Here is a 57,075-nt window from a genome sequence, read left to right on the forward strand (position 1 = left end):
CGGCGCCCGCGTGTTCGGCGACGACGACGCGATCGCACGCCTCAACCGCATCGTGCACCCCGCCGTGCGCGCCGAGTCCCAGCGCCGGTTCGACGAAGCGTTCGCCGCCGATCCGGACGCGGTCGTCGTCTACGACGTGCCGCTGCTCGTCGAGGCGCGCGTCGACGACCCATGGGAGCTCATCGTCGTCGCCCACGCGCCGTCGGACGTGCGACTGCGGAGGCTGGTGGAGTTCCGTGGAATGAGTGAGACGGATGCCGCGGCCCGCGTCGCTTCGCAGGTTGACGACAGCGCGCGTCTGGCCGTCGCGGACGTCGTGATCGACACGACAGGGACGATCGACGACACCATCCGCCAGGTCGACGAACTGTGGGCGCGGCTGCCGGACCTCGTCGCGCGGAACGCGCGCGGATCCGGGTAAACGCAGGAAAACAGCGGTTTATGGCATGAAATCGCTGTTTGGCATGATTACTCCTCGCGGGTGAGCATGGCTGGGTCGCATCGATTCCAGATGCCCCGACCAAGTCTCGAAGAGGAGGCGTCATGTCCGCCGTCGCCACAGCTCTGCGCCCGCCCGTCCAACTCGGGGAGGAGTACGAGGAGTTCGCCGCCTGGGTGCGCGGGGCTGCCGCCCCGCACGCCGACTCGTACCTGCCCGTCGCCCGCAGCGACCGCTTCCCGTGGGAGCTTGCCCGCGCGCTCGGCGAGCAGGGGCTGCTCGGCCTCGGCACATCGGAGGAGCACGGCGGTATGGGGCGGCTCGGAGACGAGCTGACCCGCGTGCACCTCGGCATCGTGCACGAGGAGCTCGCCTACGCGAACTTCTACCTCGCCCAGATCGCCTACACCTCCAACCTCACCGCACCGCTGCTCGAGCGATTCCTCCCCGCGGATCTCGCGGCCGAATGGGTCCCCGGCATCGTCCGCGGCGAGCACATCGTCGCACTCGGACTCACGGAGCCCGGGAGCGGGTCGGATGCGGCGGCCATGCGCATGCGCGCGCGCCGCGTCGACGGCGGGTGGCAGCTCACCGGCGAGAAGACCTCGATCACGTTCGCGCCGCACGCGAAGGGCATGATCACCTTCGCACGCGCTGAGGACTACACAGACGCGGACGGGAACCCCCGCAAGGGCGGCATCACCTGCTTCCTCGTGCCACTCGACTCGCCCGGCGTCGAGATCCAGACGTTCGACGACCCGGGCTGGAAGCCCCTCGGCCGCTCCGCCGTGTTCCTCGACGACGTCTTCGTCCCCGACACCCAGGTGCTCGGCGCGGTCGGCGCGGCGTTCCGGATGGTCATGAGCGAGTTCGACTACACGCGCTCCGTCATCGGATTCATGAGCACCGGCGTCGCACGAAAAGCGCTCGACCTCACGATCCAGCACACGCGCGACCGCCACACCTTCGGCAAGCCGATCGCCGCGTACCAGGGAGTCAGCTTCCCGATCGCAGAGGCCGCGACGAGGCTCGAGGCCGCGCGGTGGCTCACTTATCGCGCGCTGTCGCTCGCCGATGCGGGGGAGCCGTACACGAAGGAAGCCGCGATGGTGAAGTGGTGGACGCTGGACGTCTCGCTGCAGACGATCCACGACTGCATCATCGCGCACGGGCACACGGGGTACTCCGAGGAGATGCCGCTGCAGTCCATGCTGCGCGACGTCTCCGGCCTCGAGATCGGCGAGGGCACTCCGCAGATCCAGAAGCTCATCGTCGCGCGCGCCCTGATCGGGCGGGAGTACACCGGATGAACGGCGCGCTCGCGGGCATCCGCGTCATCGACCTCACGCAGGCGCTCGCCGGCCCGTTCTGCACCTCGCTGCTGGCCGACTACGGCGCCGACGTCATCAAGGTCGAACCGCCGCGGGGGGACATGCTGCGCGGCACCGGTCCGTTCGCCCCGGACGACGAGACGCACGACCACGGGAACGTCTTCCAGAACGCCAATCGGAACAAGCGCTCGATCGTGCTCGACCTCAAGTCCGACGAAGGCAGGGGGGTGCTGCTGACGCTGGTGCGCGAAGCTGACGCCCTGGTCGAGAACTTCAGCGCCGGCGTCATGGATCGACTCGGGCTCGGGTACGAGGTTCTCGCCGAGATCAACCCGCGTCTCGTGTACACGTCGATCCGCGGCTTCGGCGACCGCCGCGGCGGGGAGAGCCCATACGCGCACTGGCCGGCGTTCGATGTCGTCGCGCAGGCGATGGGCGGGATCATGAGCATCACCGGCCCCGACGGCGGGCCTCCCGTGCGTGTCGGCTCCGGCATCGGAGACAGCGTCCCCGCGTTGTTCGCAGCTCTCGGGACCGTCACCGCCCTGTTCGAGGCGCAGCGCTCGGGGCGTGGGCAATACGTCGACACGGCCATGGTCGACAGCGTCCTCGCCGTCTCCGAGATCGCGGTCAACGTCTACGCGGCGACGGGGGTGTCGCCGCATCCGATGGGCAACCAGTTGCAGGGATTCGCCCCGTTCAACACCGTCCGCGCCAAGGACGGCGAGGTCGCGCTGGGCGCCCCGCACAACGCCCAGTGGGCCAAGCTGTGCGCCCTCATGGGACGCCCCGAGCTCATCGACGATGAACGGTTCGACTCCGACAACGCGCGCTGGGTCAATCGCGACGAGGTGTACGAGATCGTCGGCGAATGGACCGGCCGGCACACGGTCGCCGAGCTCATCGAGATCCTCGGCGGGAAGGTCCCGCTCGGTCCGGTGCTCGACGCCGAGGCGATCTTCGCCGATCCGCACTTCGAAGTCCGCGGGATGCTGCCCGTGGTGGAGAACCCGCGCACGGGACGACCCACGCGCATCACGGGGCCCGTCGCGAAGCTCACCCGCACCCCCGCCACCATCCGGCGCCGCGCTCCGCTCCTCGGGGAGCACACCGTCGAGGTGCTCCGCGAAGCCGGCGTCGGCGACGACGCCATCGACGCCCTCGCCGCCACCGGCGTGATCGGCGAACTGCCCGCGGCGCTCAGCGCCTGACCCCCAGACATCTCATCGGCCGAAGGAGGCCCACCATGAAGATCACCGACGTCGAACTGATCCCCGTCTCGACTCCGCTCGTGAAGGCGTTCCATATGCCCGGGACCGAGATCACCCACATCCACAGCATCGTCCTGCGCATCACGACCGACACCGGCCACGTCGGCATCGGCGACAGCGGCGACACCTCGACGTGGTACCGCGGCGAGACGCCCGACTCGATCGCCGCCATGATCGAGCAGCACATCGCGCCGCGCTTCCTCATCGGCCAGAACCCGCTGGCGATCGAGAAGATCGTCGGGCAGATGGACACGTTCGTCCGCGACAACAACCAGGCCAAGGCCCTCGTCGACTTCGCGCTGCACGACCTCAAAGGAAAGGTCGCGGGGCTGCCCGTCTACGAGCTCCTCGGCGGCAAGACCACCGACGGGTCGAAACAGGGCTGGGTCGCCGGCGCCGGGTCCGCCGAGGACCTCGTCGCCCAGGCGCAGGCGGCGATCGCCGCGGGCTTCTCGCTCATCAAGATCAAGAGCGGCGGTGACGTGGACGAGGACGTCCGCAACGTCGCCGCCGTGCGCGAGGCGATCGGCGACGACATGCGCCTCGTGATCGACATCAACGGATTCTGGAACTACGACCAGGCGCTGCACACGATCCGCCGCATGGACCCGTACAACCTGTACTGCGTCGAGCAGCCGCTGCCGCATTGGGACATCGAGGGGCTGGCACGCCTGCGCGAACGCGTCGGGACGCCGATCTTCGCCGACGAGTCCGCTCAGGAGCTGCACCACCTCAAGGAGATCATCGACCGGCGCGCCGCCGACGGCCTGTTCATCAAGCTCCAGAAGGCCGGCGGCCTGGTCAAGGCGCAGCGCTGGCTCACCCTCGCGCGTCTGGCCGATCTGCCGGTGATGAGCGGATGCATGATCGGGTCCGGCCTCGAGGCGAGCCCCTCGGCGCACCTCATGATGTCGAACCAGTGGGCCTCGCAGTTCACGCACGAGAACCTCGGTCCGCTCATCATCAACAACCAGTTCGAGAACGCGGAGCAGCGGATCACGCAGGACATCGCGCGCCAGGTGCCGGTGTTCCGCGACGGCGTCCTCTACGCGAACGAGGGACCGGGCTACGGCATCGATCTGAACGAGGAGTTCATCGCCGCCAACCGCATGCCCGGCCGCGAGATCCGCCACGTGCGCGACGAGTCCCGACTGGTGCTCGTCTGATGACCGCGCCGAACCGCGTCGGGCCCCTGGCGGGACTGCGGGTCATCGAGTTGGGCGGGATCGGCCCCGTCCCGTTCGCCGGGATGTTCCTCGCCGATCAGGGTGCGAGTGTGCTGCGCATCGATCGCGCGCAGGGCGCCTTCGAGATGCCGATCGACCCGACGCTCGACACACTCCATCGCGGCAAGGACCGGATCACCGTCGACCTCAAGTCGTCGACGGGCGTGGCGGCGATCCTGCGGCTGGCCGAAGAGGCGGACGTCCTCCTCGACTCCTACCGCCCAGGCGTCCTCGAGCGACTGGGGCTCGGTCCCGACGTGCTCCACGACCGGAATCCGCGCCTCGTCGTCGGTCGTATGACGGGGTGGGGCCAGACGGGACCCCTCGCACAGCGCGCCGGGCACGACCCGACCTACATCGCCCGCACCGGCGCGCTCCACGCGATCGGCGAACGGGACGGTCGTCCGCACCTGCCGTTGAGCCTCGTGGGCGACTTCGGCGGGGGAGCGATGTACCTCGTCGCGGGCGTCCTCGCGGCGCTCTGGGACGTGCAGCGCTCCGGCGAGGGGCAGGTCGTGGACGCCGCGATCGTCGACGGCGTCTCCCACCTCATGGCATCCCCGTACTCGCTCCTCGCGGGCGGGGCGTGGCGCGATGAGCGCGGCAGCAACCTCATCGACGGCGGAGCGCCGTTCGTCGACGTGTACGAGACCGCCGACGGTCGCCACGTCGCCGTCGCCGCGCTCGAACCGCCGTTCTTCGCACAGCTCGTCGCCGGTGTCGGGCTGGACGCCGAGTGGCGCGACGCCCAGTGGCACCGCCGTCGCTGGCCGCAGCTGCGCGAGGCGCTCGCGGAGCGCTTCCGCACGCGAACCCGCGACGAGTGGGCCGAGGTCTTCGACGGCACCGACGCGTGCGTGGCGCCGGTGCTGACGATGACGGAGGCGCCGGAGTCCGCGCATCTCCGCGAGCGCGGCACGTTCGTATCGCGCGACGGCGTCTGGGAGCCGGCTCCCGCGCCCCGCTTCAGCAAAGCGGCCGCGCCGCTTCCGCATCGTCCCCACGCCCCCGGCTCGCAGCCCGTCGCCTCCGCGCTGGAGAGCTGGGGCCTCACGGATGCGGCGGGACTCGTCGCATCGCTGACCACCGACCATGTCGACCCCGCTCCCGGTGAGGCCGACGCCTATCCGTCCCGGACCGACCGGGCGATACTCATCTCGTAGGGAGAGCCATGTCCACCGTCACCAACGCTGCTGACGCGACGAAGGATCCGAGAGAGATCCGACGTGTCATCACCTCGAGCTTCATCGGCTCGACCATCGAGTTCTACGACTTCATCCTCTATGCGACCGCCGCGGCGATCGTGTTCGGGCCGGTGTTCTTCTCGACGCTCGATCCGCTCCTGGCCACGATCGCGTCGTACTTGACGTTCGCCGCCGGTTACATCGCGCGGCCGATCGGCGGAATCGTGTTCGGCCACTTCGGCGACCGGATCGGTCGCAAGCGGATGCTGATGGTCTCGCTCAGCGTGATGGGGGTCGCGAGCGTGCTCATCGGCCTCGTCCCGCCCGTCGAGGTATGGGGGGCGTTCATGCTCCTGCTCCTCCGCGTGGTCCAGGGCATCGCGATCGGGGGAGAGTGGGGTGGTGCGACGCTCATGGCGCTGGAGCACTCGTCGAAGTCGAAGCGCGGCTTCGCGGCGTCGTTCGCGAACGCCGGCGGCCCCGCCGGCGCATTCCTCGGCACCGCGGCCCTCGCCCTGTTCGCGCTGCTGCCCGAGGATCAGTTCCTCTCGTGGGGCTGGCGCATCCCCTTCCTGTTCTCGGGCGCGCTCCTGGTGATCGGCCTTTACATCCGCTCGCGCGTCTCGGAGAGCCCGGTCTTCACCGCCGCCCTGGAGATCGCCGAGGCGACGAAGGCGCGCCGCCCGAAGGTTCCGCTCGTGCAGGTGCTTCGTCGACCGGGAGCGCTGCTCACGGTGGGGCTCGTGGGGATGTCGTCGTTCGTGCTGCAGGCGATGTTCTCGACGTTCACCGTCGGATTCGCCGTGGAGAGCGGATTCGACCGCTCGTCGGCACTCTGGGCGTTCGCGGTCTCGCAGCTGATCGCCGCCTTCACGATCCCGGCCGCTGCGGCGCTGTCCGACCGGCTCGGCCGCAAGCCGGTCATTCTCAGCGGGCTCGTTCTCACGGGAGTCCTCGCCTTCCCGCTGTTCGCCCTCGTCGCGACGGCGCAGGCATGGGCCGTGTACCTCGCGTTCATCCTGGCCCTTCCGCTGTGCCAGAGCCTCATGTTCGGGCCGATGGCGGCGTTCCTCGCCGAGAACTTCGCGACCTCGTCGCGCTACACGGGCGCGTCGCTCGGCTACCAGCTCGCCGCGCTGCTCGGCGCCGGGTTCACGCCGGCGATCGCGGCGACGATCTTCGCGACGGGCGGCGGTGACGTGGCCGGAGTCGTGTGGTTCCTCATCGGCATGTGCGCCGCCAGCCTCGTCGTCCTGGTCGTATTCGGGCGCGAGAGCCGCCATGCCATCATCGACGAGTCCCGCTCCCAAGAGCAGGACGTCGCCCCGCAGACAGTCGACGCGTGAGTCGCGTCGGAGGAAAGGAACGAGAGACACCATGAGCACAGCGGTATGGGATGGCAAGGTCTTCGCGGGGGACTGGCGGGAGACCGAGGGCGGCGCGCTCGAGGTCACGGCGCCGGCGACAGGAGAGGTTCTCGCGACCGTTGGGCGGGCGACCGCCGCGGATGTGGCCGAATCCGTGCGGATCGCCGGTGAGGCGCAGGCCGCGTGGGCCGCAGCGACGTATGACGTGCGGGCCGCGGTCCTGCGTCGCGCGGCGCAGATCCTCGAGGCGGATCCCGACCGCCTCGCGCGGTGGATCGTCGAGGAGGCCGGCTCGGCACAGGGCAAGGCGGGCTTCGAGGTCTCCCTCGTCGTCTCCGAGCTCCAGGAGAGTGCCGCACTCGCGTCGGCGCCGTACGGCGTACGGCGAGCTGCTCCGCTCGTCGAAGCCGCGCCTGTCGATGGCTCGCCGCGTGCCGCTCGGCGTCGTCGGAGTCATCGCGCCGTTCAACTTCCCGGCGATCCTCGCGATGCGTTCGGTCGCCCCGGCCCTCGCGGTGGGCAATGCGGTCGTGCTGAAGCCGGATCCGCGGACGCCGATCGCCGGCGGCCTCGCGCTCGCCGAACTGCTGCATGAGGCGGGGCTGCCCGAGGGCGTCCTCCACGTGCTGCCCGGCAACGCCGAGGTCGGCGCCGCGCTGGTCGAGCACCCGGAGGTGCCCTGCATCTCCTTCACCGGCTCCACCGCCGCCGGCCGTAGGATCGCCGCCGCGGCGGCGCCGCTCCTCAAGCGCGTCCACCTCGAGCTGGGCGGGAACAACGCCCTCCTCGTCCTTCCGGATGCGGATGTCGAGGCTGCCGCCTCGGCCGCCGCGTGGGGTGCGTTCCTTCATCAGGGTCAGATCTGCATGACCGCCGGGCGGCACCTCGTGCACGCGTCACTCGCGGAGGAGTACACGCGACTGCTCGCCGAGAAGGCGGACCGACTGACGGTGGGCGATCCCCGGGACCCGGGCAACGCCCTGGGTCCGCTCATCGACGAGGGTCAGCGCGACCGCGTGCAGTCTCTCGTCGACGCGGCCGTCGCGGCGGGCGCCACCCTCCGTGCGGGTGGGTCGTCCGACGGGCTCTGCTTCCGCCCCACGGTCCTCGGAGACGTGACGACCGACATGGACGCGTGGAAGGAGGAGATCTTCGGCCCGGTCGCGCCCGTCTTGACGTACGAGTCGATCGACGAGGCGGTCGACATCATCAACTCGTCCGAGTACGGGCTGTCGGTGGGCATCCTCACCGCCGACGCCTATCGCGGCTTCGAACTCGCCGACCGCATCGTGACGGGCATCGTCCACGTGAACGACCAGACGGTCGACGACGAGGCGGTCATCCCGTTCGGCGGGACGAAGGCGTCGGGGGTGGGCGGTCATTTCGGGGGCGCCGCGGCGAACCTGGAGACGTTCACGCAGCAGCAATGGGTCACCGTGCAGTCGTCGATCGCGCGTTACCCCTTCTGAGCCCGAGCGGATGCCGGAGCGGCCGACTCCCCGCATCCGGCATCCGCTCGCCTATCCTGGTTCGATCCGCCGAGGACCGACGGGCGCGAGGAGGGGAGTCGGAGGTGGCCGAAGCCGACCCGGCCGCGGGCGACGTGCCGTCGCCCCTCGCCGATCGCCACGACTTCACGCTGCGCCAGCTCCAGCATTTCGTCGCCGTCGCCGAGCACGGCTCGATCGCGACGGCGGCCGAGCACCTCTTCATGTCGCCGACGGCCGTGTCGTTGTCGATCCGTCAGCTCGAGCGCACCCTCGACACCGAGCTGCTCGTCCGCAAGCGTGCGCAAGGCGCTCAGCTCACGCCGATGGGACGCACCCTCCTGCCCCACGCGAAGGATGTGCTGGCGTCGGCGACGCGCCTCACGCAGGAGATCGCGACCGACGATGTGCTCCGCGGCGCCGTCGACGTGGGGTGCTTCCCGAGCCTCGGCCCCTCGATGCTCCCGGGGTTCGTGCGAGCGTTCTCGTCGCGGCATCCGGCCGTGAAGGTCCGGTTCCGCGAGGACGCGCTCGTCCGACTCGTGCCGGAGCTTCTCGCGGGCGCGCTCGACCTCATGCTCGCGTATGACATCGGCCTCGGCGACGAGGTCGACCGGATGGTCGTCGCGACGCGCCGGCTCGGCGTGATGCTGCCGAAGGACCACTGGGCGGCGGACGAGTCGCGGCCGATCGACTTCGCGCGCCTCGTGCGAGAGCCCTTCATCGAACTCGCATCGCCCGCGGCTCACCGCGACGCCGAGCGCGTGTTCGCGATCGGCGGGGCGACGCCCGATGAGCGCATACCCTCGGAGAACTTCGAGACCGTGCGCTCGTTCGTCGGTCGCGGTCTCGGGTGGTCGATCACACTGCAGCGGCCGCGGAACCTCACCCATGAGGGTCTCGAAGTCGTGGTGCGAGACGTCCCCGGCGTCGATCCCGTCGACATCGTGCTCGCGTGGCGGCGCGGGGCCGCGCTGAGCCGTCAGGCCCGTGCGTTCCGCGACGTGGTGCGCGACGCCGCCGGCTGACGCGGGCAGGTTCACGCAGGGTCCGCTCGGGGCGAACGCGCTTCCGATGTCGCAGGGGCCGCCTACGCTGGATGGAGTGCAGACCACACGATCCGTGCGCCCCTTCGAGGTCGTCAGCGAGTATGCGCCCAGCGGCGACCAGCCCCAGGCGATCGCCGAGCTCGCGGCGCGCATCAACGCGGGCGAGACCGATGTGGTGCTGCTGGGCGCGACGGGCACAGGCAAGTCGGCGACGACCGCCTGGCTCATCGAGGCGGTCCAGCGGCCGACGCTCGTGCTCGCGCACAACAAGACCCTCGCGGCGCAGCTCGCGAACGAGTTCCGCGAGCTCATGCCGCACAACGCCGTCGAGTACTTCGTCTCGTACTACGACTACTACCAGCCCGAGGCGTACGTCCCGCAGACCGACACCTTCATCGAGAAGGACTCCTCGATCAACGCCGAGGTCGAGCGATTGCGACACTCGACGACCAACTCTCTGCTCAGCCGGCGCGACGTCGTCGTCGTTTCGACGGTGTCGTGCATCTACGGCCTCGGCGCGCCCGAGGAGTACATGCGCGCGATGGTCGCCCTTCAGGTGGGCGAGGTCTACGACCGCGACGCGCTCATCCGCAAGTTCATCGCGATGCAGTACAACCGCAACGACGTGGACTTCTCGCGCGGCAACTTCCGCGTGCGCGGCGACACGATCGAGATCATCCCCGTGTACGAGGAGTACGCGATCCGCATCGAGCTGTTCGGCGACGAGATCGAGGCGCTGTACATGCTGCATCCGCTCACCGGCGACGTCGTCCAGAAGCTCGACTCGGTGCCGATCTTCCCCGCGTCGCACTACGTCGCGGGAACCGAGACGGTGCGCCGCGCGATCGGCACGATCGAAGAAGAGCTCGCCGAGCGGCTGAAGGAGCTCGAGTCGCAGGGCAAACTGCTCGAGGCGCAGCGACTGCGCATGCGCACGACGTTCGACCTCGAGATGCTCCAGCAGCTCGGGTTCTGCTCGGGCATCGAGAACTACTCGCGGCACCTCGACGGCCGCGCGCCGGGCGAGCCGCCGCACACGCTGCTCGACTTCTTCCCCGACGACTTCCTCCTCGTGATCGACGAGTCCCACGTGACCGTGCCGCAGATCGGGGCGATGTACGAGGGCGACGCGTCGCGCAAGCGCACGCTCGTCGAGCACGGCTTCCGCCTTCCGAGCGCGCTCGACAACCGGCCGTTGCGGTGGGACGAGTTCAAGCAGCGCATCGGCCAGACGGTGTACCTGTCGGCGACACCGGGTCGATACGAGATGGGCGTCGCCGACGGCGTCGTCGAGCAGATCATCCGCCCCACGGGTCTCGTCGACCCCCAGATCGTCGTCAAGCCGTCCAAGGGGCAGATCGACGATCTGCTCGAAGAGATCCGCATCCGCGCCGAGCGCGACGAGCGCGTGCTCGTGACGACCCTCACCAAGAAGATGGCCGAGGAGCTCACCGACTTCCTCGGCGAGCACGGCGTGCGCGTGCGCTATCTGCACTCCGACGTCGACACGCTCCGCCGCGTCGAGCTGCTGACCGAACTGCGCGCGGGCGTGTACGACGTGCTCGTCGGCATCAACCTCCTGCGCGAAGGCCTCGACCTTCCTGAGGTGTCGCTCGTCGCGATCCTCGACGCCGACAAGGAGGGGTTCCTGCGCTCGGGCACCTCGCTCATCCAGACGATCGGACGCGCGGCCCGGAACGTGTCGGGTGAGGTGCACATGTACGCCGACACGATCACCGAGTCGATGCAGAACGCGATCGACGAGACCAACCGCCGCCGCGAGAAGCAGATCGCGTACAACATCGAGCACGGCATCGACCCCCAACCGCTGCGCAAGCGCATCGCCGACATCACCGAGGTGCTCGCACGTGAAGCATCCGACACAGACCGGATGCTCCGGGGCAAGGCGTCGGCGAAGACGAAGTCCGGCAAGGGCAAGTCGCCTACGCCGCAGCTGAGGCGCGAAGGCATCGCGGCCGAGGGTGCGAACCAACTCGAGGCGACGATCGCCGATCTCACCGATCAGATGCTCGCGGCCGCAGCCGAGCTCAAGTTCGAGCTCGCCGCACGATTGCGCGACGAGGTTCAGGACCTCAAACGGGAGCTTCGTGCGATGGAGCGCGCCGGCCACGCCTGACCTTCCGACGATTCCGAGCGATCGTCCGTCTGGATAGGCGTTCACAGCATGTGGTCAGACCACACGTTTTAGAATGGTTGGGCATCCAAGGAGATGCACGACCGGCGCCACTTCGCCCGGTCGCCACCAGGCCCACAAGGCCATGACGTAAGGGGAGACCCATGACCACGACCACGAAGAAGGACCGCCGCGGAGCCATCCTCCGGGCGAGCATCGCAGCCGTGGCCGTACTCGGCATCGGCGGCGCCATCACGACCGCCGCATGGACCGACCAGGTGACGTTCGCCGGCAACGTGCAGACCGCGAAGTTCGATCTGCGCGGTGCTGTTCAGGGCGGGGCCTGGCATGACGGCCGGATCGACCTCGGTGACGCGTTCCGGAATCTCCAGCCCGGCGAGGTCACCAAGACCATCGCACTGAAGAACAACTCGACGGTGAGGGCCTATCTCGACGACACCATCCTCGAGGTCGACCCCGCGTTGAACGGGGCGATCACGCACAGCGTGGCCGGTCTGCCCGAGTCGCTGGCTCCGGACGGGTACGTGAAGGTGGACGTCACGTTCCACGTCGCGGAGTACCTGCCGACGGACACGGCAGGCAGCCTCAACCTCACCTTCCCGGCGAGCAGCGCTCCCCAGGCGCCCTGACGTGCGCGTTCCGGTCGCGGGAGGGAGGGGCCGCCCCTTCGCTCCCGCGACACCGGAGCCGAGATGCTCGACCGACAACCGCGGCCGACCGGCCGCAGAGGAATGGACCAATGAAGACAAGCAGACCAGCAGCCGTCGCTCGCACTGCGGGCTCGATCGTGCTGTGGGTGCTCGCCGTCATCGGCCTCGTCAGCGGGGCCCTCTGGGCGGGGAACGCCGCAGGGCTCGTGCAGCCGCTCATCGTGGTCTCGGGCTCCATGGCTCCGGAGATCAACACGGGCGACCTGCTCATGGCGACTCCGACGCCGGCGCGAGACCTGCGGGTGGGTGACGTCGCGTCGCTCCCGAATGAGGGAGGCGTGTTCGTCACGCACCGCATCGTCGAGTTCGAGCGCACAGGTGACACGGTGACACTGCGGATGCAGGGGGACGCGAACGCGCACCCGGACGCGCAGTCGCACACCCTCGGGGCGGATGACCCGGTGTGGATCCCCGTCCTCACCGTCCCCGGTGCCGGATATGTCGCCGAGATGCTCATGAGGCCGGAGGTCGGCATCCCGCTGCTGGCGGGACTGCTCGCCCTGGCAGGCCTTGCGACGATCCCGTCGCGTCGATCCGACGACGAGGCAGGACAGGAGGAGCTCGTCACAGAGCCCGCGGATCAGAAGGAGTCGGTGAGCGCATGAACAGCATGATCAAGGCGCTGCTCGGACTTGTCGCCGCTGCGGGCCTCGCGCTGGGCGCCGCCGCCACGACCTTCACAAGTGCCGCGTGGACGGACTCGGCCGTGATCAGTGGCTCCGTGCAGACCGCCGACCGCGTGGCCGACGATCCGGATGCCGCGCCCGACGAGTCCGTGCCCCCTGTGCCGCCGCTCGAGCCGCTGCCTCCGCTCGAGCTGCTGCCTCCGACGGGGCCCGAACCGCCGACCGCGCCGCCCCTCCCGGTCGAGCCGGTCGAGCCGGACCCGGAGCCGGCACCGCCCATCGATCCGGCCCCGCCGGCCCCGCCGGTGGACCCGGAGCCTACCCCGCCGATCGAGGGCGCCCAGCCGGAGGCTGAGGTCCCTGAGGAACCGGCGACGCCCGAACCAGACCATGCGGGAGACGACAGCGCTCCCGCCGAGACCGAGCCGGAGGACGACGTGATCGAGGAGCAGGACTCCGCCGATGACGAGTCCGACGTGCTCGATGCGGAAGACGAAGAGCGGCCCCCCGCGCTCGACTGATTCCGCTCCCCCCGGAGGAGCCCGGTCCTTCCCCCCGAAGGGCCGGGCTTCGCCCTGTTCGCACTACGGGCAGTGCATGAGGGGTTTGGGGCCCGAGCGATCGAACGTGTGCCGAGACATCGGCGCTCCGCACAGCGGGCACGGAGACTCGGTGCGGGACGGTTCGGGAGTCGTCTCGTACGGGCCGACGGATGCCGGACCCGCGACGCGGATGAGGCGCGAGTTGAACCACGCGTACCAGCCCCCGGCCTCGCGAACGCGCTCTCGCAGGGGACGACGGGGCTCAGAATCCATACGCGTCATGATGATTAGTGTACTAAGCAATTCGGTAGACTCAGCCGCGTGGACGCAAGGGATGAGCTGCTCAAGCTGGAGAACCAGCTCTGCTTCGCCCTCGTGACCGCGGCACGCAACGTCGTCTCGCTGTACCGGCCCGTGCTCGAACCGCTCGGGCTGACACATCCGCAGTATCTCGTCATGCTGGCGCTGTGGGAGAGGTCGCCGCGGTCGCTCGGCGAGCTCGCAGAAGAGCTCGCGATGGAGCCTGCGACGCTCTCGCCGCTCGTGAAGCGCCTCGAAGCACAGGGCCGCGTGTCCCGCGGCCGTCGCGCCCAGGACGAACGCGTGCTCGAGATCGCGCTGACGAAGGAGGGGCGCGCGCTGCGCGAGCGTGCCCTTGCCGTGCCGCAGCAGATCATGGAGCGGACGGGCATGGATGCCGAGCAGCTCGCGCACCTGCGCGATGGGCTCGCGCCGTTCGCCGGGCGCAGAATCGCCTTCTGATCTGGCCATCGGCTGACATCCGTCCCGTCCGCCGGGATGCGCTCCCGGCGAACCCCGAGCCCCGTGTCGGAGGCCCCACCTACACTTGAACGCGTGCCAATCGTCCCTGTTGCCCTGCCCGGAAACGGGACCACCAACCCCGGAACGCTCAGCGTCCGGGGTGCTCGGGTTCATAACCTCAAGAACGTCGACCTCGACATCCCGCGCGACTCCCTGGTCGTCTTCACCGGTCTCTCCGGCTCGGGCAAGTCGAGCCTCGCGTTCGACACGATCTTCGCCGAGGGTCAGCGCCGCTACGTCGAGTCGCTGAGCGCCTATGCGCGCCAGTTCCTGGGCCAGGTGGACCGACCCGACGTCGACTTCATCGAGGGGCTGAGCCCCGCCGTGTCGATCGACCAGAAGTCCACGAACCGCAACCCGCGTTCGACAGTCGGCACGATCACCGAGATCCACGACTACATGCGTCTGCTGTGGGCGCGCATCGGCATCCCGCACTGTCCCGAGTGCGGCGAGGTCATCCAGCGCCAGACGGTGCAGCAGATCGCCGACCAGCTCATGGAGTTGCCCGAGCGCACGCGGTATCAGATCGTCGCGCCGGTCGTCACGCAGAAGAAGGGCGAGTTCGTCGACCTCTTCCGCGAGCTCAGCGCGAAGGGCTACGCCCGTGCGATCGTCGACGGCGAGCTCATCCAGCTCGCTGAGCCGCCGACGCTCAAGAAGAGCTACAAGCACGACATCGCAGTGGTCGTCGACCGCCTGGTCGCCGGCCCCGGCATCCTCGAGCGCGTGACCGACTCGGTCGAGACGGCGCTCTCGCTGGCCGGCGGGGTCATGCAGGTCAACTTCGTCGACGAAGAGGGCGACGCCGCATGGCAGTCGTTCTCCGAGAAGCTCGCGTGCCCGAACGGGCACCCCCTGCAGCTCACCGAGATCGAGCCGCGCACGTTCTCGTTCAACGCGCCGTTCGGCGCATGCCCGGCCTGCTCGGGCCTCGGAACGCGCATGTCGGTCGACGTCGACCTCATGCTGGGCGATGAGGACCTGTCGATCCGCGAGGGCGTGATCCTCCCGTGGACCACACAGGGCAAGGGCCTGTTCCAGTACTACGAGCGCCTGCTCGAGGGCCTCGCGGCCGACCTCGGGTTCTCGCTCGACACCCCGTGGCGCATGCTCCCCGCATCCGTCAAAGAGGCGGTGCTGCGCGGCGAGAACTACAAGGTGACCGTCCGGTGGAAGAACCGGTACGGGCGCGAGATGCGCTACTCCTCGGGCTTCGAGGGCGTCGTGCCCTACATCGAGCGCCAATATGTGCAGGCCGAGACCGACACGCAGCGCCAGCGGTGGGCCGACTACCTGCGCGAGATCCCGTGCCCGGTCTGCAACGGGGCGCGTCTGAAGCCCGAGGTGCTCTCGGTGCTCGTGCACGGATACTCCATCGCGGATGCCTCGCGCCTGAGCCTCGCCGACGCGCGGGAGTTCTTCGAGAAGCTCGAGCTCACCGAGCGGGAGGCCACGATCGCCGCGCAGGTGCTGCGCGAGATCCGTCTGCGCCTCGACTTCCTCATCCAGGTCGGTCTGAATTACCTCAACCTCAGCCGCTCGGCCGGTTCGCTCTCGGGCGGCGAGGCGCAGCGCATCCGTCTCGCCACCCAGATCGGATCGGGACTGACCGGCGTGCTCTACGTGCTCGACGAGCCGTCGATCGGTCTCCACCAGCGCGACAACCGGCGCCTCATCGAGACGCTGCTGACGCTGCGCGACCTGGGCAACACGCTCATCGTCGTCGAGCACGACGAAGAGACGATCCACGCGGCCGACTGGATCGTCGACATCGGACCACGTGCGGGCGTCGACGGCGGGCGGGTCGTGCATTCGGGTCCGCTCGAGTCGCTCCTCCACGACCGTGAGTCCATCACGGGCGACTACCTCGCCGGGCGCCGCCAGATCCCCACGCCGACGAAGCGGCGCAGGATCGATCGCAACCGCCAGATCACGGTCGTCGGCGCGCGCGAGAACAACCTCAAAGACGTCACGGTCGACTTCCCGCTCGGCGTGTTCACGGCCGTGACCGGCGTGAGCGGCTCCGGAAAGTCGTCGCTCGTGAACGACATCCTCTACGAGGTGCTCGCGTCGCGGCTGAACGGCGCGCGCACGGTGCCGGGCAGGCACACGCGCGTGACGGGTCTCGACAACCTCGACAAGGTCGTGCACGTCGACCAGGCGCCGATCGGGCGCACGCCGCGATCGAACCCGGCGACGTACACGGGCGTGTTCGACCGCATCCGCACACTCTTCAGCGAGACCCCCGAGGCGAAGGCCCGCGGCTACCTGCCCGGCAGGTTCAGCTTCAATGTCAAGGGCGGGCGCTGTGAGGCGTGCTCGGGCGACGGCACGATCAAGATCGAGATGAACTTCCTGCCCGACGTGTATGTCGACTGCGAGGTGTGCCACGGCAAGCGATACAACCGCGACACGCTCGCCGTGCACTACAAGGGCAAGAACATCGCCGAGGTGCTCGAGATGCCGATCGAAGAGGCAGCGGAGTTCTTCGAGCCGATCCAGGCGATCCACCGCTACCTCAAGACCCTCGTCGACGTCGGCCTCGGCTACGTGCGACTGGGGCAGTCGGCCACGACGCTCTCGGGCGGCGAGGCGCAGCGCGTGAAGCTCGCGACCGAGCTGCAGCGACGCTCGAACGGCCGCTCCATCTACGTGCTCGACGAGCCCACGACGGGTCTGCACTTCGAGGACGTGCGCCGTCTGCTCGAGGTGCTCAACGGCCTCGTCGACAAGGGCAACACCGTGATCGTGATCGAGCACAATCTCGACGTGATCAAGTCCGCCGACTGGGTCATCGACCTCGGACCCGAGGGCGGCGACGGTGGCGGACAGGTGATCGCGACGGGCACGCCCGAGCAGGTGGCGCGCGTCGAGGGGAGCCACACCGGAGCCTTCCTCGCCGAAGTGCTCGGGGCTCAGGCCCAGCGCCGGAAGGCGGGCTGAGGCAGCCCGTCATGGCGGACCAGCTCCCGTACAAGCCCAAGCAGGGCGAGATCCCCACGAACCCCGGCGTCTACCGGTTCCGGGATCGCGACGGGCGCGTGCTGTACGTCGGCAAGGCGAAGAACCTGCGGGCCCGCCTGTCGAACTACTTCGCGCCGCTGCACACGCTGCACGAGCGCACGCGCCGCATGGTGCTCACCGCGGCATCCGTCGAGTGGACCGTCGTATCGAGCGACGTCGACGCGCTCCAGCTCGAATACATGTGGATCCAGGAGTTCTCGCCTCCGTTCAACGTCCGCTACAAGGACGACAAGTCGTACCCCTACATGGCCATCACGCTCGCCGACGAGGCTCCGCGCGTGCTGGTGACGCGAAACCGTCGCATCAAGGGGGCGAAGTACTTCGGGCCCTACCCGAAGGTGTGGGCCGTGCACGACACGATCGACCTGATGATCAAGGTCTTCCCGATCCGTACGTGCAGCGACTCGTCGTACAAGAAGGCGATGGCCACGGGACGCCCCTGCTTCCCAGGCCAGATCGGGCGCTGCGGCGGCCCGTGCTCCATGAAGGTGTCGATCGAGGAGCACCGCGCGATCGTCGACGACTTCGTCGCGTTCATGTCGGGCGGCGACCAGCGGTTCACGCGCGAGCTCACGAAGCGGATGCGAGAGGCGTCCGCAGCCATGGACTACGAGGCCGCGGCGATGTATCGCGACAAGCTGCAGGCGATCGAAGCGGTGCTGAACAAGAGCGCCTTGGTGCTGAGCTCCGACACGGATGCCGACCTGTTCGGCATCGCGGAGGACGAGCTGGCGGCGGCGGTGCAGCACTTCGTCGTGCGGGGCGGTCGCGTGCGCGGCGTTCGCGCGACGACGATCGAGAAGGAGCTCGACATCTCGGGTGCCGACCTCGTGGACCAGATCCTCCAGCGCACGTACGGGGAGGCATCCGCCGTCGACATCCCGCGTCAGGTGCTCGTGCCGGCCTTGCCCGACGATGCGGCCGATCTCGAGCAGTGGCTCAGCGAGCGTCGGGGCCGTCGCGTGAGCATCCAGGTCGCCCAGCGCGGCCGCAAAGCCGACCTCATGAGGACGGCGACGCTCAATGCGGAGCAGGCGCTGATGCTGCACAAGACCCGGCGCACGAGCGACTACGTCGCGCGCACGCAGGCGCTCACCGATCTTCAGGAGGCGCTGGGGCTCGCCGAGGCGCCGCTGCGCATCGAGGGCTTCGACGTGTCTCACCTCGCCGGAACGAACGTCGTGGCGTCGATGGTCGTCTTCGAGGACGGCCTGCCGCGCAAGGACCAGTACCGCTCGTTCAAGGTGCCCGAGACGACCGACGACACCGACTCGCTGTACCAGGTGCTCTCGCGACGGCTCACGTACCTCGACCACCCCGACGAGACCGAAGGCGCGTCGCCGAACGGCGCCGAAATCGCGGATGCCGCATCCGACTCCGACGAGCCGGTCGTCACCACGCGCAAGCGCCCGCGCTTCGCCTACCGGCCGCAGCTGCTCGTCGTCGACGGCGGCAAGCCTCAGGTCGAGGCGGCCGCGCGCGCCCTCGCCGACGCGGGGCACAGCGAGATCGCGCTGTGCGGCATCGCGAAGCGCCTCGAGGAGGTGTGGCTGCCCGGCGAGGACTTCCCGGTGATCCTGCCGCGCACGAGCGAGGCGCTGTACCTGCTGCAGCGCCTGCGCGACGAGGCGCACCGGTTCGCGATCACCCATCAGCGCAAGCGGCGCAAGCGCGACATCCAGACGATCCTCGCGGAGATCCCGGGGCTCGGCGACGCCCGCATCAAGGCGCTCCTGCGCCACTTCGGATCGGTGACCGCGCTGCGCGCGGCGACACCCGAGCAGATCGAAGAACTCCCAGGCATCGGGCCGAAGCTCGCCGCCACGATCCACGCGCACCTGGCCGGCCGATAGGCTGTGGAGGCGATGGGGGTGGTCATGAACGACCAGGAGCATCGCGTTCCGTCCGAGATGCTGATCGTCACGGGGATGTCCGGCGCCGGTCGGTCCACCGCGGCGAACGCACTCGAAGACCTCGACTGGTACGTGGTCGACAACCTCCCGCCGCAGATGCTCAAGCCCCTGCTCGAGCTCACCGAGCTCGCGGGCGGCTCGCTTCCGCGAGTGGCGGTCGTGGTCGACGTGCGCGGTCGCGACCTCTTCGCCGACCTGCCCGAGGCGCTGCGCAGCATCCGCGAGCGTCGACAGCTGCGCATTCTCTTCCTCGATGCGTCCGACGAGGTGCTCGTTCGTCGATTCGAGGCGGTGCGGCGGCCGCATCCGCTCCAGGGCGACGGCACGCTCGTCGACGGCATCCGGCGCGAACGGCAGAGACTGGCGGCATTGCGCGAGAGTGCCGACCTCATCATCGACACGTCGATGCTCAACATCCACCAGCTCGCGACGCAGGTGGCCGAGCTCTTCTCGGAGGAGGGCGCGGCGCGGCACTCGATGACGATCCTGAGCTTCGGGTTCAAGTACGGACTGCCGCCGGACGCCGACATCGTGGCCGACATGCGCTTCCTGCCCAATCCCTTCTGGAACGACGCCCTGCGTCCGTTCTCGGGCGAGGACGAGGTCGTCAAGGAGTACGTGCTCGCACAGCCCGGCGCGGTCGAGTTCCTCGACTCGTACGCCGCCGCCCTGCGACCGGTCGTCGAGGGCTACCAGCGTGAGAACAAGCGCCACTCGGTCGTGGCCGTCGGATGCACGGGCGGGCAGCATCGATCGGTCGTCGCCGCCCAGGAGCTCGCCGCGCGGCTGTCCGACGTGCCCGGTCTCGCGGTCCGCGTGCGTCATCGCGACCTCGGCCACGAGTAGGCTGGACCCTCGTCCCGGGAATCCCTGAGCAAGGAGTGACGTGTCGCTGACCGCTGACGTGAAAGCCGAGTTGCTGGCCGTTCGAGACCCTCGGCCCTCGGCCCGCATCGCCGAACTCACGTCGCTGCTGCGGTTCTCCGGCGGCCTCCACTCGATCGCGAATCGCGTCGCCGTCGAGGCGGAGCTGGACTCGGATGCGCTCGCCCGTCGCGTCGCGCGCGATCTCGTCGAGCTCTACGGCGTGCGGCCCGAGCTCGTGCACGTGCAGGGTTCGGGTGCCCGCGCCGGCGGTCACTACGCGGTGCGGGTCATCGAGGGAGGAGAGACCCTCGCACGCCAGACGGGCCTGCTCGATCAGCGTCGCCGCGCGGTGCGCGGTCTGCCGAACAGGCTCACCACCGGGTCGCGTCCCGACCTCGCCGCCGTGTGGCGCGGTGCGTTCCTCGCGTCGGGCTCGCTCACCGAGCCGGGCCGGTCCGCGTCGCTCGAGATCACGTCACCCGCACCCGAAGCCGCCATGGCGCTCGTGGGAGCGGCCCACCGCCTGGGCATCGCCGCCAAGGCGCGCGAGGTCCGCGGCGTGCCGCGCGTCGTCGTGCGCGAAGGCGAGGCGATCCGCACAGCTCTGGCCACCATGGGCGCCGAGCGCGCCGCCGCCGAGTGGGACCAGCTGCGCCAGCGGCGCGAAGTGCGGGCAGGGGTCAACCGCCTCGTGAACTTCGACGATGCGAACCTGCGCCGATCCGCACAGGCAGCCGTGGCCGCATGCGCGCGCGTCGAGCGGGCGCTCGAGATCCTCGGCGACGAGGTGCCGCCGCACCTGCGGGAGGCCGGCGAGCTGCGCCTCGCACACCGCGACGCGAGCCTCGACGAGCTCGGCCACCACGCCGACCCGCCCCTCACGAAGGACGCCGTCGCCGGCCGCATCCGTCGCCTGCTCGCGATGGCCGACAAGAAGGCCGAGAGCGAGGGGATCCCGACGACCGAGGCCGCCGTGCCCGCGGGTGTCGAGGACTGATCCGCCACCTCCATGACGCACAGCGTCACCTGACGCAAGGGCGGCCCCCGGGCATCCGACCGTCACTAGGATGAGAGCCGTCCCCTCGCCGTGCCGAGGACCTGGCGCGGCGCCGACAGGAAGAAGAGAACATGGCGAAGTACACGTTGCCCGACCTCCCGTACGACTACGCCGCGCTGGAGCCGCACATCAGCGCGACGATCATGGAGTTGCACCACGACAAGCACCACCAGGCGTATGTGACCGGCGCGAACACGGCGCTCGAGCAGCTCGCCGAGGCTCGTGACAGCGGCAACCTCGCGAACGTGAACAAGCTCGAGAAGGACCTCGCGTTCAACCTGGGTGGCCACACGAACCACTCGATCTTCTGGACCAACCTGTCGCCGGACGGAGGCGACCGTCCCACCGGCGAGCTCGCCGCGGCGATCGACGACCACTTCGGGTCGTTCGACAAGTTCCAGGCCCACTTCACCGCCGCCGCGCTCGGCGTGCAGGGCTCCGGCTGGGCCGGCCTGTTCTGGGACTCGATCGGCGAGAACCTGATCATCCAGCAGTTCTTCGACCAGCAGTCGCAGTTCGCCGCGGGCACGGTGCCGCTGCTCCTGCTCGACGTGTGGGAGCACGCGTACTACCTCGACTACAAGAACGTCCGGGCCGACTACGTCAAGGCGTTCTGGAACATCGCCAACTGGGCGAACGTGCAGGAGCGCTTCTCCACGGCCCGTGAGAAGGCCTCGGGCCTGCTGGTACTGTCGTAGCGAGTCGGGCGACCCGGTGGGTTCCGCCCGCCGGGTCGCCGTTGCCCGCCCCTCCCTGAACCGCACCAAACCGCGCACTCGCGCACGACACAATCAGGAGAACATCCGTGGCTGTCAAGATCGGAATCAACGGCTTCGGCCGGATCGGTCGCAACTACCTCCGCGCGGCTCTCGCGCAGGGCGCCGACCTCGACATCGTTGCGGTGAACGACCTCACCGACAACAAGACCCTCGCCCACCTGCTGAAGTACGACTCGATTCTGGGCCGCCTCGACGAGGAGGTCTCGTACACGGGTGACTCCATCACGGTCGGCGGCAGGACGATCAAGGTCTTCGAGGAGCGCGACCCCGCGAACCTCCCGTGGGGCGAGCTGGGCGTCGACATCGTCATCGAGTCGACGGGCCGCTTCACCAACGCGGCCGACGCGCGCAAGCACATCGAGGGCGGCGCGAAGAAGGTGCTCATCTCGGCTCCGGCGTCGGGCGAGGACGGCACGTTCGTGATCGGCGCGAACGAAGACACGTACGACCCCGCGACGCACAACATCATCTCGAACGCGTCGTGCACGACGAACTGCCTCGCGCCCCTCGCGAAGGTCCTCAACGACGAGTTCGGCATCGTCAAGGGCCTCATGACGACGGTCCACGCGTACACGGCCGACCAGAACCTGCAGGACGGCCCGCACAAGGACCTCCGCCGCGCCCGCGCCGCCGCACTGAACATCGTGCCGACGTCGACGGGTGCCGCCAAGGCGATCGGCCTCGTTCTCCCCGAGCTCAAGGGCAAGCTCGACGGCTTCGCGCTGCGCGTCCCGGTTCCGACCGGCTCGGCGACCGATCTCACGGTCGAGCTCGAGCGCGAGGTGACCGTCGACGAGATCAAGGCGGCGTACAAGGCCGCCGCCGAGGGCCCGCTCAAGGGCATCCTCAAGTACACCGAGGACGAGATCGTCTCGAGCGACATCGTCACCGACCCGCACTCGTGCATCTTCGACGCCGGCCTCACACGCGTCATCGGCAACCAGGTGAAGGTCGTCGGCTGGTACGACAACGAGTGGGGCTACTCGAACCGCCTGGTCGACCTCACCGAGCTGGTCGCCGACAAGCTCTGACGATCATGGCTCTGCGCACCCTCGATTCGCTGGGTTCGCTCGCAGGCAAGCGCGTCATCGTCCGTGTCGACTTCAACGTCCCTCTGCAGGACGGAGTCATCACGGACGATGGCCGTGTGCGTGCGGCGCTCCCGACTCTCGATCATCTGATCAACCAGGGCGCACGCGTCATCGTGTGCTCGCACCTCGGCCGCCCCGACGGGGCACCCGATCCCAAGTACAGCCTCGAGCCGGTCGCGCAGCGACTTTCGGAGCTGCTCGGCAAGCCGGTCGCGTTCGCGCGCGACACGGTGGGGGAGTCGGCTCGCGACGCGGTCGCCGCTCTCGAGGACGGCGGCGTCGTCGTCATCGAGAACCTGCGGTTCAACGCCGGCGAGACCGCGAAGGACGACGCGACCCGTCGTGCCTTCGCCACCGAGCTCGCGTCCCTCGGCGATGCGCTGGTGTCGGACGGCTTCGGCGTCGTGCACCGCAAGCAGGCGAGCGTCTACGACCTCGCCGAACTGCTCCCGTCGGCTGCCGGCTTCCTCGTGCAGAAGGAGGTCGACGTGCTCGACCGCCTCACCGAGAGTCCGGAGCGGCCGTACACGGTCGTGCTCGGCGGCTCGAAGGTCAGCGACAAGCTGGGCGTGATCGAGCACCTGCTGCCGCGCGTGGACCGCCTCCTCGTGGGCGGCGGCATGATGTTCACGTTCCTGGCGGCCGAGGGGAACAAGGTCGGCGCGAGCCTCCTCGAAGAGGACCAGCTCGACACGGTGCGGGGCTACATCGCGACGGCGAAGGAGCGGGGCGTCGAGCTCTTGCTGCCCGTCGACGCGGTCGTGGCGGCCTCGTTCTCCGCCGACGCCGAGCACGTCGTCGCGCCGGTCTCGGGGCTCGAAGACACGCCGGCCGGAGCATCCGGCATCGGGCTCGACATCGGACCCGAGACCGCATCGGCCTTCGCCGCCGTCATCCGCGACAGCAAGACCGTGTTCTGGAACGGCCCGATGGGTGTGTTCGAGATGGCACCCTTCGCAGCCGGCACGAAGGCCGTCGCCCAGGCGCTCACCGAGGTCGACGGACTCTCCGTCGTCGGCGGGGGCGACTCCGCGGCCGCGGTGCGTCAGCTCGGGTTCGCCGACAGCGACTTCGGTCACATCTCGACCGGCGGCGGCGCGAGCCTCGAGTTCCTCGAGGGCAAGCGCCTCCCCGGCCTCGAAGTCCTCGGATGGGAGCAGTCGTGACGGACAAGGGCAGAGAAGGCGCCCGTCTGCCGTTCATCGCCGGCAACTGGAAGATGAACCTCGACCACCTTCAGGCGGTCGCGTTCGTCCAGAAGCTGCATTGGACGCTCAAGGACGCGAAGCACGAGGAGGGCTCCGTCGAGATCGGCGTGTTCCCGCCGTTCACCGACCTGCGCACCGTGCAGACGCTCATCGACGCGGACAAGATCCCCTTCGCACTGGGGGCTCAGGACCTGTCGCAGCACGACAGCGGCGCGTACACGGGCGAGGTGTCGGGTGCGTTCCTCGCGAAGCTCGACTGCACGTACGTCATCATCGGTCACTCCGAGCGGCGCCAGTATCACTCCGAGTCCGACGAGCTCGTCGCGGCCAAGGTGAAGGCGGCCCTGCGGCACGGGCTCGTTCCCGTCATCTGCGTCGGTGAGACCGCCGAAGACCTCGAGGAGTTCGGCGCGAGCGCCGTTCCGGTAGGACAGCTGCAGGCGGCGCTCGACGGAGTGGCCTCGGGCTCGGATGTCGTCGTCGCGTACGAGCCCGTGTGGGCGATCGGGTCCGGGCAGGCGGCGACCCCCGAGCAGGCTCAGGAGGTGTGCGCCAAACTGCGAGACGTCGTCGCCGAAAAGCTCGGGGCCGACACCGCCGCGCGCACCCGCATCCTCTACGGCGGGTCGGTGAAGGCCGCGAACATCGCGAGCTTCATGCGGCAGCCCGACGTCGACGGCGCTCTCGTCGGGGGTGCGAGCCTCGTCGTCGACGAGTTCGCCGCGATCATCCGCTACCAGAAGCACGTCGGCGTGTGACACGCTGGGTGGAGCCTCGCGGCATGTCCGGGAGGCTCCGCCCGGTGCGCCGCACGTCACCCCGTATAATTGACGCCTGCGCGATCGACACCCGGCCGCAGCGAAAGGTTTTCGACGACTGTGCCCATTCTCGAGTTCGTCCTGCAGGTGATCCTGGGGATCACCAGCATCCTCCTCACACTTCTCATCCTGCTTCACAAGGGTCGCGGTGGCGGCCTGTCCGACATGTTCGGCGGCGGCATGACGTCTGCGCTCGGCTCGTCCGGGCTCGCCGAACGAAACCTCAACCGCTTCACGGTCGTGCTCGCGCTCGTGTGGTTCGCGGCGATCGTGGCGCTCGGCCTTATCACCAAGTTCCAGGGGCTCTGATGGCAACCGGCGGAAATGCAATTCGCGGGACCCGCGTCGGCGCGGGTCCGATGGGAGAACAAGACCACGGCTTCCACGCCGAACGGATCGCGGTCTCGTACTGGGACGCGCTCGGCAATGAGACGGTCCGCTACTTCGCGGCGGGGATTCCCGAGGACGAGATCCCCGAAGTGATCGACTCGCCGCACTCGGGCCTTCCGGCCGGCCGCGACAAGAACAACCCTCCGGCCGTCGCGAAGACCGAGCCGTACAAGACGCACCTCGCCTACGTGAAGGAGCGCCGCACCGAGGAGGAGGCCGAGGCCCTTCTCGAAGACGCGCTCCGGCAGCTGCGCGAGCGTCGCGGACTCGAGTGACCGAAGACCGACCAAAGGGGAGGGGGCGGATGCCGCGGCATCCGCCCCCTCCCCTTTTCGTACGGCGCGCGAGTTCAGTACTCGCGGTCGATGAGCTCGGGCGGCACGTTCGCGGCGGCGGCCTCGTCGACGAAGAACACCGTGCGCTTGCGCCCCTTCGCGCCGGCGGCGGGGACGCTGCCGTAACTGGCACCCGCAAGGGCCAGGCCGAGGGCAGATGCCTTGTCGGTGCCGGCGAGCACCATCCACAGTCGGCGCGACGCATTGATGACGGGTCGCGTCATCGTGATGCGCTTGGGGGGCGGCTTGGGCGACTCGCGAACGGGAAGCACCGCGCGATCGGTGACGTGGATCTCGGAGCGGTCGGGGAAGAGCGAGGCGATGTGCCCGTCGGGCCCGACGCCGAGGAAGCACACGTCGAACGACGGCCACGCGCCGTAGTCGCTCGAGAACCTGGCCAACTCGTGCTCGTACAGCCGTGCGGCGGCGTCGAGATCGAGACCCTCGTCGCTCGCCGCGACGGAGTGGATGTTCTCGGCGGGGATGTCGAGGTGGTCGAGCAGCGCCTCGCGGGACTGCTTCTCGTTGCGATCGTCGTCGGCGCGGGGAACCCAGCGCTCGTCGCTCCACCAGAAGTGGACCTTCGACCAATCGAGGCTCCCCGCCCGCGGATTCGCCGCGGCGGCTTTCAGCACCGCGGCACCCATCGTTCCGCCGGTCAGGGAGATGTGCACGAGCCGCTTGTGGTCGCTGCGCTTGGCGATGCGGCTCAAGAACCGCGATGCAACGGCTTTGGCAAGCGCGGACGGGTCGGAGAGGATCACGACCCGCTTCTCGTTTGACGTCTCAGCCATTCGGCTCCTGTGTCGACGGCGGACCGAGGAGTTCCAGGCCCTCGCTGATCACTCGACCATACAGGACGTCGGGATCCAGGCGACGGAGCTCTTCGGCCAGGCATTCGCGCAGGGTGCGGCGCGGGAACGCCAAGTCGTGGCTCGGCTGTCCGGGCTGCGTGAGGATGGCGACGCCCGGCTCGGGGCGCTCGAGGCGCACCTCGCCGCTGTCGCGCACGAGGACGACCGACTTGATGCCGTGCTCCCACTCCGACGGGTCGAGGTATCGCCAGTCGACAGGCACGTCCAGGGCGAGACGGAGCCACGCGGCGAGGAGGCTCGTCGACGGTGAGTCGCCCGCTCCGCGCACCTCGACGCGACGCACCGGCTCGTACGGCGGCTGGTCGAGGATCGCGGCGAGCTGCTCGCGCCAGCGCGTGAGCCTCGTCCACGCGAGATCCGTGTCGCCGGGGGAGTAGGACCCGGACAGCGACGTGACCCACTCCCACGGGTTGGGTTTGGTCGCGGCATCCGTGATCCGGCGCTGGGCGATCCGGCCGAGCGACGTGTCGGCGGGGTTGTCGGGCGTGTCGTTCGGCCACCACACCACGACAGGGGCGTCGGGGAGCAGCAGCCCCGTCACGAGGCTCTCGAGGTTCGACGCGGCTTCGCCGTACGCGTGCAGCGTGACGACCTCGCTCGCGCCGGCGTCGCCGCCCACGCGGATCTGCGCATCTAGACGCGCCTGGGACTCCTCGCCGTCGACGAGCAGCACGATGACGCGCATCGGATGCTCGCGCGATGCGTCGTTCGCAGCCTCGATGACCTCTTCCATCTCGCCCTCGCGTGTCACGATGACGAGAGTCAGCACACGGCCGAGCGCGACGGCCCCGCCCTCCTCGCGCACGTTGACGAGGGCGCGCGTGATCTTGCTGACGGTGGTGTCGGGCAGGTCGACGATCATGGGCGCCTCCAGGAACGTCCGTCGCGGGCGAGCATGGCGGTGGCCGATGCCGGACCCCACGAGCCGGGGGAGTACTGCTCGAGCGGACCGCCCTGCGCCTCCCAGAACTGCTCGATCGGGTCGAGGATCTTCCACGACAGCTCGACCTCTTCGTGTCGGGGGAACAGCGGCGGGTCACCGAGCAGCACATCGAGGATGAGGCGCTCGTACGCCTCGGGGCTCGCCTCGGTGAACGCGTGGCCGTATCCGAAGTCCATCGTGACGTCGCGCACCTGCGCCGCCGCTCCCGGCACCTTCGAGCCGAACCGGATCGTGACGCCCTCGTCGGGCTGCACGCGGATCACGAGGGCGTTCTGCCCGAGGCCTGAGGTCTGCGCGCGCGAGAACAGCAGCTCGGGGGCGCGCTTGAAGATCACCGCGATCTCGGTCACGCGACGGCCGAGCCGCTTGCCGGTGCGCAGGTAGAACGGCACTCCGGCCCAGCGACGCGTGTTCACCTCGAGCGTGATAGCCGCGAAGGTCTCGGTCGTGGAGTTCGGGTTCATGCCCTCCTCCTCGAGGAAGCCGGGCACCTTCTCACCGCCCTGCCATCCGCCCGCGTACTGTCCGCGCGATGTGGTGCGCGCGAGGTCGTCGGGCAGCGTGACGGCGGCGAGCACCTTCTCCTTCTCGGCGCGCAGGTCGCGCGCGTCGAAGCTGATGGGCTCCTCCATCGCGGTGAGGGCCATGAGCTGCAGCAGATGGTTCTGGATGACGTCGCGGGCGGCGCCGATCCCGTCGTAGTAGCCGGCGCGACCGCCGACCCCGATGTCTTCGGCCATCGTGATCTGCACGTGGTCGACGTAGTTGCGGTTCCAGATCGGCTCGTACAGCTCGTTCGCGAAGCGCAGCGCCAGGATGTTCTGGACCGTCTCCTTGCCGAGGTAGTGGTCGATCCGGAAGATCGAGTCCGCCGGGAAGGCCGCGCGCAGCGCATCGTTGAGCGATCGCGCCGACGCGAGGTCGTGGCCGAAGGGCTTCTCGATCACGACGCGCCGCCAGCGGTCGGGCTGGTCGGCGGTGTCGTCCACGAGCCCCGAAGCTTTCAGCTGCTCCGCGACGATGGGGAAGTCCTTGGGCGGGATCGACAGGTAGTACGCGTGGTTGCCCATCGTGCCGCGCTCGACGTCCAGACGCTCGACGGTCTCGCGGAGGCGCCGGAACGCATCCGCATCGTGGAACTCGCCGGACACGAAGCGGATGCCTTCGAGGAGCTGCTGCCAGGTCTCGTCGCGGAACTCGGTGCGGGCGTTCTGCCGCACGGCGTCGTAGACGACCTTCGCGAAGTCCTGATCCTCCCAATCGCGCCGGGCGAACCCGACGAGTGCGAACCCGGGAGGGAGCAGGCCACGGTTGGCGAGGTCGTACACCGCCGGCATGAGCTTCTTGCGCGACAGGTCCCCCGTCACGCCGAAGATAACGAGCGCGCTGGGTCCTGCGATGCGGTTGAGCCGGTGGTCCTCCGGGTCTCGCAGCGGGTTGTGCCCGCGCGAGATCTCGACGCCTTGGCCCATCGGGGCGTGACTCGTAGCGGGAGTCTCGTCGCTCATCGTCTGGTGACCTGCCCTTACTGAGCCGCTTCGAAGAGCGACAGCACCTCGACCTGCGGATCTGTGAGTGTCAACGTCACGACGGGTCGGCCGTGCTGGGCGAGCACGCTCGCGTCACCGGCCGCCTGTGCCTCGATCAGCTGACCGAAGGTGAACGGACGACCCGGGATCTCGAGGTCGACGTCGGTGCGCTCCGTGATCTGGAGGAACACGCCGTTCGCCGGACCGCCCTTGTGATACTGGCCCGTCGAGTGCAGGAACCGGGGACCCCAGCCGAAGGTCGTGGGGCGACCCGAGTCGGCCGCCACGAGCTCGCGCAGTCCCTGGAGCTGCGGGAGCTGGAGGCGGTTGACGTAGGCCTGGATCGACACGTAGCCGTCTTCGGGGAGTCGCGCCCACAGCGCGTCGAGGACTCCCGCGACGGTGCCGGATGCCGCAAGGTCGGGGTCGCTCACGCGCACCTCGACACCGTCGACCGTGAACGCCGGCGGCGTCGGCTCGGGACGGGCGTCGAGAAGACCGCGTGCTGCGACCTTCGCCGACTCGACATCGGGCTGGTCGAACGGGTTGATGCCGAGCATCCGCCCCGCGATCGCCGTCGCGTACTCCCACACGACGAACTGCGCTGCGAGCGAGCCGCTCACGAGCACCTCGCCCTCGTGCCGCTCGAACAGGCGGAAGTGCTCGGCATCGTCGACGAACCGCACGATCTGCAGGTCGGCGGGCGGCGATTCCACCTCGGGCGAGACGGGGAGGAGCACGACGGGCAGGATGCCCGTGCCCTGCTTGCCGGTCGATTCGGCGACGAGCTGCTCGATCCAGTCCGGAAGGCCGACGATGTGCGTTCCGTCTGCGACGAGGCCGAGCTTGTCGCGACGCGGGTTCCCGCCCGCGATCGCGGCCGCGAGCACGAGCGCCGGGTTCTCCGGGCTGTCGATCGCGACCTCGAGCAGCGTGGCGTCCGCCTCGGACAGGAGCTCTTCGATGGCGACGCCCGCGAGGCCCGCCGGGACGAGTCCGAAGGCCGTCAGCGCCGAGTAGCGTCCGCCGACCGTCGGGTCGGCATTGAACACGCGATAGCCGTCGGCGCGAGCCGACTCGTCGAGCGGCGAGCCCGGGTCGGTCACCACGACGATGCGTTCGACGGGGTCGATGCCGAGATCGCGGAACGCCGCCTCGAACGCGCGCTTGGCGGAGTCGGTCTCGACCGTCGAGCCGGACTTGGACGACACCACCAGCACGGTCTGCTCGAGGCCGCCGCTCTCGGGGTCGCCGTCGATCGCGGCGAGCACCTGACCGGGGGAGGTCGAGTCGAGGATCACGAGCGGCACGCCGGCAGTCTGAGCGATGACCTCGGGCGCAAGCGACGAACCGCCCATGCCGGCGAGCACCACGCGCGTGACGCCCTTCGAGACCAGCTCGCGTCGCAGTGCCCGGATCTCGGGCACGAGCGGGCGCGAGACGCTCACGGCCTGCACCCACCCGAGGCGCTTCGACGCCTCCTCCTCGGCCTCGGGGCCCCACAGCGTGGGATCTCCGGCGGTGATGCCGGATGCGACGAGGTCGCCCACGAGGCCCGGGAGCGTGTCGTCGACGACCGACTTCACGTGGCCGCTGACGTGGATCTCGAAGCTCATCGGATCGCTCCCTTCGATCGTTGCGCGCCGCACGCGGTCGGCGTGCTCATCGGGCCCCCTGAAGGGCCTCTTCGAGCGCACCGCGGACGGTGCCCTGGAGCTCGTGCCACGAGGCGATGAACTTGTCGACGCCCTCGTCTTCCAGCACCTGGGTGACGTCGGCGAAGTCGACGCCGACAGACGCGAGACCGTCGATCACGCTGTGCGCGTCGGTGTAATTGCCGGTGACGGTGTCGCCGGTGATCTCAGCGTGGTCGAACGTCGCCTCCAGCGTCTTCTCGGGCATCGTGTTCACGGTGCCCGGAGCGACGAGCTCGGTGACGTAGAGCGTGTCGGGCAGCGACGGGTCCTTCACTCCGGTCGACGCCCACAGCGGACGCTGCACGTGCGCTCCGGCATCCGTCAGGGCCTTCGCGCGATCCGTCGCGAACTCGCGCTCGAACAGCTCGTACGCGAGCCGCGCGTTCGCGACACCGGCGCGGGACTTCAGCGCGGCCGCTTCGTCGGTGCCGATCGCCGCGAGACGCTTGTCGACCTCGGTGTCGACACGCGACACGAAGAACGACGCCACCGAGTGGATCTTCGAGATGTCCCGACCGTTCGCCTTCGCCTGCTCGATACCCGACAGGAAGGCGTCGATGACCTCGGCGTACCGCTCGAGGCTGAAGATGAGCGTGACGTTGACCGAGATGCCTTCGGCGAGCACCGCGGTGATCGCCGGGAGACCGGCTTTGGTCGCCGGGATCTTGATGTGGACGTTCGGGCGGTCGACCGCGGCCCACAGCTCCTTCGCCTGCGCGATGGTCGCCTCGGTGTCGTGGGCGAGCTCGGGCGACACCTCGATCGAGACGCGGCCGTCGACGCCGTCTGTCGCATCGTAGACGGGACGGAGGATGTCGGCCGCGTCGCGCACATCGGTCGTCGTGAGCGCGAAGATCGCGTCGTCGGCCGATGCGCCTTCGGATGCGAGAGCGCGGAGCCGCTCGTCGTAGCCGTGGCCCTGACCGATCGCGGCGGCGAAGATCGTCGGGTTGGTCGTCACGCCCGACACGTTGCGGTCGGTGATCAGGCCGGCGAGGTTGCCCGACTCGATCCGCTGACGCGACAGGTCGTCGAGCCAGATGCTGACGCCGGCGTCGACCAGCTTCTTCGTGGGGGTGCTCATGCGTTCTCCTCGATGACGACGGCCGCCCCTTCGGTGGCCGCGATGGTCTCCCGAGCCGCCTCGACGACGGCGTCGGCGGTGATGCCGAACTTCTCGAAAAGTGTCTTGTAGTCGGCCGACGCGCCGAAGTGCTCGATCGACACGGATCGGCCGTGGTCGCCGACGATGCCGCGCCACGGCAGCGCGATGCCCGCCTCGACCGATACGCGCGCCCTGACCGACGACGGCAGCACGCTCTCGCGGTACTCGTCGTCCTGCTCGGCGAACCACTCGAGCGACGGGGCCGACACGACGCGGGCGTTGACACCCTCGGCGGCGAGCCGTTCGCGGGCGGCGAGGCCGAGCTGCACCTCGGAGCCGGTCGCGATGATGATCACGTCGGGCGTCCGGCCGGGCGCCTCCGCGAGCACGTACGCGCCCTTGGCGACACCGGCGGCGGATGCGAGCACATCGCCGGACGCCTCGCCGTCACCGCGCTCGAACACGGGGATGTTCTGGCGCGTGAGCGCGATGCCGGCGGGGCCGCCGTGACGGCGCAGCAGCTCGAGCCACGCGTGGGCCGTCTCGTTCGCGTCGGCGGGACGGACGAGCGTGAAGTTCGGGATGGCGCGCAGAGACGCGAGCTGCTCGATCGGCTGGTGCGTCGGGCCGTCCTCCCCGAGGGCGATCGAGTCATGCGTCCACACGAACAGCGACGGGATGTTCATGAGCGCCGCGAGGCGGACAGCCGGGCGCATGTAGTCGCTGAAGATGAGGAACGTTCCGCCGAATGCGCGCGTCGGGCCGTGCAGCACGATGCCGTTGACGATCGCGCCCATCGCGTGCTCGCGGATGCCGAAGTGCAGGACGCGGCCGTACGGGTCACCGGCCCACTCGTGGGTCGACCACTCGGTGGGGATGAAAGACTTCGCATCCTTGATCGTCGTGAGGTTCGACTCGGCGAGGTCCGCCGACCCGCCCCACAGCTCGGGGAGCCTGGCGGCGAGGGCGTTGATGACCTGGCCGGATGCGGCGCGCGTCGACACGTCCTTTCCGGCTTCGAACCGGGGGAGGGCGTCGGCGAGATCGGCCGGGAGCTCACGCGCCTGCAGACGGTCGAAGAGCGCCTTGCGCTCGGGGTTCGCCTGTGCCCACGCGTCCCACTTCTGCTGCCACGCCTCGCGATCGGCGGCGGCGCGCTCGGCGAGCGACCCGCGCGTGTGCTCGAGGACGCCGTCGGGCACGACGAACGTCTGCTCGGGGTCCCACCCGAGGACCTTCTTGGTGGCGGCCAGCTCGTCGGCGCCGAGCGCCGAGCCGTGGATCTTGCCCGTGTTCTGCTTGCCGGGCGAGGGCCAGCCGATGATCGTCTTGAGGATGATGAGCGACGGGCGGGCGGTCTCGCCCTTCGCGGCCTCGATCGCGCGGTAGAGCTCGGGCACGTCTTCGACGTACTCGCCGGTGCGCTTCCAGTCGACCGTCTGCACGTGCCAGCCGTACGCCTCGTAGCGCTTGGCGACGTCTTCCGTGAAGGCGACGTTCGTGTCGTCTTCGATCGAGATCTGGTTCGAGTCGTAGATGACGACGAGGTTGCCGAGACCCTGATGCCCCGCGAGCGACGACGCCTCCGACGTCACGCCCTCCTGCAGGTCGCCGTCCGACGCGATCACGTAGATGTGGTGGTCGAACGGGGACTCGCCGGCCGGGGCATCCGGATCGAACAGTCCGCGCTCGTAGCGCGCGGCGTACGCGAACCCGACCGAAGACGCGAGGCCCTGGCCGAGCGGACCGGTCGTGATCTCGACGCCGTCGGTGTGCCCGTACTCGGGGTGGCCCGGGGTGAGCGACCCCCACGTGCGCAGGGACTTGAGGTCGTCGAGTTCGAGGCCGAACCCGCCGAGGTAGAGCTGGACGTACTGCGTGAGCGACGAATGGCCCGCCGACAGGATGAATCGGTCACGACCGACCCAGTGCACGTCGGAGGGGTCATGGCGCATGACGCGCTGATAGAGCAGGTAGGCGGCCGGAGCAAGGCTCATCGCCGTGCCCGGGTGGCCGTTGCCCACCTTCTCCACGGCGTCCGCCGCCAGGACGCGAGCGGTGTCCACCGCGCGCCGATCGATCTCATCCCAACGAAGTTCCGACACTCGGCCGCCTTTCTCGTGGAGCTGCGCCCGACCAGACCGTCCCACAGAGCCTTGCCCGGTATGGAGAAGGGGGAATCGGCGCAGGGCGCGCATGTGGGTCTCAGCATAGCGAAGCGGTATACCGCTCCGGCCAGGAGGCGAGAGTTGTGAAGAACCTTTTCAGGAGGGTGGCGGCGGGGTCGTCGACGACGCTCCCGCCGCACGATCCGGATGCCGCATCCGGCCCGTTCCGCGGGAGCCGGACAGCCGGTTCGGCGTCGACGCATGCCCTAGACTTGGGAGCGGTCTGCACACGGGCGATTGCGGGGGCGATGGACATCATGACGACGGCCGGAGCCGGCGCATCGACCGACTCGGCGCGACGCCCTCGCCGGGGCGTGGGCCGCACCATCCGGGCCTATGTCGCGTTGACCAAGCCGCGCGTGCTCGAGCTGCTGCTCGTCACGACGGTTCCGGTGATGATCCTCGCCCAGGGCGGGTTCCCGAATCTGTGGCTCGTCCTCGCGACGGTGATCGGCGGATCCATGAGCGCCGGCTCCGCGGCCGCGTTCAACATGTACCTCGACCGCGACATCGACGCGCACATGCAGCGCACCGAGAACCGGCCTCTCGTGACGGGCGAGGTCTCACCGCGTGGCGCGCTCATCTTCGCGTGGACTCTGGCCGTCGGGTCGACGGCGTGGCTGCTCGCGACGACGAACTGGCTCGCCGCGACGCTGTCGGCCGCCGCCATCTTCTTCTACGTCGTGATCTACACGATGCTGCTCAAGCGCCGCACGGAGCAGAACATCGTGTGGGGCGGCATCGCCGGGTGCTTCCCGGTGCTCATCGGGTGGACCGCCGTGACCGGATCGCTCGCGTGGCCTCCCGTCATCCTCTTCGTGCTCGTGTTCCTGTGGACGCCGCCGCACTATTGGCCGCTGTCGATGAAGTACCGCGACGACTACGAAGAGGCCGAGGTGCCGATGCTCGGCGCGACGCGCAACGGCTCCCAGGTCGGCCTGCAGGTGATCCTCTATGCGTGGGCGACCGTGGCATGCTCGCTCCTGCTGATCCCGGTCGCGGGCATGGGGCTCGTGTACTCGGTGTCGGCGGTGGTCTTCGGCGGTTGGTTCGTCTACGAGTCGCACCGCCTCTACAACCGCGCCGTGCGCGGAACCGAGCCGCGGCCGATGCGCGTGTTCCACGCGTCGATCTCGTACCTGACGCTCCTGTTCGTCGCGATCGCCGTCGACCCGCTTCTGCCGTTCTGACCTGAGGCTCTCCCTGACGGGCGGCCTTACGACACGTCAGCGCGGCCGACGCATCCGCCCCAGGAACAGCCTCGAGACGACCCGGTCGAACACGCGATCCGGCAGAGCTCGGCGGGCGCCGACCGCGAGACGCGCCTGCGACCCGACGGCGTAGCGCGTGCGAGGGCGCTTCGCCGTCACCGCGCGCGAGATCGCGTCGGCGACGACCGAGGGAGGAGACGCCCGCCCCGGCCGGTCGGCGGACTCGAGGAAGGCCGTCGCGCTCTCGACCAGCGGCCGGTACGGTCCGTCGCCGGAGGTCTCGACGGCCGATGAGCGCGCGATGCCGCTCCACTCGGTCTCGATCGCGCCGGGCTCGATCACGACGACGCGGATGCCGAACGGCGCCACCTCGATCCGCAGCGCGTCGCTCAGCCCCTCCACCGCGAACTTGCTCGCGTGATACCACGAGCCGAGCGGCGTCGCGATCCTGCCGCCGATCGACGAGACGTTCACGATCGTGCCCGTGCGTCGCTCGCGCATCGACGGCAGCACGAGCTGCGTCAGCCGTGCGAGCGCGAACACGTTGACGTCGAACTGCCGCCGCGCCTCTTCGGGCGGCACCTCCTCGAACGCCCCGTACGCGCCGTAGCCCGCGTTGTTCACGAGCACGTCGATGCGACCATGCTCGGAGAGAACCCGTTCGACGAAAAACACGACAGCAGGGTCGTCGGTGACGTCGAGCGCGACGATGCCGACGCCGGCGGCTTCGAGCGGCCGCATCCGGTCCACCCGTCGCGCCGCGGCGTGGACGATGAACCCGTCGCGAGCGAGGCGGAGGGCGGTCGCGGCTCCGATGCCGGACGACGCGCCTGTGACGATCGCGACAGGACGCGAGGCGGTCATGCCGCCGATTCTCTCAGTTCGACGAGACGGATGCCCCGACCCTTCCGCCCTCGTCGACCCGGAGTGCGGCGGAGACCGGTCGCTTCAGGCGCAGCACGATCACCGTCATCGCTGCGGCGGCGAGCGCCGCGAGCACCATGTGCACGCCGACGGCGAGGGGCGGAAGGCCCTCGCGGGCCTGATACACCCCCACCGCGATCTGAGCGGCGACGACGGCGAGCAGTGCGAGAGACCAGCGCAGCGTCGGCAGGCGGAGCAGCGCCCCTGCGCCCACGAGCAGCACGAGCAGCCCGCCGAGGACATATCCCGGGATCGCGTGGACGTGCGCGAGCACGGAGGCGTCGAATCCCGTGCGGATGACGTTCGCGTCGCCCGAGTGCGGGCCGTTGGCGGTCGTCAGAACGCCGAACGCGAGAGTCACCGCGAGTGCGACGGTCGTCACGTGCGTGAGCAGCGCGAACCATCCGGGCACGGCGAGCTCCCGCGGTCCCGGCACGTCGTACGCGCGCACGAGGTACGCGGCGGTCACCGCGACCAGGACGACCGACGACACGTAGTGGAACCCCACGATGAAGGGGTTGAGGCCCGTGAGCACCGTGATCCCGCCGACGAGCGCCTGGGCCACGACGCCCGCCACGACGATCCACGCGAGCACGAGCAGATCGCGACGCTCGGCCACGGTGGGCACGGTGGCGATCGCAGCGGCGATGACGGCGACCAGCACGACCGACGAGAAGACGACGAACACGGGAGCGGAGAAGGCACCGGCGACCACGGCCGCCGCGATGCCCGCGACGATGCCGCCGACCGCGAACCGGACGGTGAGGCGCAGTCCGCGACGGGCGCGCACGTGGAGGAAGGTCAGCACGAGCACCGTGAGAGCGAGCACCCCGACGACTCCCGTCAGAGTGCGGTTCCCGAACTCGATGACCCCGTGGATGCCGAGCTCTTCGGTCGGAACGAGCGACTCCGGCGTGCACAGCGGCCACTCCGAGCACCCGAGACCCGAGCCTGTGAGACGCACGGCTCCGCCTGTGCCGATGATGACGACCTCGGCGACGAACGACAGCCACGCCGCGAGCCGCAGCCACCTGCCGGGACGCGTGGGGGAAGACACGGTGCGCCTCCTGGGAGTCGGCTCCGCGTCCGATCCGATCGCGCCGGGGGCGGCGAGCCGGGTCGGAGGGGAACCTGTAGAATCGAGGGGTCGGATGCGGGGTGCGCGAGGCGCGACGCATCAATGACAGTCTAGGCGCGAAGGACGGCGCCACTTGAGAGGGCCCACCAGCGGCATCCGCCTGCGGTAACTCCACCGCGGAGAGCGGATGCCGGGGCGGATGACACCGTTGAGGCCCGGAGGAGAGTGTGACGATGTCGGATGTGCTGATCGACCGCCCTGAGCTCGACGGACTGGGGGTGTATGAGTTCGGCTGGCACGATCCCGACGCCGCCGGCGCGAGCGCGAAGCGCGGTCTCAGCGAAGCCGTCGTGCGCGACATCTCGGCCATCAAGGGCGAGCCGGAGTGGATGCTGAAGAACCGGCTCAAGGGCCTGCAGCTGTTCGAGCGCAAGCCCATGCCGACGTGGGGCGCCGACCTCAGCGACATCGACTTCGACAACATCAAGTACTTCGTGCGGTCGACCGAGAAGCAGGCCCAGTCCTGGGAAGACCTGCCCGAAGACATCCGCAACACCTATGAGCGACTCGGCATCCCCGAGGCCGAGCGCCAGCGCCTCGTCGCCGGCGTCGCCGCGCAGTACGAGTCCGAGGTCGTCTACCACCAGATCCGCGAGGACCTCGAGCAGCAGGGCGTCATCTTCCTCGACACCGACACGGCGCTCAAGGAGCACCCCGAGTTCTTCGAGGAGTACTTCGGCACCGTGATCCCGGCGGGCGACAACAAGTTCGCCGCGCTCAACACCGCGGTGTGGTCGGGCGGCTCGTTCGTGTACGTGCCGCCGGGCGTTCACGTCGAGATCCCGCTGCAGGCCTACTTCCGCATCAACACCGAGAACATGGGCCAGTTCGAGCGGACGCTCATCATCGCCGACGAGGGCTCGTACGTGCATTACATCGAGGGCTGCACCGCTCCGATCTACAAGAGCGACTCGCTGCACTCGGCGGTCGTCGAGATCATCGTCAAGAAGAACGCGCGCGTGCGCTACACGACGATCCAGAACTGGTCGAACAACGTGTACAACCTCGTGACCAAGCGCGCGGTCGCGCACGAGGGCGCGACCATGGAATGGGTCGACGGCAACATCGGCTCGAAGGTCACGATGAAGTACCCGTCGATCTTCCTCATGGGCGAGCACGCGAAGGGCGAGACCCTGTCGGTCGCCTTCGCGGGTCCCGGCCAGCACCAGGACGCCGGCGCCAAGATGATCCACATGGCGCCGTACACGCAGTCGTCCATCGTGTCGAAGTCGATCGCACGCGGCGGCGGCCGCGCCGGCTACCGCGGCGAGGTCCGCGTCGACGCGAACGCGCACCACTCGGCCAACACCGTCCGCTGCGACGCGCTGCTCGTCGACACGATCTCCCGCTCCGACACGTACCCCGCGATCGACATCCGGGTCGACGACGTGCAGCTCGGCCACGAGGCCACGGTCTCGAAGGTCAGCGAGGAGCAGCTGTTCTATCTGATGAGCCGCGGTCTGCCCGAAGACGAGGCGATGGCCATGATCGTCCGCGGCTTCATCGAGCCCATCGCCCGTGAGCTGCCGATGGAGTACGCGCTCGAACTCAACAAGCTCATCGAGATGGGCATGGAAGGATCCGTCGGCTAGTGAGCTCTGTGACTTCGGCCCCGACCGTCCCCGGCGCGAAGGGCCACTCTGATGGCGCGGGCGCATTCGTCCCCGTGCAGACCCGTTCCGAGCGGTTCCGGTCGTACGACCCCGCCGCATTCGAGAAGCCGACCGGCCGCGAGGTCAACTGGAAGCACACGCCGGTCGACCGCTTCGCGCGACTGTTCGTCGACGAGGCGGGTGACGAGGCGGCCGTCGCGGTCTCGGTGACCGGCCCCCTCGCGGCCGCCGGACTCCAGATCGGCGCGGCCCCGCGCGGTGAGGTCTTCACCCCTGAGGACCTTCCTGCTGCGATCGCATGGTCTCGCTCGGCTGAGGCGCTGTATCTGTCGATCCCGGCGGATGCCGAGCTCGACGAGCCGGTCGTCGTCGAGGTCGTGGGCGCCGGCGCCGACCTGCTCGCCCACTCGCACCTCGTGATCGAGGCGGGAGTCAACAGCCGCTCGACCGTCGTGCTGCGCCACGTCGGCAGCGCGCAGTTCGCGCAGAACGTCGAGATCATCGTCCGCGACGGCGCGCACCTCGAGGTGATCTCGGTCCAGCAGTGGGACGATGATGCGGTCCACGCCGCGTCGCACCAGGCCCGTGTGTCGCGCGATGCGACGCTGCGCCACATCGTCGTGAGCTTCGGGGGAGCGGTCGTGCGTGTCAACCCGAACGTCGAGTTGGCGGGCACGGGTTCGCGTGGAGAGCTGTACGGCCTCAGCTACTCCGACTCGGGGCAGCACCTCGAGAGCCAGGTGTACCTCTTCCACAAGGGAGCCGAGACGACCGGTGACGTGCTGTACAAGGGCGCGCTGCAGGGAGAAGGTGCGCGCAGTGTGTGGGTCGGCGACGTGCTGATCGGCCCCGACGCGGTCGGCACCGACTCCTATGAGGCGAACCGCAACCTCGTGCTCACCGACGGCGCGCGCGCCGAGTCGACACCGAACCTCGAGATCGAGACGGGCGACATCCGCGGCGCCGGCCACGCCTCGGCGACCGGACGCTTCGACGACGAGCAGCTCTTCTACCTGCAGGCTCGCGGCATCCCCGAAGAAGAGGCGCGACGGATGGTCGTGCTCGGATTCCTCGCCGAGATCGTGCAGAAGGTCGGCGTGCCTTCGCTCGAGCAGGAGCTGTTCGCCGCGATCGAGTCCGAGCTCGAGCTGGAGGTCACTCGATGACCTCGCAGCGCGTCTGCTCGCTCAGCGAACTCGTGCAGGACGAAGCGCGTCGTTTCGAGATCGACGGCGTCGCGATCGCTGTCGTCCTCGACTCGAACGGCGAGGTGCACGCGATCGGCGACACGTGCACGCACGGCGACATCTCGCTGTCGGAAGGCTTCGTCGACGGCGACACGATCGAGTGCTGGGCGCACGGCTCGGCGTTCTCGCTGCGCACCGGCAAGCCCCTCAACCTCCCGGCCTACGAGCCCGTCCCGGTGTTCCAGGTCACGATCGACGGTGACGACGTGTTCGTCGACCCGGCCGTCAAGCTCGCACTGAACTGAAGAAGGTATCGAACGAAATGTCTGTCCTCGAGATCCGCGACCTGCATGTGACGGTCGAGACGGATGCCGGCATCACCCCCATCCTCAACGGCGTGACGCTCACCATCCGCACCGGTGAGACCCACGCGATCATGGGCCCGAACGGCTCGGGCAAGTCCACACTCGCCTACACGATCGCCGGTCACCCGAAGTACAACGTGACCTCCGGCACGATCACGCTCGACGGTGAGGACGTCCTCGCGATGTCGGTCGACGAGCGCGCCCGCGCCGGACTCTTCCTCGCGATGCAGTACCCCGTCGAGATCCCTGGTGTGACGGTCACGAACTTCCTCCGCACCGCGAAGACCGCGATCGACGGCGAGGCGCCCTCGATCCGCACGTGGACGAAGGACGTCAAGTCCGCGATGAAGAACCTTCGCATGGATGCGAAGTTCGCACAGCGCAACGTCAACGAGGGCTTCTCGGGCGGCGAGAAGAAGCGCCACGAGATCCTCCAGCTCGAGCTCCTCAAGCCGCAGATCGCCGTGCTCGACGAGACCGACTCGGGCCTCGACGTCGACGCACTCAAGGTCGTCTCCGAGGGCGTGAACCGCGCGAAGGCCGAGACCGACCTCGGCGTGCTGCTCATCACGCACTACACGCGCATCCTCCGCTACATCCGCCCGGACTACGTCCACGTCATGGTGGGCGGGCGCATCGTCGAGGAGGGCGGCCCCGAGCTCGCCGATCGCCTCGAGGAGGAAGGCTACGACCGCTACCTGCCCGAGGGCGAAGAGGAGCCGGCCGAGGCCCCTGTGACGAGCGAGGCGTAGGATCAGGAGTATGACCGCGACGCTCACTCCCGAGAAGTACGACGAGGTCACCGAGGCCCTCAAGGACGTCATGGACCCCGAACTGGGGATCAACGTCGTCGACCTCGGCCTCGTGTACGACCTCGCGTGGGACGACGAGAACGACGCGCTGGTCATCCACATGACGCTGACCTCCGCCGGATGCCCGCTCACGGATGTCCTCGAGGAGCAGACCGCGCAGGCGCTCGACGAGGTCGTCGAGCGGTTCCGGATCAACTGGGTGTGGATGCCGCCGTGGGGCCCGGAGCGCATCACCGATGACGGCCGCGACATGATGCGGGCGCTCGGCTTCGCCATCTGAAGCCGATTCCGCTGAGCGGTGTCGACCGCTGACGGGGCGGACGGGGCATCCGTCTGTCCTCGATAGGCTCGAGGAGTGAGCGTGACCCCCCTGCAGGCCCTTCCGATCGACCAGCTCCGCGAACGCTCGAGCACGAAGTGGCGCACCTACGGGCCGGACGTGATCCCCATGTTCGTGGCCGAGACCGACTACCCGCTCGCGCCGGCCATCACCGAGCGTCTGGCTCGCGCGGTCGCGCTCGGCGACACGGGCTACACGCCACCCGACCCCGGCATTCGCGACGCATTCGCGACGTTCGCCCGCCGTCGCTTCGGGTGGGAGGTCGACCCCGCGCGCGTCCGCTCGACCGCCGACGTCATGATGGGCGTCGTCGAGATCCTGCGCCGCGTCACCGAGCCGGGGGATCGCGTCGTCGTCACGCCGCCCGTGTATCCGCCCTTCTACGACTGCGTGCCCGAGGCCGAGGCGGTCATCGAGCGCGTACCGCTTCGCGATACCGGTGACCGGTGGGAGCTCGACCTCGCGGGCATCGAGGCCGCCCTCGCCGGCGGTGCGCGCGCCGTTCTGCTGTGCAATCCGCACAACCCCACCGGCACGGTTCACTCCCGGGAGAGTCTGGCGGACCTGGCTCGCATCGTCGCGGCGCATAACGCCGTCGTCGTGAGCGATGAGATCCACGCGCCGCTCACGCACTCCGACGCGACCTTCACGCCGTTCCTTGCCGCTTCTGACGAGGCCGCACGCGTCGGCTACGCGGTCACCAGCGCGAGCAAGGCGTACAACCTCGCGGGTCTGAAGTGCGCCCTCATGGTGACGGCGTCCGACGAGACGGCACGCATCGTGCGCGAGATGCCCGCCGAGGTCGAGTGGCGCACAGGGCTCTTCGGCGCGCTCGCGGGCGTCGCAGCGCTCTCGGAGGAGAGCGACGCGTGGCTCGACGCTGAGCTCGCGGCGCTCGACGGCAACCGCCGGCTGCTCGCTGACCTGCTCGACGAGCACGTCCCGGGCGCGCGCTTCCGCATCCCCGACGCCGGCTTCCTCGCGTGGGTGGATCTGTCCGCGCTGGGTTGGGGCGACAACCCCGCGACGAAGATCCTGCGCGAGGCGAAAGTCGCCCTGCACTTCGGCCCGCACTTCGGCGAAGAGGGCAAGGGGCATGTGCGCATCAACTTCGGGTGCGACCCCGACCTGCTGCGGGAGGCCGTCGCGCGGATCGGCGCGCTGGCCGCATCGTGACGCCTCCGAGGCCTGCATCGTCGCCGAACCCGGCCGGCATCTGGAGCCCGCAGTTCGTGTGGGTGACCGTCGGCGCGGTCGCGATGATCTTCCTGGCGGCGATCCAGTCGCTCGCGGTCACGACGGTCATGCCGGTCGTGAGCGACGACCTCGACGGGGCCGCGCTCTACGCCATCGCGTTCTCGGGCACCCTCGCCACGGGAGTCATCGGCATGGTGGCCGTGGGTGCATGGAGCGACCGTTCCGGCCCCGTGTGGCCGCTCACGGCATCCGTCATCCTCTTCGTCGGCGGCCTGATCGTCGCGGGACTCGCCCCCACGATGGAGGTCCTCGTCATCGGACGGCTCATCCAGGGCCTCGGGACCGGCGGCCAGACGGTCGCGCTGTACGTGGTCGTGGCACGCGTGTACCCGCCCGCGATCCACGGACGCGTCTTCGCTGCGTTCTCAGCCGCGTGGGTCGTGCCCTCGCTGATCGGGCCGTTCCTCGCGGGTGCCGTCACCGAGTACATCCACTGGCGGTGGGTGTTCCTCGGCGTGGCAGCGCTCACGGTGCTCGCCTACATCATGGTCGCGACGCGCCTGTGGGGTACGCCGCTCGACACGGAGCATCCGTCGACCGCCCGCATCGGGCCGCGCCTCGCGTGCGCCGTCGCGGTCGCGATCGGCGCGCTGGCACTGAGCCTCGCCGGGGAGCTCGGGCCCTTCGCGATCCCGACGGTCGTGGCATCCGTCATCGTCATCGCGTTCGCGGTTCGGCCTCTGCTGCCCCGCCGCACGCTGACGGCAGCGCGCGGACTGCCGAGCGTCGTGCTCATGCGCGGACTCATCGCGGGCGCCCTCTTCGGCGCGGAGATCTACGTGCCTTACCTCCTCATCGAGGAGTACGACTTCTCACCGACGTGGGCGGGCCTCGGTCTCACCGCCGCCGCTCTCACGTGGGCCGCGGCCGCAGACGTGCAGGGCCGCTTCGGCGACCGCATCGGCAACACACGCATCACGATCTTCGGAGTGGCACAGCTCGCCGCCGCGACGGCCGTCTGCGCCCTGAGCGCGACGCTGCACCTGCATCCGCTGATCATCGTCATCGGGTGGGCGTTCGCGGGGTCGGGGATGGGCCTCATGTACCCGCGGCTCACGGTGCTGACCCTCGCCTATTCGACGCCGCGCGACCAGGGCTTCAACTCCTCGGCGCTGTCGATCTCGGACTCGGTCGGTGCGGCCACGTCGATCGCGGCGATGGGCATCGTCTTCACGTCGCTCATCGCGACGGACGCCGCGTTCCCGGCGGTCTTCCTCCTGGGCGTCGGTCTCGCGCTGCTCGCGCTCGTGCCGGGGCTGCGCCTCGGGCACGCGCACGAGGCGCGGGCGGAGGCGCAGTAGGGCCGGTGGTTGGTTCCGGGGCGCGAGACAGGCTTCATCTCGCTTCGCTCGCTCAGCCTTGACGACTCAATTCTCGGCGCGGCCGACCCGCCAGTAGCCCATGAAGGCGACGGCGCGGCGGTCGACGCCTCGGTCGGTCACGAGGTGACGGCGGAGGGTCTTGATCGCACCGGCCTCGCCCGCGAGCCACGCGTAGAGCCGTGCGCGTTTGAGCGCGGCACCGCCCTTGGCCGTGCGGGGCACCTCCCACAGGAGCCCCTCATCGATGTCGACCTCTTCGACGTCGGCACCGTGCCCGGGCGGGGCGAGGGCGGTCGCGGCATCCGTGACCGAGCCGACCAGGTGACAGTGCCGGGTGGAGCGCCCCCGCGCGCCGACGCGGTACTGGAAGCCGGGATGCCGCGGCAGGTAACCGGTGTCGCCCTCTTCGGGCACCTCGAGCACGACGACCCCGCGCGCGTCGCGCGGGAGCTGCTCGAGGATCGCGGCGATCGCCGGTGCGGCGGTCTCGTCGCCCGCGAGCAGGATGTCGTCGACGCGCGCCGGCGGCACGAAGTCGATGCCGTAACTGACGCCCGTGTGGGCCGTCGTCGGCGCGAAGATGAGCACCTCGTCGCCGACGCGGGCGTTCGCGACCCACTCCGACGCAGGACCGATCACCTCGTGTGCGACCATGTCGACGTCCACCTCGCGCACGTCGTTGCGGACGTAGCGCGTCGTGTACGTGCGGAACGGAGGGCGGCGGTCATCGGGCAGCGCCCGCCACTGCGTGTACCAGTCCTCGCCGGTCGGCATCGCGTCCAGCCCCAGCGTCGCGGTCGGGAAGACGATCTTGATGCGCTGGTCGAAGCCCGGGTCGCCGTACTCGGCCAGGTCTTCGCCGCCGAACGTGAATCGCCGGAAGCTCGGCGTCACATCGGTGATCGACGTGACGGTGGCGCGGAAGAATCGGTGCTCATCACCTGCGGAAGCCATGCGGTGCTCCTGTCGTGACCGGGGCGGGTGCATTCGCGCGGACGGACGGTGATTCGGATGCCGCGACCGCGAAGTGCTTCGCAGCGGCTCGTTCAGCGGCCGACGCCTCTGCGGTGACGACGTGATGCCGTCCGCGCGGCAGGACGATCGGCGCGCCCGAGACGGGATCGGGCACGACGAGTGCGTCGAGGTCGAACACGTCGCGGATGAGCTCGCTCGTGACGACCTCGCTCGGCGGGCCGCTCGCGACGATGCGGCCGTCGCGGAGGGCGAAGAGGTGGTCGGCGTAGCGGGAGGCCATGTTCATGTCGTGCAGCACCATGACGATCGTGGTGCCGCGCTCACGGTTGAGGTCGGTGAGCAGATCGAGCACCTCGACCTGGTGGGCGACGTCGAGGAAGGTGGTCGGCTCGTCGAGGAGGAGGATGTCGGTCTCCTGCGCGAGCGCCATCGCGATCCACACGCGCTGGCGCTGTCCGCCCGACAGCTCGTCGACGGCGCGATCGGCGAGGTCGGACGTTCCCGTCGCCTCGAGCGACTGGGCGACGACCTCGTAGTCGCGCGCGCTCCAGCGGGCGAGGAGCTTCTGGTGGGGGTGTCGCCCCCGGCCGACGAGGTCGGCGACCGCGATTCCTTCCGGTGCGATCGGGCTCTGGGGGAGGAGGCCGAGCGTGCGGGCGACCTCTTTCGTGGGGCGGGAGTGGAGCGCTTTGCCGTCCAGAACGACGTGGCCCGAGCGAGCCGGGATGAGGCGCGAGAGCGCACGCAGGAGCGTGGACTTGCCGCATCCGTTGGCGCCCACGATCGCCGTGATCCGGCCCGGCGGGATCTGCAGGTCGAGCCCTTCGATGATGACGCGGTCACCGTAGCCGAGGGCGAGGGCCTCAGCGGAGAGCGTGTGGGAAGCGGTCATAGCGAGCCTCCGGAGCGGTTCGTCCTGATGAGGAGGTAGATGAGGTAGGGCGCGCCGACGACACCGGTGATGACGCCGACGGGGTAGCGGGCATCGAAGGCGAACTGGCCGACAATGTCGGCGATGAGCACGAGGAGCGCGCCGATGAAACCCGACGGGAGCAGGAGTGCGGACCCCGATCCGACGATGCGTGCGGCGATGGGGCCTGCCATGAAAGCGACGAAGGCGATCGGACCGGTCGCCGCGGTGGCGAACGCGAGCAGTGCGACAGCGGCGAGGATGGCGACGACGCGTGAGGGGGTCACGCGCACGCCGAGCCCCGCGGCGGAGTCGTCGCCGAGCCGGAGCACGCCGAGATTGCGCCCCTGGCTCAGGAGAGCGGGCACGACCACGACGGAAGCGATGGCGAGCGGAAGGAGCGTCGCCCAGCTCGCGCCGTTGAGGCTTCCCGTGATCCAGCGGAGCGCGGACTGGAGGTCCCACGCCGCGGCCTTCGACAGCAGATAGGTCACCGCGGCGTTGAGCATCGCCGCGACGCCGATGCCGATGAGGATGAGCCGTGTGCCCGCGAAGCCGCCCTTGTTCGACAGCAGGTAGATCGCGAGGGCGGTGATGAGCGCGCCGCCGAGCGCGAGGAGTGACACGGTGGTCTCGCCCTGCGACAGCACGATGATCCCGAACACGGCCGCGGCGGTCGCGCCCGAGGAGATGCCGATGATGTCGGGGGAGGCGAGGGGGTTCCGCAGGATCGTCTGGAAGGTCACGCCCGCGACCCCGAATGCGAAGCCGGCGAGCAATCCGAGCACCGCGCGCGGCAGCCGCAGCTCGCCGACCGTGAACGAGGCGCCCGGCACCGCGTGACCGGCGAGCACGTCGAGCACCTCGAGAGGCGTGTAGAACGTGCGGCCCACCATGAGCGACAGCGCGAACACGACGACGATCGCGACGCCGAGCCCGGTGGTGATGAGGGTGCGGCGACGGACGCGGCTGCGGCGCCCCCTCGCGATCGAAGTCGCGGCGGACGCCCCGCCGGCGGCGGGGGGCGTCTCGAGGCTCGTCGGGGCGGTCACAGTTCGCGCACCCTCTGTCGGCGGACGATCCAGATGAACAACGGCGCCCCGATGAGCGCGGTGATGACGCCGACCTCGACCTCGTCGGGGCGCGCGATGAGGCGCCCCACGACGTCGGCGGCGACCAGGAGCGCCGCGCCCGACACCGCGGTGAACGGGAGGAGCCAGCGGTGGTCGGTGCCCACCAGCAGGCGGCACATGTGCGGCACGATGAGGCCGACGAACCCGATCGGGCCCGCGATCGCCGTGGCCGCGCCGCACAGGATCACGGCGCCCACGAACGCGACCAGCCGCGTGCGGGCGACGTTCTGCCCGAGTCCCGCCGCGAGGTCGTCGCCGAGCGCGAGCGAGTTCATGCCTCGCGCGCACACGAAGCACACGAGCGCGCCGACGGCGAGGAACGGGAGCGCGACGCCGATGCGGTCCCACGTCGCGCCGCCGACGCCCCCGATCTGCCAGAACCGGAAGCGCTCGACGATGTCGATGCGCGGCAGCAGGATCGCGCTCACGAGCGAAAGGAAGGCGGCTGAGCTGGCCGCGCCCGCGAGAGCGAGCTTGAGGGGCGTCGCGCCGCCACGGCCGAGCGAGCCGACCGCGTAGACGAACGCCGAGGCCCCGGCTGCGCCGGCTGTCGCCAGGGCGATGATCGCGTACGGGTCGGACAGGCCGAAGAACGCGATGCCCGCCACGACGACGAGTGCGGCGCCGCCCGAGATGCCGAGGATCGCGGGGTCGGCGAGCGGATTGCGCGTCACCGCCTGCAGAGACGCCCCCGCGAGGGCGAGCGCGGCGCCGACCAGCATCGCGAGCACCGTCCGCGGAAGCCGCGCGACGACTGCCGCTTCGGCGACTCCGCTCGTGTCGCCGCTGAGTCCGGCGAGGATGTCGCCGAGCGACACCTCCCGCACTCCGAAGGCGACGGATGCCACGCACAGCGCCGCGAGGACGACGATCGACCCGGCGAACCACGCCAGCCGTACGGTTGCCGGTCGCCGCAGTGCGGCGGTGTCCGGCGCCGGTGGGCGGGTCTGCGTGACGGTCACGGGGCTGTGGCTCGCAGGATCAGTCGAGGGCGCCGGCGAGGACCGCGAAGTAGTCGCGCACGCCCCAGCCGATCGACAGCGGCGACGGGTTGGCGGATGCCGCGAGAGGGGTCGACTCCTCGAGGATTGCGATGTGGCCGGCGGCGATCGCCGGGATCTGCGACAGCAGCGGGTCGGCCTGCAGCTGCTTGATGATGCTGCCGCTCGCGTCGCCGTAGGTCACGAACACGTCGACGTCTTCGAAGCGGTCGGCCTGCTCGGCGCTCACGGTCGTGTAGAACTGGTCGGTCCCGGCAGACTCCTCCTCGACGATCGTCGGAAGCGGGAGTCCGAGGTCCATGAGGAAACCCGGCCGCGTGTCGAGGCTCGTGTAGAACCCGATCTGACTGAAGTCCGACGGGTCGATGTACGAGAACAGCACCTTCGATTCGGCAAGCTCGGGGAAGTCGGCGAGGGCCGCCTCGACCTCGGCGTGCAGCTCTTCGATGAGCGCGTCACCCTCCTCGGCGAGGCCGAGGGCGGTCGAGTTGAGGCGGATCATGTCTTCGTAGGACGTGCCCCACGGCACCTCGGGGTAGGCGACGACCGGTGCGATCTTCGACAGCGTGTCGTAGTCCTCCTGCGTGAGGCCCGAGTACGCGGCGAGGATCACGTCGGGCTGCGTGTCGGCCACGGCCTCGAAGTCGATGCCGTCGGTCTCGTCGAACAGCACGGGCGTCTCGGCGCCGAGCTCCTCGAGCGCGTCCTCCACCCACGGGAGCACACCGTCATTGTCGTCGTCGCCCCACGCGACCTCTGCCATGCCCACCGGAACGATGCCGAGCGCGATCGGCACCTCCTGGTTCGACCACGACACCGTCGCGACGCGCTCGGGCTTCGATTCGATCGTCGTCTCGCCGAAGGCGTGCTCGATCGTGATGGGGAAGGCGCCCGCATCCGCCTCGTTCGCTGCCGTGTCGCCGCCCTCGGCGGCAGAGGACGCACACCCGGCGAGGGCGAGGACGGTCAGCGCGGAGAGCGCGATCGCGGTGGCGGAGCGGGAGAAGGGCACGGGGAAACCTCCGGGGGCGAGTAAGGACAGCCTTACTTTACCTACCGGTGGTTGTCGCCGCTAATCGGATTCCCACGAAGAGGGAGGCCCCGGCATCGCCGGGACCTCCGAGAAGAAGACGGATGCTGCGCCGTCAGGGCTTCGTCGCGTCGACCTTGCGCACGAGCGCCCACGCCGCCGGAATCAGCACTGCGGCGATGAGCGCCTTGATGACACCGCCCACGATGAAGGGGAAGACACCCACCTCCAGCACCTGGGCGAACGTCAGCTGTGCGCCGCCGGCGACATTGAGGATGTAGGCGAGGTACGGGACGCCGAACAGGAACGGCACGACGCTGGCGATGGCGAAGCCGACGAACGCGAGCCACGGCTTGCGGTCCCACGCGCGCTCGGCGAACCAGCCCGCGACGAACGCGGCGAGCACGAAGCCGATGATGTAGCCGAAGCTCGGCTTCGCGAGGGCGGCGATCGTGCCGGTGAATCCGGCGAACACGGGCATGCCCGCGAGGCCCGCGATCATGTAGGTCGTGAGAGCCGCCGCGCCGCGCCATGCTCCGAGGGCGGCGCCGACGACGATGACGCCGAGCGTCTGGCCCGTGATGGGCACCGGCCACAGCGGGATCTCGACCTGCGCGAGCAGGGCGACCACGGCGGCGCCGGTGATCACGAGCGCCGCGTCCACGGCGAACGCGCGGGCGCGGTGGGACGGACGGGCGATGACATCGGCGAGCACGCGGCGGGGCTGCGACGGGGCGACGGCGACGGTCATGGGACTCCTCACGGGGACGGGCCGGAGCGGGGAAGCCCGGCATCGCGACTTATACTAGGGGGCTGGCCATCTCCCGCCGCTTGTACCCCTTCCCCAACGAAACGGACGATCGCTGTGCTTGCCGTACACGACCTCGAGATCCGCGTGGGCGCCCGCGTGCTCATGTCGGACGTCTCGTTCCGCGTGTCCGACGGCGACAAGATCGGCCTCGTGGGGCGCAACGGCGCCGGCAAGACGACGCTCACGAAGGTGCTCGCGGGCGACGTGCTGCCCAGCGCGGGGCGCGTGGACCGCTCAGGTGAGATCGGCTATCTGCCGCAGGATCCCCGCTCCGGTGACCCCGAGATGCTCGCGCGCACACGCATCCTCGACGCGCGCGGACTCGGCACGATCGCGATCGGCATGCGTGAGGCGTCAGAGGCCATGGGCTCGGACGACCCTGATGCGGCAGCCCGCGCGATGCGCAAGTACGCGAACCTCACCGAGCGCTTCGAGGCGCTGGGAGGCTATGCCGCGGAGGCCGAGGCGGCGTCGATCGCGCACAACCTCGCCCTCCCGGACCGCATCCTCGACCAGCCCCTCAAGACTCTGTCGGGCGGTCAGCGCCGCCGCATCGAGCTGGCGCGCATCCTGTTCTCGGATGCGGGGACGATGATCCTCGACGAGCCGACCAACCATCTCGACGCCGACAGCATCGTCTGGCTGCGCGAGTTCCTGAAGAGCTACAAGGGCGGGCTCATCGTCATCTCGCACGACGTCGAACTCGTCGGCGAGACCGTCAACCGGGTGTTCTACCTGGACGCGAACCGCCAGGTCATCGACATCTACAACATGACGTGGAAGAACTACCTGCGTCAGCGCGCCGCCGACGAGGAGCGCCGCAAGAAGGAGCGCGCGAACGCCGAGAAGAAGGCGACCGCACTCCAGCAGCAGGCGGCGAAGTTCGGCGCGAAGGCGACGAAAGCCGCCGCGGCGCACCAGATGATGGCGCGCGCCGAGAAGCTCCTCGCGGGCCTCGAAGAGGTGCGGCAGGAGGACCGCGTCGCGAAGCTGCGGTTCCCGAAGCCGGCGCCGTGCGGACGCACGCCGCTCACGGCGACCGGCCTTTCGAAGTCGTACGGATCGCTCGAGATCTTCACCGATGTCGACCTCGCGATCGACCGCGGGTCGAAGGTCGTCGTGCTCGGGCTCAACGGGGCGGGCAAGACCACCCTCCTGCGCATCCTCGCGGGCGTCGACGTGCCGGACACGGGCGTCGTCGAGGCCGGCCACGGCCTCAAGATCGGGTACTACGCGCAGGAGCACGAGAACCTGGACGTGTCGCGATCGGTGCTCGAGAACATGATGTCGGCGGCGCCCGACATCTCGGCGACCGAGGCGCGCAAGGTGCTCGGGTCGTTCCTGTTCACGGGCGACGACGTCCTCAAGCCGGCGGGCGTGCTGTCCGGCGGCGAGAAGACGCGACTCTCGCTCGCGACGCTCGTCGTGTCGAGCGCCAACGTGCTGCTGCTCGACGAGCCGACGAACAACCTCGACCCGGCCTCTCGCGAGGAGATCCTCGGCGCGCTCGCGCACTACGAGGGAGCCGTCGTGCTCGTCTCGCACGACGAGGGCGCGGTGGAGGCGCTGAACCCCGAGCGGGTCCTGATCCTGCCCGACGGCGTCGAGGATCTGTGGGGCCGCGACTACGCGGATCTCGTCACGCTCGCCTGACGGCAGTGGTCAGCGGCCCGCCGCGTCGAGGATGGCGTCCTCGTCTTCCGCATCGCGGTCGCGCTTGCGGCGCCGCCGCTCCGACGCGGGAGCGGATGCCGCCCCCGGCTCTGCGCCGGATACGGTCGACGACTGCGCGGCTGCGGACGGGGCATCCGTCACGTCGTGTTGGATCGCGCCCGCTTCCGCGTCTTCGCGTCGCCGCGTGCGCTCGGTGTGGATGACGTAGCCGATGAAGACGAACCCCATGATCGCGAACAGGATCCACTGGATCGCGTACGACAGGTGCGGTCCGGGGTCTTCCGAGGGCGCCTCGACGGCCCGCGGCCGGGCCGCGGGAGCCGGATCCTCCGACGCCATCAGGCCGTACGCGCCGAGCTCGAGGTCGGTTGCGATCGCCGGGTCGACGAGGTCGGCGACGAGCGGAAGGTTGATCGTGGGGACCTGCCCCTCGTCGGCGGAGCGGCCCGACGCGGGAAGCGGCTCACCGGGACGCAGCCTCGCGACAACCGTGACCTCGCCGCGCGGCGGCTCGGGGACCTCGTCGGGGAGCCGCTGCTCGCTGCCCGGTGGAACCCAGCCGCGGTTGATCACGAGCACCCGTCCCGACTCGGTGCGGAACGGCACGAGCACTTCGAACGCGGCCGTTCCGCCGTGGGCGCGGTTGCGCACGAGCAGCTGCTCGTCGGCGAGGTACTCGCCGACAACCTCGACCGGGAGCCACTCATCGCCGCGGTCGAACTCGGCGCCCGCGGGGATCGCGGTGTCGAGCGGGACGGGCTCGGCGTCGTAGTTCCGCTCGACGAGGGCGAGCTGGCCGGCGCGCTCGGCATTGCGGCTGAACTGCCAGTTCGACAGGAAGGCGCAGGCGACGGCGAACACGACCGCGACGAGCACGTAGACGGTCCACCGCACGGCGGGGCGCGCGGTCTTCAGTCTCATCGCACCGCCTCCGACGACGCGAGGCGGGACACCTCGACGGGGAAGCTCCGCGCGGCGAGGAAGTCGCGCAGGTAGTCGCGGTGCTCGTCGCACGCGACCCACGTCTTGCGGCGATCCTCGGGGTGGATGCGCGGGTTGCGCCAGTCGATGCGCCACACGGCGGTGGCTCGGCATCCGGCTCTCGAGCATTCGACGGCGGTCTCGATCACGCGACGTCGTCCTCTCGGCCCTCGGCAGCGGTCTCGGGCGACGCGGATGCCGGCGACTCCGGCTCGCCGTGCGGTGCGGCGTCGGCCGCCCTGCGCACGGGCGCGTCCAGCGTCTCCTCGACGCGGATGACGCGCGCTGCGGGTCCGGCGGGGGCGGGTGCCGCCGGCTGCGGGGTCGCGGGCAGCGACAGCTCGGGGTTCTCGGCGGACGCGCCCGGCTGACGGCTGCTGACGTTCGCGATCACGACGGCGATGTAGGGGAGGACGACCGCCCCCGCGCCGAACACCCACGTGTACCAGCCGTACGGCGTGACCACGACCATCAAGATGAAGCACACCACGCGGATGCTCATCATGATGATGTACTTCATCGAGCGCGCCCCGGCGTCGTCACGAGGTGCACGCGGCAACGACGTGGCCGACGGGGCCCTGCTCGACTTGTTCACGGTCCTTCCAGCCTACGCCGGGTGCGAACCGCGGGATCCCCTCGCGGGAACGAGCTCAGGTGGTGGTCGGGATGTTCGAGATCACCGCGAACAGCGCCGGCAGGAACGCCAGCGCGAACAGCAGTCCGAGCACCGCGAGCCCGAGTCCGACGTAGCCCGTGATGAGCCCGCCGAGCGCGATCCCGCGGCCCTCCTCTCCGGAGGTCTTGAGCTGCGAGAGCGACATGTGGCCCGTGATCACACCCACGATCGAGCCGATGAAGGGCACGAGGGTGAGGCCCGCGATCCCCGCGATGAGCGAGACGATCGCAAGCGAGTTCGTGCGTCGCTGCGGATACCCTCCGGCGTAGGCGGGCGCTGCCTGGTATCCGCCCTGCGGGTATGCCGGAGGTGCGCTGTAGCCGGGCTGCCCGTACGACGGCGCGGCGGGGTACTGCTGCTGCTGGGCCGGCGGCGGATAGGTACCCGCAGGCGGGTAGTCGGCGGGAGAGCCCGCCGGAGGAGCGGGAGGCGGCTCGTACGCGGGCGGGGGAGCGGGCTGCTGCGACTGCGGCGCGTCGCCGGACGAGGTGTTGTCGCTCATCGGTCGGCCTTTCTCGGGGTCGCTTCCAGCGTTCCAGCGCCCGCGAGGCGTGTCAACGACACCCCGCTAGGCTGGTGCGGGTCCAGCCCGCGCACCACCCCACGGGAGCACACATGCCCACTGATCGCGTCGTCCTCGTCACCGGCGGAAACCGCGGCATCGGCCGCGCGATCGCCGAGCGCTTCGTCGCTGAAGGCTACAAGGTCGCGGTGACGGCCCGTTCCGGTGAGGGCCCCGAGGGCACGCTCACGGTGCGAGCGGATGTGACGGATGCCGCAGCGGTCGACGCCGCGTTCACCCAGGTCGAGGCGACGCTCGGCCCCGTCGAGATCGTCGTCGCCAACGCCGGCATCACGAAGGACACGCTGCTGCTGCGCATGACCGAGGACGACTTCGACTCCGTCGTCGCGACGAACCTCGGCGGCACGTTCCGTGTCGTCAAGCGCGCGTCGAAGGGCATGCTGCGTGCGAAGTGGGGCCGAGTGATCCTCATCTCGTCGGTCGTCGGCCTCTTCGGGTCGGCCGGGCAGATCAACTACGCCTCATCGAAGGCCGGCCTCGTCGGCTTCGCGCGGTCGCTCACGCGAGAGCTCGGTGGCCGCGGCATCACGGCCAACGTCGTCGCACCGGGCTTCATCGAGACGGACATGACGGCCTCCCTGCCCGAAGACACGCAGGCTGAGTACAAGCGCAACATCCCGGCGGGTCGATTCGCGTCGCCTCACGAGGTCGCCGGCGTCGTGGCATGGCTCGCGTCGGACGATGCCGCGTACATCTCCGGCGCGGTGATCCCCGTCGACGGCGGCCTCGGCATGGGGCACTGAGGCACCCGCTCTCGAGACCCGACGACCGAAACCACCGGGCGATGCTCAGCGGATCGCCGCGACGAGCGCCTTCGCCAGCACGTCGGGCTGCGAGAACTGCGGCCAGTGTCCGCTGCCCAGCTTGACGACCTCGGCGTCGCGAATGGCCAGGAACTCCTCGCCGAACGACCCCCACTGCGCCACCGCGCGGCGGAACTCGTCTTCGTCGAAGCCGCCGGACAGGATCGTGACCGGGACGCCGTGCCGCCGGTCGTCGCGCAACTCGATCGGATCAGTGGGCACGCGGGCGGGCACGGACTGAGCGCGCGCGGCCCACGTCGCCCGCACGTCGTCGTCGATGTCGGAGATCTCCTCGTCGTCGAACGCCTCCCACCCGGGGAACGGCACGACGCCGTCGACGAGCTCGAACTCGGAGATCACGCCGCCGGGAGGGGGAGCGATCGTGTCGACGAACACGACGCGGGCGACCCGGTCGGGGCGGGCGTCGGCGGCGCCCCAGACGACGTTGCCGCCGCCGCTGTGCCCGACGAGCACCACCGGACCGTCGAGCGCGTCGATCTCGGCCACGACGGCGGCGACCCAGTCGGCCATGCCGATCGAGCCCGATTCGGATGCGGGTGCGCCCACGCCGGGCATCGTGAGAGCGCGAGGGCGGTGGCCCGCCTTTTCGAGCGCGGGAACGATGTCGTCCCACGACGACGCGTCGAGCCAGAGACCGGGTACGAGGATGACGTCCATGGGGCCGACGTTATCGGCGCCCTCCGACATCCGCGAGGGTCACGGAAGCAGCGGGATGACTTCGCTCAGGTCGACACGCGCGACGACGATGTCGGCCTGCGCGCGTACGGCCGGCTTGGCGTTGAAGGCGATCCCGATTCCTGCACGCTCCATCATGCGCAGGTCGTTCGCACCGTCGCCGATCGCGACCGTGCGATGCAGTGGCACACCCGCGGCCTCGGCCCACTCCACGAGGGCAGCGGCCTTCCCCTCGGCGTCGACGATGTCGCCGTCGACGACCCCCGACAGCACGGGTGCGCCGTCGCGGCCGCTGTCGACCGCGAGCCGGTTGGCGCGCCACACGTCCACGCCGAGCGACGGCGCCACCGTGTCGAGGATCTCGTGGAAGCCGCCCGAGACGACCCCCACGCGGCCGCCACGGTGGTGCACCGCGTCGATGAGCTCGCGAACGCCCGGCGTCGGCTCGATGCGCGACAGCACGCGCGCGAATGCGGCGACGGGCACACCGGACAACTCGCGCACGCGCGAACGCAGCGACGTCGCGAAGTCGACCTCGCCGCGCATCGCCGCCTCCGTCGCGGCCGCCACCTCGGGTCCGCGCCCCGCCTCGTCGGCGATCAGCTCGATGACCTCGTTGCGGATGAGCGTGGAGTCGGCGTCGAGCACGACGAGGAAGCGCGCGGGAGCATCGGGCATGACTTCAACGGTAGTGGCGCCGCATCCGCCCCGATGACGTGCCCGTCATCTGTCGATGCGCACGCCCTTGCCGACGACCGTGATGCCCGAGTCGGTGACGGTGAAGCCGCGTTCGAGATCGCGCTCACGGTCCACGCCCACCGTCGCACCCGGCGCGAGCACGACGTTCTTATCGAGGATCGCACGGTGGACGCGCGCCCCCTGCCCGACCTGCACGCGGTCGAACAGCACCGAGTCGGTGATCGTCGAGCCGCCGCCTGCGAGCGTCCACGGACCGACGACGCTGCGCTCGAGATGTGTGCCCGACAGCACGGAGCCGAGCGACACGATCGAGTCGATCGCGTTGCCGATGCGACCCACCGAATCGCGCACGAACTTCGCGGGGGGCGAGTTGACGAGCTGCGTGTGGATCGGCCAGTCGGTGTTGTAGAGGTTGAAGATCGGCAGCGTCGAGATGAGGTCCTGGTGGGCGTCGAAGAAGGAGTCGATCGTCCCCACGTCGCGCCAGTAGTACCGGTCGCGGTCGGTCGACCCGGGCACGTCGTTGTGCGACATGTCGTAGACGCCCGCCTCCGCCCGTTCGACGAAGTACGGAACGATGTCGCCGCCCATGTCGTGGTTCGACGTCGGCACCTCGCCGTCGGCCTCGACGGCTTCGATGAGCGCATCCGCGTCGAAGATGTAATTGCCCATCGACGCGAGCACCTCGCCGGGGGAGTCGGGCAGGCCGACGGGGTTCTGCGGCTTCTCCAGGAACTGCCGGATGCGGTCGGTGTGCTGCGGGTCGACGTCGATCACGCCGAACTGGTGGGCCAGACCGATGGGCTGGCGGATGCCGGCGACCGTGGCCCGCGCACCGGACTCGATGTGCGAGTCGAGCACCTGCCGGAAGTCCATGCGGTAGACGTGGTCCGCGCCGACGACCACGACGATGTCGGGCTGCTCGT

55 protein-coding genes and 1 pseudogene (2 of these 56 cut by a window edge) are annotated in these 57,075 nt (G+C 69.7%); 34 read left to right on the top strand and 22 right to left on the bottom strand.

Going from position 1 to position 57,075, the window contains the following annotated elements; translation table 11 throughout:
- The 13 genes and pseudogenes from coaE to VNR19_RS15125 form a co-directional block, all read left to right on the top strand.
- A protein-coding gene (gene coaE / locus VNR19_RS15065; RefSeq protein WP_325728097.1) for a dephospho-CoA kinase crosses the window boundary here: on the top strand, window positions 1-421 show its 3' portion. 206 nt of this gene lie to the left of the window's left edge; the window shows 421 of its 627 coding nt (coding positions 207-627); its start codon lies beyond the left edge, outside the window; it ends in the stop codon at window positions 419-421.
- Window positions 422-543: 122 nt separating this feature from the next.
- Complete coding sequence (locus tag VNR19_RS15070; protein ID WP_325728098.1) at window positions 544-1,749, top strand: acyl-CoA dehydrogenase family protein; 1,206 nt, start codon at window positions 544-546, stop codon at window positions 1,747-1,749.
- On the top strand, window positions 1,746-2,981 hold the full coding sequence (locus VNR19_RS15075) for a CaiB/BaiF CoA transferase family protein (protein ID WP_325728099.1): 1,236 nt from the start codon (window positions 1,746-1,748) through the stop codon (window positions 2,979-2,981). Before VNR19_RS15070 ends, VNR19_RS15075 begins: the two co-directional genes overlap by 4 nt.
- A 35-nt stretch (window positions 2,982-3,016) precedes the next feature.
- Entirely contained in the window at window positions 3,017-4,207 is a 1,191-nt protein-coding gene (locus VNR19_RS15080; RefSeq protein WP_325728100.1) for a mandelate racemase/muconate lactonizing enzyme family protein, read from the top strand.
- Window positions 4,207-5,430: a CaiB/BaiF CoA transferase family protein gene (locus VNR19_RS15085; RefSeq protein WP_325728101.1), complete on the top strand. Its 1,224-nt coding sequence runs from the start codon at window positions 4,207-4,209 to the stop codon at window positions 5,428-5,430. Before VNR19_RS15080 ends, VNR19_RS15085 begins: the two co-directional genes overlap by 1 nt.
- Before the next feature lie 8 nt (window positions 5,431-5,438).
- Window positions 5,439-6,797, top strand: a complete 1,359-nt coding sequence (locus VNR19_RS15090) for an MFS transporter (RefSeq protein ID WP_325728102.1) — start codon at window positions 5,439-5,441, stop codon at window positions 6,795-6,797.
- Between the two features lie 31 nt (window positions 6,798-6,828).
- A pseudogene (locus tag VNR19_RS15095) lies at window positions 6,829-7,125 on the top strand (aldehyde dehydrogenase family protein); the annotation flags it as partial.
- 43 nt (window positions 7,126-7,168) lie between these two features.
- Window positions 7,169-8,287, top strand: a complete 1,119-nt coding sequence (locus VNR19_RS15100; protein ID WP_325728103.1) for an aldehyde dehydrogenase family protein — start codon at window positions 7,169-7,171, stop codon at window positions 8,285-8,287.
- A gap of 104 nt (window positions 8,288-8,391) precedes the next feature.
- Window positions 8,392-9,333 (top strand): LysR family transcriptional regulator, encoded by a 942-nt coding sequence (locus tag VNR19_RS15105; RefSeq protein ID WP_325728104.1) that lies wholly within the window; start codon window positions 8,392-8,394, stop codon window positions 9,331-9,333.
- A 76-nt stretch (window positions 9,334-9,409) separates the two neighbouring features.
- Window positions 9,410-11,491, top strand: a complete 2,082-nt coding sequence (gene uvrB, locus VNR19_RS15110) for an excinuclease ABC subunit UvrB (protein WP_325728105.1) — start codon at window positions 9,410-9,412, stop codon at window positions 11,489-11,491.
- Window positions 11,492-11,652: 161 nt separating this feature from the next.
- Window positions 11,653-12,138 (top strand): SipW-dependent-type signal peptide-containing protein, encoded by a 486-nt coding sequence (locus tag VNR19_RS15115; protein WP_325728106.1) that lies wholly within the window; start codon window positions 11,653-11,655, stop codon window positions 12,136-12,138.
- Between the two features lie 110 nt (window positions 12,139-12,248).
- Window positions 12,249-12,824: a signal peptidase I gene (locus tag VNR19_RS15120; protein ID WP_325034215.1), complete on the top strand. Its 576-nt coding sequence runs from the start codon at window positions 12,249-12,251 to the stop codon at window positions 12,822-12,824.
- Window positions 12,821-13,366 (top strand): hypothetical protein, encoded by a 546-nt coding sequence (locus tag VNR19_RS15125; RefSeq protein WP_325728107.1) that lies wholly within the window; start codon window positions 12,821-12,823, stop codon window positions 13,364-13,366. The genes VNR19_RS15120 and VNR19_RS15125 overlap by 4 nt, the downstream gene beginning before the upstream one ends.
- A gap of 63 nt (window positions 13,367-13,429) precedes the next feature.
- Here VNR19_RS15125 and VNR19_RS15130 read toward each other — a convergent pair whose 3' ends face one another.
- Window positions 13,430-13,669, bottom strand: coding sequence for a hypothetical protein (locus VNR19_RS15130; protein WP_325034217.1), 240 nt, complete (start codon window positions 13,667-13,669; stop codon window positions 13,430-13,432).
- 39 nt (window positions 13,670-13,708) lie between these two features.
- Between VNR19_RS15130 and VNR19_RS15135 the strand changes: the two genes are divergently transcribed.
- From VNR19_RS15135 to VNR19_RS15185, 11 genes are all read left to right on the top strand, one after another.
- A complete protein-coding gene (locus tag VNR19_RS15135) occupies window positions 13,709-14,149 on the top strand; it encodes a MarR family winged helix-turn-helix transcriptional regulator (RefSeq protein WP_325034218.1) in 441 nt (146 codons plus the stop codon).
- A 93-nt stretch (window positions 14,150-14,242) separates the two neighbouring features.
- Window positions 14,243-17,152, top strand: a complete 2,910-nt coding sequence (uvrA, locus tag VNR19_RS15140; RefSeq protein ID WP_325728108.1) for an excinuclease ABC subunit UvrA — start codon at window positions 14,243-14,245, stop codon at window positions 17,150-17,152.
- Between the two features lie 11 nt (window positions 17,153-17,163).
- The gene (gene uvrC, locus VNR19_RS15145; RefSeq protein ID WP_325728109.1) at window positions 17,164-19,086 is read left to right on the top strand and encodes an excinuclease ABC subunit UvrC; all 1,923 of its coding nucleotides are present in this window, start codon (window positions 17,164-17,166) and stop codon (window positions 19,084-19,086) included.
- 24 nt (window positions 19,087-19,110) lie between these two features.
- Window positions 19,111-19,992, top strand: a complete 882-nt coding sequence (gene rapZ / locus VNR19_RS15150; RefSeq protein ID WP_325034234.1) for an RNase adapter RapZ — start codon at window positions 19,111-19,113, stop codon at window positions 19,990-19,992.
- 40 nt (window positions 19,993-20,032) lie between these two features.
- The gene (whiA, locus tag VNR19_RS15155) at window positions 20,033-21,010 is read left to right on the top strand and encodes a DNA-binding protein WhiA (protein WP_325034221.1); all 978 of its coding nucleotides are present in this window, start codon (window positions 20,033-20,035) and stop codon (window positions 21,008-21,010) included.
- A gap of 131 nt (window positions 21,011-21,141) precedes the next feature.
- Window positions 21,142-21,768 (top strand): superoxide dismutase, encoded by a 627-nt coding sequence (locus tag VNR19_RS15160; protein ID WP_325728110.1) that lies wholly within the window; start codon window positions 21,142-21,144, stop codon window positions 21,766-21,768.
- A gap of 107 nt (window positions 21,769-21,875) precedes the next feature.
- Window positions 21,876-22,880: a type I glyceraldehyde-3-phosphate dehydrogenase gene (gap, locus tag VNR19_RS15165; RefSeq protein WP_325728111.1), complete on the top strand. Its 1,005-nt coding sequence runs from the start codon at window positions 21,876-21,878 to the stop codon at window positions 22,878-22,880.
- A 5-nt stretch (window positions 22,881-22,885) separates the two neighbouring features.
- The gene (locus VNR19_RS15170) at window positions 22,886-24,106 is read left to right on the top strand and encodes a phosphoglycerate kinase (RefSeq protein WP_325728112.1); all 1,221 of its coding nucleotides are present in this window, start codon (window positions 22,886-22,888) and stop codon (window positions 24,104-24,106) included.
- Window positions 24,091-24,906 carry a triose-phosphate isomerase gene (tpiA, locus tag VNR19_RS15175; protein ID WP_414684191.1) on the top strand — a complete coding sequence of 272 codons (816 nt, stop codon included), beginning with the start codon at window positions 24,091-24,093 and terminating at the stop codon, window positions 24,904-24,906. Before VNR19_RS15170 ends, tpiA begins: the two co-directional genes overlap by 16 nt.
- Window positions 24,907-25,026: 120 nt before the next feature.
- Entirely contained in the window at window positions 25,027-25,275 is a 249-nt protein-coding gene (gene secG, locus VNR19_RS15180; protein ID WP_325034226.1) for a preprotein translocase subunit SecG, read from the top strand.
- Window positions 25,275-25,631 (top strand): RNA polymerase-binding protein RbpA, encoded by a 357-nt coding sequence (locus tag VNR19_RS15185; protein ID WP_325728114.1) that lies wholly within the window; start codon window positions 25,275-25,277, stop codon window positions 25,629-25,631. The genes secG and VNR19_RS15185 overlap by 1 nt, the downstream gene beginning before the upstream one ends.
- 74 nt (window positions 25,632-25,705) lie before the next feature.
- On the opposite strand, the gene pgl is transcribed toward VNR19_RS15185, so the two are convergent.
- Genes pgl through tkt form a run of 6 tightly spaced genes read right to left on the bottom strand, consistent with a single transcriptional unit; the run spans window position 25,706 to window position 33,945 of the window.
- The gene (gene pgl / locus VNR19_RS15190; RefSeq protein WP_325728115.1) at window positions 25,706-26,485 is read right to left on the bottom strand and encodes a 6-phosphogluconolactonase; all 780 of its coding nucleotides are present in this window, start codon (window positions 26,483-26,485) and stop codon (window positions 25,706-25,708) included.
- On the bottom strand, window positions 26,478-27,428 hold the full coding sequence (locus VNR19_RS15195) for a glucose-6-phosphate dehydrogenase assembly protein OpcA (protein WP_325728116.1): 951 nt from the start codon (window positions 27,426-27,428) through the stop codon (window positions 26,478-26,480). Before VNR19_RS15195 ends, pgl begins: the two co-directional genes overlap by 8 nt.
- On the bottom strand, window positions 27,425-28,981 hold the full coding sequence (gene zwf, locus VNR19_RS15200) for a glucose-6-phosphate dehydrogenase (protein ID WP_325728244.1): 1,557 nt from the start codon (window positions 28,979-28,981) through the stop codon (window positions 27,425-27,427). Before zwf ends, VNR19_RS15195 begins: the two co-directional genes overlap by 4 nt.
- 53 nt (window positions 28,982-29,034) lie before the next feature.
- A complete protein-coding gene (locus tag VNR19_RS15205; RefSeq protein WP_325728117.1) occupies window positions 29,035-30,654 on the bottom strand; it encodes a phosphoglucose isomerase-related protein in 1,620 nt (539 codons plus the stop codon).
- Window positions 30,655-30,700: 46 nt separating this feature from the next.
- Entirely contained in the window at window positions 30,701-31,819 is a 1,119-nt protein-coding gene (gene tal / locus VNR19_RS15210; RefSeq protein ID WP_325728118.1) for a transaldolase, read from the bottom strand.
- Window positions 31,816-33,945 carry a transketolase gene (gene tkt / locus VNR19_RS15215; RefSeq protein ID WP_325728119.1) on the bottom strand — a complete coding sequence of 710 codons (2,130 nt, stop codon included), beginning with the start codon at window positions 33,943-33,945 and terminating at the stop codon, window positions 31,816-31,818. The genes tal and tkt overlap by 4 nt, the downstream gene beginning before the upstream one ends.
- Before the next feature lie 320 nt (window positions 33,946-34,265).
- Between tkt and VNR19_RS15220 the strand changes: the two genes are divergently transcribed.
- The gene (locus VNR19_RS15220; protein WP_325728245.1) at window positions 34,266-35,198 is read left to right on the top strand and encodes a heme o synthase; all 933 of its coding nucleotides are present in this window, start codon (window positions 34,266-34,268) and stop codon (window positions 35,196-35,198) included.
- Between the two features lie 36 nt (window positions 35,199-35,234).
- Here VNR19_RS15220 and VNR19_RS15225 read toward each other — a convergent pair whose 3' ends face one another.
- Together VNR19_RS15225 and VNR19_RS15230 are read right to left on the bottom strand one after the other, a co-directional pair.
- Window positions 35,235-36,083 (bottom strand): oxidoreductase, encoded by an 849-nt coding sequence (locus VNR19_RS15225; RefSeq protein ID WP_325728120.1) that lies wholly within the window; start codon window positions 36,081-36,083, stop codon window positions 35,235-35,237.
- Between the two features lie 13 nt (window positions 36,084-36,096).
- Window positions 36,097-37,200, bottom strand: a complete 1,104-nt coding sequence (locus VNR19_RS15230; RefSeq protein ID WP_325728121.1) for a COX15/CtaA family protein — start codon at window positions 37,198-37,200, stop codon at window positions 36,097-36,099.
- A 254-nt stretch (window positions 37,201-37,454) separates the two neighbouring features.
- On the opposite strand from VNR19_RS15230, the gene sufB reads away from it, so the two are divergent.
- From sufB to VNR19_RS15265, 7 genes are all read left to right on the top strand, one after another.
- A complete protein-coding gene (gene sufB / locus VNR19_RS15235) occupies window positions 37,455-38,873 on the top strand; it encodes a Fe-S cluster assembly protein SufB (protein ID WP_325728122.1) in 1,419 nt (472 codons plus the stop codon).
- The gene (gene sufD, locus VNR19_RS15240; protein WP_325728123.1) at window positions 38,873-40,060 is read left to right on the top strand and encodes a Fe-S cluster assembly protein SufD; all 1,188 of its coding nucleotides are present in this window, start codon (window positions 38,873-38,875) and stop codon (window positions 40,058-40,060) included. The genes sufB and sufD overlap by 1 nt, the downstream gene beginning before the upstream one ends.
- Entirely contained in the window at window positions 40,057-40,386 is a 330-nt protein-coding gene (locus tag VNR19_RS15245; protein ID WP_325728124.1) for a non-heme iron oxygenase ferredoxin subunit, read from the top strand. Before sufD ends, VNR19_RS15245 begins: the two co-directional genes overlap by 4 nt.
- 17 nt (window positions 40,387-40,403) lie before the next feature.
- The gene (gene sufC / locus VNR19_RS15250) at window positions 40,404-41,198 is read left to right on the top strand and encodes a Fe-S cluster assembly ATPase SufC (protein ID WP_325728125.1); all 795 of its coding nucleotides are present in this window, start codon (window positions 40,404-40,406) and stop codon (window positions 41,196-41,198) included.
- A 10-nt stretch (window positions 41,199-41,208) separates the two neighbouring features.
- Window positions 41,209-41,538: a metal-sulfur cluster assembly factor gene (locus VNR19_RS15255; RefSeq protein WP_325728126.1), complete on the top strand. Its 330-nt coding sequence runs from the start codon at window positions 41,209-41,211 to the stop codon at window positions 41,536-41,538.
- 75 nt (window positions 41,539-41,613) lie between these two features.
- Window positions 41,614-42,774, top strand: a complete 1,161-nt coding sequence (locus VNR19_RS15260; protein WP_325728127.1) for a MalY/PatB family protein — start codon at window positions 41,614-41,616, stop codon at window positions 42,772-42,774.
- On the top strand, window positions 42,771-44,156 hold the full coding sequence (locus VNR19_RS15265) for an MFS transporter (RefSeq protein WP_325728128.1): 1,386 nt from the start codon (window positions 42,771-42,773) through the stop codon (window positions 44,154-44,156). The genes VNR19_RS15260 and VNR19_RS15265 overlap by 4 nt, the downstream gene beginning before the upstream one ends.
- Before the next feature lie 66 nt (window positions 44,157-44,222).
- Here VNR19_RS15265 and VNR19_RS15270 read toward each other — a convergent pair whose 3' ends face one another.
- The 6 genes from VNR19_RS15270 to VNR19_RS15295 all read right to left on the bottom strand — a co-directional run bounded on the left by VNR19_RS15270 (window position 44,223) and on the right by VNR19_RS15295 (window position 49,977).
- Window positions 44,223-45,131: a siderophore-interacting protein gene (locus VNR19_RS15270; protein ID WP_325728129.1), complete on the bottom strand. Its 909-nt coding sequence runs from the start codon at window positions 45,129-45,131 to the stop codon at window positions 44,223-44,225.
- Complete coding sequence (locus VNR19_RS15275; RefSeq protein ID WP_325728130.1) at window positions 45,115-46,044, bottom strand: ABC transporter ATP-binding protein; 930 nt, start codon at window positions 46,042-46,044, stop codon at window positions 45,115-45,117. The genes VNR19_RS15270 and VNR19_RS15275 overlap by 17 nt, the downstream gene beginning before the upstream one ends.
- Window positions 46,041-47,114 (bottom strand): FecCD family ABC transporter permease, encoded by a 1,074-nt coding sequence (locus VNR19_RS15280; RefSeq protein WP_325728131.1) that lies wholly within the window; start codon window positions 47,112-47,114, stop codon window positions 46,041-46,043. Before VNR19_RS15280 ends, VNR19_RS15275 begins: the two co-directional genes overlap by 4 nt.
- On the bottom strand, window positions 47,111-48,157 hold the full coding sequence (locus VNR19_RS15285) for a FecCD family ABC transporter permease (protein ID WP_325728132.1): 1,047 nt from the start codon (window positions 48,155-48,157) through the stop codon (window positions 47,111-47,113). The genes VNR19_RS15280 and VNR19_RS15285 overlap by 4 nt, the downstream gene beginning before the upstream one ends.
- 19 nt (window positions 48,158-48,176) lie before the next feature.
- The gene (locus VNR19_RS15290; protein WP_325728133.1) at window positions 48,177-49,208 is read right to left on the bottom strand and encodes an iron-siderophore ABC transporter substrate-binding protein; all 1,032 of its coding nucleotides are present in this window, start codon (window positions 49,206-49,208) and stop codon (window positions 48,177-48,179) included.
- A 133-nt stretch (window positions 49,209-49,341) separates the two neighbouring features.
- A complete protein-coding gene (locus VNR19_RS15295) occupies window positions 49,342-49,977 on the bottom strand; it encodes a biotin transporter BioY (RefSeq protein ID WP_325728134.1) in 636 nt (211 codons plus the stop codon).
- Window positions 49,978-50,091: 114 nt separating this feature from the next.
- On the opposite strand from VNR19_RS15295, the gene VNR19_RS15300 reads away from it, so the two are divergent.
- On the top strand, window positions 50,092-51,690 hold the full coding sequence (locus VNR19_RS15300) for an ABC-F family ATP-binding cassette domain-containing protein (RefSeq protein ID WP_325728135.1): 1,599 nt from the start codon (window positions 50,092-50,094) through the stop codon (window positions 51,688-51,690).
- A 9-nt stretch (window positions 51,691-51,699) separates the two neighbouring features.
- Here the strand turns inward: VNR19_RS15300 and VNR19_RS15305 are convergent, their stop codons facing one another.
- Genes VNR19_RS15305 through VNR19_RS15320 form a run of 4 tightly spaced genes read right to left on the bottom strand, consistent with a single transcriptional unit; the run spans window position 51,700 to window position 53,870 of the window.
- Window positions 51,700-52,632, bottom strand: coding sequence for an SURF1 family cytochrome oxidase biogenesis protein (locus VNR19_RS15305; RefSeq protein WP_325728136.1), 933 nt, complete (start codon window positions 52,630-52,632; stop codon window positions 51,700-51,702).
- Window positions 52,629-52,841 carry a hypothetical protein gene (locus VNR19_RS15310; RefSeq protein ID WP_325728137.1) on the bottom strand — a complete coding sequence of 71 codons (213 nt, stop codon included), beginning with the start codon at window positions 52,839-52,841 and terminating at the stop codon, window positions 52,629-52,631. The genes VNR19_RS15305 and VNR19_RS15310 overlap by 4 nt, the downstream gene beginning before the upstream one ends.
- Window positions 52,838-53,287, bottom strand: a complete 450-nt coding sequence (locus tag VNR19_RS15315) for a DUF3099 domain-containing protein (RefSeq protein WP_325728138.1) — start codon at window positions 53,285-53,287, stop codon at window positions 52,838-52,840. Before VNR19_RS15315 ends, VNR19_RS15310 begins: the two co-directional genes overlap by 4 nt.
- Before the next feature lie 55 nt (window positions 53,288-53,342).
- A complete protein-coding gene (locus VNR19_RS15320; RefSeq protein WP_325728139.1) occupies window positions 53,343-53,870 on the bottom strand; it encodes a DUF4190 domain-containing protein in 528 nt (175 codons plus the stop codon).
- 113 nt (window positions 53,871-53,983) lie between these two features.
- Here VNR19_RS15320 and fabG point away from each other — a divergent pair, with 113 nt between their 5' ends.
- A complete protein-coding gene (gene fabG / locus VNR19_RS15325) occupies window positions 53,984-54,694 on the top strand; it encodes a 3-oxoacyl-ACP reductase FabG (protein ID WP_325728140.1) in 711 nt (236 codons plus the stop codon).
- Window positions 54,695-54,739: 45 nt separating this feature from the next.
- On the opposite strand, the gene VNR19_RS15330 is transcribed toward fabG, so the two are convergent.
- The 3 genes in view from VNR19_RS15330 to VNR19_RS15340 are tightly spaced (at most 45 nt apart) and all read right to left on the bottom strand, a layout consistent with a single transcriptional unit that may run on beyond the window.
- A complete protein-coding gene (locus tag VNR19_RS15330; RefSeq protein WP_325728141.1) occupies window positions 54,740-55,432 on the bottom strand; it encodes an alpha/beta fold hydrolase in 693 nt (230 codons plus the stop codon).
- A gap of 39 nt (window positions 55,433-55,471) precedes the next feature.
- Window positions 55,472-56,128, bottom strand: a complete 657-nt coding sequence (gene serB, locus VNR19_RS15335) for a phosphoserine phosphatase SerB (protein ID WP_325728142.1) — start codon at window positions 56,126-56,128, stop codon at window positions 55,472-55,474.
- 45 nt (window positions 56,129-56,173) lie between these two features.
- A protein-coding gene (locus VNR19_RS15340) for a glucose-1-phosphate adenylyltransferase (RefSeq protein WP_325728143.1) crosses the window boundary here: on the bottom strand, window positions 56,174-57,075 show its 3' portion. The gene runs 343 nt beyond the window's last position; only the last 902 of its 1,245 coding nucleotides appear in the window; its start codon lies off the right edge, out of view — the gene reads right to left on this strand; the stop codon is at window positions 56,174-56,176.

It is taken from the genome of Microbacterium sp. (assembly GCF_035556355.1).
Taxonomy (GTDB): Bacteria; Actinomycetota; Actinomycetes; order Actinomycetales; family Microbacteriaceae; genus Microbacterium.

What these genes read in the sequence shown, in the direction of transcription:
- VNR19_RS15070 (WP_325728098.1), top strand. Translation starts at nt 544, where the DNA reads ATGTCCGCCGTCGCCACAGCTCTGCGCCCGCCCGTCCAACTCGGGGAG.
- VNR19_RS15075 (WP_325728099.1), top strand. Translation starts at nt 1,746, where the DNA reads ATGAACGGCGCGCTCGCGGGCATCCGCGTCATCGACCTCACGCAGGCG.
- VNR19_RS15080 (WP_325728100.1), top strand. Translation starts at nt 3,017, where the DNA reads ATGAAGATCACCGACGTCGAACTGATCCCCGTCTCGACTCCGCTCGTG.
- VNR19_RS15085 (WP_325728101.1), top strand. Translation starts at nt 4,207, where the DNA reads ATGACCGCGCCGAACCGCGTCGGGCCCCTGGCGGGACTGCGGGTCATC.
- VNR19_RS15090 (WP_325728102.1), top strand. Translation starts at nt 5,439, where the DNA reads ATGTCCACCGTCACCAACGCTGCTGACGCGACGAAGGATCCGAGAGAG.
- VNR19_RS15115 (WP_325728106.1), top strand. Translation starts at nt 11,653, where the DNA reads ATGACCACGACCACGAAGAAGGACCGCCGCGGAGCCATCCTCCGGGCG.
- VNR19_RS15120 (WP_325034215.1), top strand. Translation starts at nt 12,249, where the DNA reads ATGAAGACAAGCAGACCAGCAGCCGTCGCTCGCACTGCGGGCTCGATC.
- VNR19_RS15125 (WP_325728107.1), top strand. Translation starts at nt 12,821, where the DNA reads ATGAACAGCATGATCAAGGCGCTGCTCGGACTTGTCGCCGCTGCGGGC.
- VNR19_RS15130 (WP_325034217.1), bottom strand. Translation starts at nt 13,669, where the DNA reads ATGACGCGTATGGATTCTGAGCCCCGTCGTCCCCTGCGAGAGCGCGTT.
- uvrC (WP_325728109.1), top strand. Translation starts at nt 17,164, where the DNA reads ATGGCGGACCAGCTCCCGTACAAGCCCAAGCAGGGCGAGATCCCCACG.
- rapZ (WP_325034234.1), top strand. Translation starts at nt 19,111, where the DNA reads ATGAACGACCAGGAGCATCGCGTTCCGTCCGAGATGCTGATCGTCACG.
- VNR19_RS15160 (WP_325728110.1), top strand. Translation starts at nt 21,142, where the DNA reads ATGGCGAAGTACACGTTGCCCGACCTCCCGTACGACTACGCCGCGCTG.
- VNR19_RS15170 (WP_325728112.1), top strand. Translation starts at nt 22,886, where the DNA reads ATGGCTCTGCGCACCCTCGATTCGCTGGGTTCGCTCGCAGGCAAGCGC.
- tpiA (WP_414684191.1), top strand. Translation starts at nt 24,091, where the DNA reads ATGGGAGCAGTCGTGACGGACAAGGGCAGAGAAGGCGCCCGTCTGCCG.
- VNR19_RS15185 (WP_325728114.1), top strand. Translation starts at nt 25,275, where the DNA reads ATGGCAACCGGCGGAAATGCAATTCGCGGGACCCGCGTCGGCGCGGGT.
- pgl (WP_325728115.1), bottom strand. Translation starts at nt 26,485, where the DNA reads ATGGCTGAGACGTCAAACGAGAAGCGGGTCGTGATCCTCTCCGACCCG.
- VNR19_RS15195 (WP_325728116.1), bottom strand. Translation starts at nt 27,428, where the DNA reads ATGATCGTCGACCTGCCCGACACCACCGTCAGCAAGATCACGCGCGCC.
- zwf (WP_325728244.1), bottom strand. Translation starts at nt 28,981, where the DNA reads ATGGGCCAAGGCGTCGAGATCTCGCGCGGGCACAACCCGCTGCGAGAC.
- VNR19_RS15205 (WP_325728117.1), bottom strand. Translation starts at nt 30,654, where the DNA reads ATGAGCTTCGAGATCCACGTCAGCGGCCACGTGAAGTCGGTCGTCGAC.
- tal (WP_325728118.1), bottom strand. Translation starts at nt 31,819, where the DNA reads ATGAGCACCCCCACGAAGAAGCTGGTCGACGCCGGCGTCAGCATCTGG.
- VNR19_RS15220 (WP_325728245.1), top strand. Translation starts at nt 34,266, where the DNA reads ATGACGACGGCCGGAGCCGGCGCATCGACCGACTCGGCGCGACGCCCT.
- VNR19_RS15225 (WP_325728120.1), bottom strand. Translation starts at nt 36,083, where the DNA reads ATGACCGCCTCGCGTCCTGTCGCGATCGTCACAGGCGCGTCGTCCGGC.
- sufB (WP_325728122.1), top strand. Translation starts at nt 37,455, where the DNA reads ATGTCGGATGTGCTGATCGACCGCCCTGAGCTCGACGGACTGGGGGTG.
- VNR19_RS15245 (WP_325728124.1), top strand. Translation starts at nt 40,057, where the DNA reads ATGACCTCGCAGCGCGTCTGCTCGCTCAGCGAACTCGTGCAGGACGAA.
- sufC (WP_325728125.1), top strand. Translation starts at nt 40,404, where the DNA reads ATGTCTGTCCTCGAGATCCGCGACCTGCATGTGACGGTCGAGACGGAT.
- VNR19_RS15255 (WP_325728126.1), top strand. Translation starts at nt 41,209, where the DNA reads ATGACCGCGACGCTCACTCCCGAGAAGTACGACGAGGTCACCGAGGCC.
- VNR19_RS15270 (WP_325728129.1), bottom strand. Translation starts at nt 45,131, where the DNA reads ATGGCTTCCGCAGGTGATGAGCACCGATTCTTCCGCGCCACCGTCACG.
- VNR19_RS15275 (WP_325728130.1), bottom strand. Translation starts at nt 46,044, where the DNA reads ATGACCGCTTCCCACACGCTCTCCGCTGAGGCCCTCGCCCTCGGCTAC.
- VNR19_RS15295 (WP_325728134.1), bottom strand. Translation starts at nt 49,977, where the DNA reads ATGACCGTCGCCGTCGCCCCGTCGCAGCCCCGCCGCGTGCTCGCCGAT.
- VNR19_RS15305 (WP_325728136.1), bottom strand. Translation starts at nt 52,632, where the DNA reads ATGAGACTGAAGACCGCGCGCCCCGCCGTGCGGTGGACCGTCTACGTG.
- VNR19_RS15320 (WP_325728139.1), bottom strand. Translation starts at nt 53,870, where the DNA reads ATGAGCGACAACACCTCGTCCGGCGACGCGCCGCAGTCGCAGCAGCCC.
- fabG (WP_325728140.1), top strand. Translation starts at nt 53,984, where the DNA reads ATGCCCACTGATCGCGTCGTCCTCGTCACCGGCGGAAACCGCGGCATC.
- VNR19_RS15330 (WP_325728141.1), bottom strand. Translation starts at nt 55,432, where the DNA reads ATGGACGTCATCCTCGTACCCGGTCTCTGGCTCGACGCGTCGTCGTGG.
- serB (WP_325728142.1), bottom strand. Translation starts at nt 56,128, where the DNA reads ATGCCCGATGCTCCCGCGCGCTTCCTCGTCGTGCTCGACGCCGACTCC.